At 40.1% G+C, this 43,231-nt stretch carries 39 protein-coding genes and 3 pseudogenes (1 of these 42 running past the window's edge); 32 read left to right on the plus strand and 10 right to left on the minus strand.

What is annotated here, in order from left to right; all coding sequences use genetic code 11:
- The 10 genes from JCM9152_RS12545 to JCM9152_RS12590 form a co-directional block, all read left to right on the plus strand.
- Positions 1-534, plus strand: the 3' portion of a protein-coding gene (locus JCM9152_RS12545; RefSeq protein WP_035344746.1) for a flagellar hook-basal body protein. The gene continues 288 nt to the left of window position 1, outside the view; 534 of the gene's 822 nt are visible here — the last part of the coding sequence; the start codon falls outside the window, past its left edge; its stop codon occupies positions 532-534.
- Positions 535-546: 12 nt separating this feature from the next.
- Positions 547-1,389 carry a flagellar hook-basal body protein gene (locus JCM9152_RS12550; RefSeq protein WP_035344749.1) on the plus strand — a complete coding sequence of 281 codons (843 nt, stop codon included), beginning with the start codon at positions 547-549 and terminating at the stop codon, positions 1,387-1,389.
- Between the two features lie 27 nt (positions 1,390-1,416).
- Positions 1,417-1,767, plus strand: coding sequence for a DNA-directed RNA polymerase subunit beta (locus tag JCM9152_RS21415; protein ID WP_052015912.1), 351 nt, complete (start codon positions 1,417-1,419; stop codon positions 1,765-1,767).
- Positions 1,768-1,882: 115 nt separating this feature from the next.
- Entirely contained in the window at positions 1,883-2,305 is a 423-nt protein-coding gene (fabZ, locus tag JCM9152_RS12560; protein ID WP_035344752.1) for a 3-hydroxyacyl-ACP dehydratase FabZ, read from the plus strand.
- A gap of 50 nt (positions 2,306-2,355) precedes the next feature.
- The gene (locus tag JCM9152_RS12565) at positions 2,356-4,023 is read left to right on the plus strand and encodes a sensor domain-containing protein (RefSeq protein WP_052015914.1); all 1,668 of its coding nucleotides are present in this window, start codon (positions 2,356-2,358) and stop codon (positions 4,021-4,023) included.
- A gap of 156 nt (positions 4,024-4,179) precedes the next feature.
- A complete protein-coding gene (locus JCM9152_RS12570; RefSeq protein WP_035344755.1) occupies positions 4,180-4,461 on the plus strand; it encodes a hypothetical protein in 282 nt (93 codons plus the stop codon).
- A 325-nt stretch (positions 4,462-4,786) separates the two neighbouring features.
- Positions 4,787-6,142 carry an efflux RND transporter periplasmic adaptor subunit gene (locus tag JCM9152_RS12575; protein WP_035344758.1) on the plus strand — a complete coding sequence of 452 codons (1,356 nt, stop codon included), beginning with the start codon at positions 4,787-4,789 and terminating at the stop codon, positions 6,140-6,142.
- A 1-nt stretch (position 6,143) separates the two neighbouring features.
- Positions 6,144-9,242 (plus strand): efflux RND transporter permease subunit, encoded by a 3,099-nt coding sequence (locus JCM9152_RS12580; RefSeq protein WP_035344761.1) that lies wholly within the window; start codon positions 6,144-6,146, stop codon positions 9,240-9,242.
- Positions 9,232-9,816, plus strand: coding sequence for a TetR/AcrR family transcriptional regulator (locus JCM9152_RS12585; RefSeq protein ID WP_035344764.1), 585 nt, complete (start codon positions 9,232-9,234; stop codon positions 9,814-9,816). Before JCM9152_RS12580 ends, JCM9152_RS12585 begins: the two co-directional genes overlap by 11 nt.
- A gap of 292 nt (positions 9,817-10,108) precedes the next feature.
- A complete protein-coding gene (locus JCM9152_RS12590; protein WP_035344767.1) occupies positions 10,109-11,398 on the plus strand; it encodes a methyl-accepting chemotaxis protein in 1,290 nt (429 codons plus the stop codon).
- Positions 11,399-11,826: 428 nt separating this feature from the next.
- Here the strand turns inward: JCM9152_RS12590 and JCM9152_RS24090 are convergent, their stop codons facing one another.
- Positions 11,827-12,063: a LuxR C-terminal-related transcriptional regulator gene (locus tag JCM9152_RS24090; RefSeq protein WP_148296498.1), complete on the minus strand. Its 237-nt coding sequence runs from the start codon at positions 12,061-12,063 to the stop codon at positions 11,827-11,829.
- Entirely contained in the window at positions 12,060-12,338 is a 279-nt protein-coding gene (locus JCM9152_RS12595) for a sigma factor (protein ID WP_052015915.1), read from the minus strand. Before JCM9152_RS12595 ends, JCM9152_RS24090 begins: the two co-directional genes overlap by 4 nt.
- A 266-nt stretch (positions 12,339-12,604) precedes the next feature.
- Here JCM9152_RS12595 and JCM9152_RS12600 point away from each other — a divergent pair, with 266 nt between their 5' ends.
- A complete protein-coding gene (locus tag JCM9152_RS12600) occupies positions 12,605-13,744 on the plus strand; it encodes a CapA family protein (protein ID WP_035344770.1) in 1,140 nt (379 codons plus the stop codon).
- 315 nt (positions 13,745-14,059) lie between these two features.
- Here the strand turns inward: JCM9152_RS12600 and JCM9152_RS12605 are convergent, their stop codons facing one another.
- The 4 genes and pseudogenes from JCM9152_RS12605 to JCM9152_RS24100 all read right to left on the minus strand — a co-directional run.
- Complete coding sequence (locus JCM9152_RS12605; RefSeq protein ID WP_052015917.1) at positions 14,060-14,506, minus strand: VanZ family protein; 447 nt, start codon at positions 14,504-14,506, stop codon at positions 14,060-14,062.
- Positions 14,490-14,960: an NUDIX hydrolase gene (locus tag JCM9152_RS12610; RefSeq protein WP_035344773.1), complete on the minus strand. Its 471-nt coding sequence runs from the start codon at positions 14,958-14,960 to the stop codon at positions 14,490-14,492. The genes JCM9152_RS12605 and JCM9152_RS12610 overlap by 17 nt, the downstream gene beginning before the upstream one ends.
- Before the next feature lie 145 nt (positions 14,961-15,105).
- Positions 15,106-15,507, minus strand: coding sequence for an Sjogren's syndrome/scleroderma autoantigen 1 family protein (locus JCM9152_RS24095; RefSeq protein WP_148296495.1), 402 nt, complete (start codon positions 15,505-15,507; stop codon positions 15,106-15,108).
- 92 nt (positions 15,508-15,599) lie between these two features.
- Positions 15,600-16,052: pseudogene (locus tag JCM9152_RS24100) on the minus strand (nuclease-related domain-containing protein); the annotation flags it as partial.
- A 308-nt stretch (positions 16,053-16,360) separates the two neighbouring features.
- Between JCM9152_RS24100 and JCM9152_RS12620 the strand changes: the two are divergent.
- Positions 16,361-16,792, plus strand: a complete 432-nt coding sequence (locus JCM9152_RS12620) for a hypothetical protein (RefSeq protein ID WP_035344779.1) — start codon at positions 16,361-16,363, stop codon at positions 16,790-16,792.
- A gap of 182 nt (positions 16,793-16,974) precedes the next feature.
- Here JCM9152_RS12620 and JCM9152_RS12625 read toward each other — a convergent pair whose 3' ends face one another.
- Positions 16,975-17,526, minus strand: coding sequence for an aldose epimerase family protein (locus tag JCM9152_RS12625; RefSeq protein ID WP_052015919.1), 552 nt, complete (start codon positions 17,524-17,526; stop codon positions 16,975-16,977).
- Positions 17,523-17,792: an aldose epimerase family protein gene (locus JCM9152_RS23735; protein ID WP_052015921.1), complete on the minus strand. Its 270-nt coding sequence runs from the start codon at positions 17,790-17,792 to the stop codon at positions 17,523-17,525. The genes JCM9152_RS12625 and JCM9152_RS23735 overlap by 4 nt, the downstream gene beginning before the upstream one ends.
- Positions 17,793-18,007: 215 nt before the next feature.
- Here JCM9152_RS23735 and JCM9152_RS12630 point away from each other — a divergent pair.
- Positions 18,008-18,181: pseudogene (locus tag JCM9152_RS12630) on the plus strand (DUF4351 domain-containing protein); the annotation flags it as partial.
- Between the two features lie 933 nt (positions 18,182-19,114).
- On the opposite strand, the gene JCM9152_RS12635 reads toward JCM9152_RS12630, so the two are convergent.
- The gene (locus JCM9152_RS12635) at positions 19,115-19,771 is read right to left on the minus strand and encodes a hypothetical protein (RefSeq protein ID WP_035344785.1); all 657 of its coding nucleotides are present in this window, start codon (positions 19,769-19,771) and stop codon (positions 19,115-19,117) included.
- Positions 19,772-20,609: 838 nt separating this feature from the next.
- Here JCM9152_RS12635 and JCM9152_RS12645 point away from each other — a divergent pair.
- Entirely contained in the window at positions 20,610-21,905 is a 1,296-nt protein-coding gene (locus tag JCM9152_RS12645; protein WP_052015922.1) for a C40 family peptidase, read from the plus strand.
- 643 nt (positions 21,906-22,548) lie between these two features.
- On the opposite strand, the gene JCM9152_RS12650 is transcribed toward JCM9152_RS12645, so the two are convergent.
- Complete coding sequence (locus tag JCM9152_RS12650; RefSeq protein WP_035344790.1) at positions 22,549-23,460, minus strand: LCP family glycopolymer transferase; 912 nt, start codon at positions 23,458-23,460, stop codon at positions 22,549-22,551.
- A 181-nt stretch (positions 23,461-23,641) separates the two neighbouring features.
- Between JCM9152_RS12650 and JCM9152_RS12655 the strand changes: the two genes are divergently transcribed.
- From JCM9152_RS12655 to JCM9152_RS12735, 18 genes and pseudogenes are all read left to right on the plus strand, one after another.
- Complete coding sequence (locus JCM9152_RS12655) at positions 23,642-24,232, plus strand: YveK family protein (RefSeq protein ID WP_235715700.1); 591 nt, start codon at positions 23,642-23,644, stop codon at positions 24,230-24,232.
- A 131-nt stretch (positions 24,233-24,363) separates the two neighbouring features.
- Positions 24,364-25,059 carry a CpsD/CapB family tyrosine-protein kinase gene (locus tag JCM9152_RS12660; protein ID WP_035344793.1) on the plus strand — a complete coding sequence of 232 codons (696 nt, stop codon included), beginning with the start codon at positions 24,364-24,366 and terminating at the stop codon, positions 25,057-25,059.
- Positions 25,060-25,140: 81 nt separating this feature from the next.
- Complete coding sequence (locus JCM9152_RS12665) at positions 25,141-25,911, plus strand: tyrosine-protein phosphatase (RefSeq protein WP_035344795.1); 771 nt, start codon at positions 25,141-25,143, stop codon at positions 25,909-25,911.
- A gap of 419 nt (positions 25,912-26,330) precedes the next feature.
- Positions 26,331-28,145, plus strand: a complete 1,815-nt coding sequence (locus JCM9152_RS12670) for a polysaccharide biosynthesis protein (RefSeq protein WP_035344798.1) — start codon at positions 26,331-26,333, stop codon at positions 28,143-28,145.
- 146 nt (positions 28,146-28,291) lie between these two features.
- Positions 28,292-29,410, plus strand: a complete 1,119-nt coding sequence (locus tag JCM9152_RS12675) for a DegT/DnrJ/EryC1/StrS family aminotransferase (RefSeq protein WP_035344801.1) — start codon at positions 28,292-28,294, stop codon at positions 29,408-29,410.
- Positions 29,407-30,051: a sugar transferase gene (locus JCM9152_RS12680; protein WP_035344804.1), complete on the plus strand. Its 645-nt coding sequence runs from the start codon at positions 29,407-29,409 to the stop codon at positions 30,049-30,051. Before JCM9152_RS12675 ends, JCM9152_RS12680 begins: the two co-directional genes overlap by 4 nt.
- On the plus strand, positions 30,048-30,668 hold the full coding sequence (locus JCM9152_RS12685; RefSeq protein WP_035344806.1) for an acetyltransferase: 621 nt from the start codon (positions 30,048-30,050) through the stop codon (positions 30,666-30,668). The genes JCM9152_RS12680 and JCM9152_RS12685 overlap by 4 nt, the downstream gene beginning before the upstream one ends.
- Positions 30,669-31,769, plus strand: coding sequence for a glycosyltransferase family 4 protein (locus tag JCM9152_RS12690; RefSeq protein ID WP_035344809.1), 1,101 nt, complete (start codon positions 30,669-30,671; stop codon positions 31,767-31,769).
- Between the two features lies 1 nt (position 31,770).
- A complete protein-coding gene (locus tag JCM9152_RS12695) occupies positions 31,771-33,150 on the plus strand; it encodes a nucleotide sugar dehydrogenase (protein ID WP_035344812.1) in 1,380 nt (459 codons plus the stop codon).
- 2 nt (positions 33,151-33,152) lie between these two features.
- On the plus strand, positions 33,153-34,142 hold the full coding sequence (locus JCM9152_RS12700) for an SDR family oxidoreductase (protein WP_035344815.1): 990 nt from the start codon (positions 33,153-33,155) through the stop codon (positions 34,140-34,142).
- Between the two features lie 6 nt (positions 34,143-34,148).
- Positions 34,149-35,039 carry a glycosyltransferase family 2 protein gene (locus tag JCM9152_RS21425; RefSeq protein WP_052015927.1) on the plus strand — a complete coding sequence of 297 codons (891 nt, stop codon included), beginning with the start codon at positions 34,149-34,151 and terminating at the stop codon, positions 35,037-35,039.
- A gap of 544 nt (positions 35,040-35,583) precedes the next feature.
- Positions 35,584-36,783, plus strand: a complete 1,200-nt coding sequence (locus JCM9152_RS12710) for a glycosyltransferase (RefSeq protein WP_035344817.1) — start codon at positions 35,584-35,586, stop codon at positions 36,781-36,783.
- Positions 36,784-36,911: 128 nt separating this feature from the next.
- The gene (locus JCM9152_RS12715; protein ID WP_035344820.1) at positions 36,912-38,117 is read left to right on the plus strand and encodes an O-antigen ligase family protein; all 1,206 of its coding nucleotides are present in this window, start codon (positions 36,912-36,914) and stop codon (positions 38,115-38,117) included.
- 27 nt (positions 38,118-38,144) lie between these two features.
- The gene (wzx, locus tag JCM9152_RS12720; protein WP_035344823.1) at positions 38,145-39,524 is read left to right on the plus strand and encodes an O-unit flippase-like protein; all 1,380 of its coding nucleotides are present in this window, start codon (positions 38,145-38,147) and stop codon (positions 39,522-39,524) included.
- A gap of 52 nt (positions 39,525-39,576) precedes the next feature.
- Positions 39,577-39,678 (plus strand): hypothetical protein, encoded by a 102-nt coding sequence (locus JCM9152_RS23315; protein ID WP_235715701.1) that lies wholly within the window; start codon positions 39,577-39,579, stop codon positions 39,676-39,678.
- 449 nt (positions 39,679-40,127) lie between these two features.
- Positions 40,128-41,294 (plus strand): nucleotide sugar dehydrogenase, encoded by a 1,167-nt coding sequence (locus JCM9152_RS12725; RefSeq protein WP_035344826.1) that lies wholly within the window; start codon positions 40,128-40,130, stop codon positions 41,292-41,294.
- A 353-nt stretch (positions 41,295-41,647) separates the two neighbouring features.
- Positions 41,648-42,658, plus strand: a complete 1,011-nt coding sequence (locus tag JCM9152_RS12730; RefSeq protein ID WP_035344828.1) for an NAD-dependent epimerase — start codon at positions 41,648-41,650, stop codon at positions 42,656-42,658.
- 296 nt (positions 42,659-42,954) lie between these two features.
- Positions 42,955-43,231 (plus strand): annotated as a pseudogene (locus JCM9152_RS12735) (DUF4351 domain-containing protein); the annotation flags it as partial.

Genomic DNA, 43,231 nt, shown 5'->3' on the forward strand with positions numbered 1-43,231 from the left:
TTATTACAAGGCGTTCTACCTGAGAATGAAGACGGACGTGAGATGGCTTTATTTTATACGATTGAACATAATGAGGATGAGATTCGATATAGTCGCAATGGTAATTTCACAGTTGATGGCGAGGGGTTTCTCACAACCGCACAAGGACGTTATGTTCTTGATGTCGATGGTGAACGAATTCAAGTCGATAACGAGAACTTTATTGTTGCCCCAAATGGAATTGTCACAAATGAAGCCGGAGCACAGGTCGGACAGATTAATGTTGTTGTAGCTGAGGACCCAATGCTTTTAGTGAAGGAAGGCGACGGACTATTACGATTTACAGAAGAGGGTGAGCTTCCTTCTGCTGTAGACGATGGTGAGATTACGTATCAGCTGCAGCAAGGCTTTGTGGAACGTTCGAATGTCGATGCAGGGCAAACGATGACGGAAATGATGACAGCTTATCGTGCATTTGAAGCGAATCAACGTGTCTTGCAGGCCTATGACCAAAGCTTAGAAAAGGCAGTGAATGAAGTTGGACGGATTGGATAAGGGGGTTAGAGGATGAATACATCAATGATTGCAGGCGCTGTGACGATGGGACAATTACAGAAAAAAATTGATACGATCTCCAATAACGTGGCGAATGTCAATACAAATGGATTTAAACGTCGGGAAGCAACCTTTTCTGATTTACTTTTCCAACAAGTGTACAATCAGACAAACCTTCAAATGGAGGGAGGGCGTCTAACACCTGATGGAATTAGAGTTGGCTCGGGTGCCCGGTTGGCACAAACCGCTCTACGCCTAGAGCAAGGCTCACTACTCACAACAGAACGTGAGCTTGATTTTGCCTTGACAGAGCGTGATCTATTTTTCCAAATTGAAACAGTTGTCGGTGGTGAGGTGACAGAGCAGCTTACTCGTGATGGAGCATTTTATTTAACAGAAAGCGTTGATAATCCAGGTGAATGGTCGATTGTCACATCTGATGGAAGTTTTGTCCTTAGTGCAACAGGGGAACGACTGAATGTTCCAGAAAACTTTCAATCTCTTGAGCTAGCGGGCAATGGAATGCTTGTAGCGACATTAGAGGATGGTACTCAGCAAGATATCGGTCAAATTGGACTGACTCGTGTGTTAAAGCCACAACTCCTAACTGCGACTGGTGATAATCGGTACGTCGTTCCTAATTTAGATGAGCTAGGATTTGATGAGGCTGACGTAATTGAAGCAGCCGCAATCACACCACAACTCGTTCAGCAAGGAGTATTGGAAGGTTCGAATGTGGATTTGTCTAATGAGATGAATGAACTCATTCAGGCACAGCGTCATTTTCAATTTAATGGACAGTCCATTTCAATTGCAGATGATATGGCTGGTTTAATAAACGGAATCCGAAGATAAGCGTGATTTAGATTTGGGGAGTATACGATGACTGAAAAGAAGGCAACTGAAAACGTGAAAGAAGCGAATAAGGAAGAGCCGGTCGTTCAACAGGAATCTGTTGAACAGAAAACGAGCTCTCAATCGACCAATGAGTTAGCACAACAGGTTGAAACAAATGATGATGAACATTCAAAGCAGAGATATCGCCGTAAACGCCTGCGATTGCGGGTGATCCCAATATGGCTACGAATTCTTCTTTCGATTGTACTCATTGGTGGTAGCTTTCTCGTTGGACTGATGGTTGGCTTTGCTATTGTTGGAAACGGAGACAACCCAGCTGAAATTTTAAAGCCAGACTTATGGTATTATTTAATGGACATGATCCGAGGAAGATAGCTTCCTCGGATTTTTCTGTTGTTCGTTTACAAGGTCAATTAGACTTGAATGATTCGCATTGGAAATGAAAAATATGGTATAATATGAAAAAAACATCTTGGAAGGGATGAGGTTATTGCTTACAGTTGAAGAAATTAAAGAAATCATTCCACATCGTTATCCTTTTTTATTAATTGATCGTATTGTTGAATTAGAAGAGGGGCAAAAGGCAGTAGGAATTAAAAATGTAACGGCAAATGAGGAGTTTTTTAATGGACATTTCCCAGAATATCCTGTTATGCCAGGAGTGCTTATTGTAGAAGCTCTTGCTCAAGTTGGAGCAGTCGCTATTTTGAAGGTCGAAGCCAATAGAGGGAAATTAGCGATGTTTGCCGGCATTGATAAGTGCCGTTTTAAGAAACAAGTGAAGCCAGGAGATCAGCTAAGACTAGAGGTTGAAATTACTCGGATGAAGGGCCCAATAGGAAAAGGACATGCAGTGGCTTCAGTAGATGGTGAAGTGGCAGCGGAGCTTGATATGACCTTTGCTATTCAATAAGCCGGAAATGAACGATTCATTTCACGTCATGATGAAGGAGAGGCCCACTCATGAATACAGCTTTTACTCGGTTTATCGAAAATGATAAGAATATAGAGACGTTAGTTCATTGTATGAATGATGGTCTGCTGTTAATAGATAATCATATGCGTATTATCGCTGTGAATCCAGCGTTTGAGCAAATGACTCAATATTCCTCTGATGACGTTTTAAATCAGCCTATTCGTAATGTTTTGGTTGATGATGGTCAGACAGTAGAACTCCTAGTTCAATCGGTCACGGCAGAAGAAGGTTGGTCAGGTGATATTAGAGTTTTGCGGCACGAAGGGGAATCTTTTTGGTCGACATTGTCTCTTACGAAGGTCGAGCAGCAATCAGGAATTTGTTATTATATTGGGATAATGCGCGATATTTCAGAGAAGAAAGCGAAAGAAGAGAAACTTACGTATTTGTCAAACTATGATCAGCTAACGAGATTACCTAACCGTCATATGTTGATGATGCTTGCGGAAAGGGCGATCAGGCAAGAGGAACATGAGGCTGGTCGATTAGACATTCTTTTCTTTGATTTAGATCGTTTTGAGAAGATTAACAAAAATTATGGTTATGATATGGGTGATCAGCTTATTTTGCAAGTAGCGCAACGCTTACGTCACATTGTGGGCGAAAGCATCTTAAGTCGTGTGAGCGGTGATGAATTTATCATATTATTAAAAAATCATACTCACGCTAAAACACTAGCAAAGATTGAACAAATCTTCCGTGCGTTTGAAAGGCCTTTTGCAATCGGCAATCATTCCTTTATCGTGACGATAAGTATGGGGATTAGCTCGTTTCCTGAGAATGGAGGAGACGTGACAACTTTATTGCAAAATGCCGATAGTGCTCTATTCCATGCAAAAATGGAAGGACGCAACCATTACGTTTATTATCGAACGACAATGAATGACCGTGTCGGACAGGAGCTTGCTCTTGAGCAGGGGTTGTTTGAAGCGTTGAAAAGCGATGAACTCGAGGTCTTTTACCAGCTTCAAGTTGATGTAGAAACAGCCGAGCCCTATGGAGTCGAAGCACTTGTTCGTTGGAATCACCCTAAGCACGGCGTGATGGCGCCAGGTGTTTTCCTACCAATTGCGGAAGAAATGGGGATTCTTGCTCATATTGATGAATGGGTCTTAAATCAAGCTTGTAGCCAAGGGAAGAAATGGCACGACGTTGGGCGTCAGCTTGTTGTGTCTGTGAATGTGTCAAAAGCCTTTTTTAAACAGCCTGACTTTATCAAGCGAGTCGAGAAGGCACTAATGCTTTCCAATCTAGAGCCTGAATATTTGTGCTTAGAAATAACGGAAAATACGGCCGCTCTTCAAGTTGACGATATTCGTGAGAAGTTGAGAATTTTAAAGGGTGTCGGTGTTCACGTTTCATTAGATGACTTTGGAACAGGCTACTCCTCCTTGAGTCAGTTGAGCCTTTTTCCAATTGATACGTTGAAAATCGACCAATCCTTCGTACGCGGTGAACCATCGCAAACGAAAAATGCAATTGTTAGATTGATCATCGGAATGGCCAAAACATTGGACGTTAGTGTGATATGCGAAGGGGTTGAAACAGAGGAGCAGCTTCAATTATTAAAAGACGAAGGGTGCAAGCACGCCCAAGGCTATTATTTTAGCAAGCCTGTTCCATCCGCTCAATGTGAGGCATTAATGAGAGTATAGTGAAAGGAAATAGATGGATCAAGTTAGCCATACATTGCTGTATGGCTCTTCTCATGGAGTGAATTTATATTAACTTATACAAGTATGAATATAATAATTACTCAAGGTGAATACTACAACACAGCTAGACAATTTTCAACATGGAGGTATCACAATATGATGAAGAAATGGTTAACATCAGTCGCAATTGCTGTTTTAGCAGTGGGGTTAATTACAGCATGTGCACCAGCTGAAGAGGAGCCAATGCCAGAAGATCCAATTATGGAAGACGGTAATGGTATTGATGATCCAGCTCAAACGCCAGACGAAGAGCCACCAATGGATGAGCCACTCGAAACAGATCCAGATGCAGATATGGACGATGCTGAGGAACAAATCGACGTCGATTTAGAAGATGATGAGACTGGCGATGAACTAGCAGAGGACGAGGATGATTAAGGAAGAAGGGGAACTCCGATAAATGGGGTTCCTTTTTCATGTGGAGAGAGGGGCGAAATGGGTCGAATTGCGTAATGTGAGCGCTTTCACTCTGTTTTTGTACACTCTCGCGACGGGATAAAGCGCTTTCAATTAAAAACAGCACACTCTCGCCGAAAAAGTGAGCGCTTTCATATTTGGGTATCTAACCTCTAACAATCAACCCTCCTTTAGAAATGAAACGAATCTTCTTGACGTTAATAGGTCGAGAAATTACAATCAGAGTAGATCAAAACTGACTGGTCAGTCGGAATCGTTGTGAAAGAAAAAAGAGGAGTGGAGAAGTGTGACGATAAAATCATTATCAGCATGGACAGTAGGCTTTTTTGTATTGTTTCTTGCAGCTTGTGGATCAGATGTAGAGACAGAAGCTGAGCCAGAGGAAACAGCAGTAGCGGTTGACGAAGTGATACAGGGGGACATTATCGGAGAGAACCGCTTTATCGGACAAGTTCAGGCTGGTGGCCAACAGGTCGTGATGCCTAAGGTAACAGGTGAAGTCGTTGAAGTGCTTGTTGAAAAAGGGGATCAAGTTGAAGAGGGCGATGTGCTAGCTCGCTTGGATGATCGCGACTTACGGTTACAGCTTGAAGCTGATGAGGCGCAACTAGAGCAGGCACGTAGTGGACTGCGACGCGCAGAAAATGGGAAGACACAGGCAGAAGCCAATGTGAGCCAAGCACAATCACAGCTTCGTCAAGCAGAGCAAGGATTAGAGGATGCTAAGAAGGCGAAAAATGATCAAGAGCATGCGTTAGAGGAACAAATTACTGAAACGGAGCGAATGGTTGATCAGCTACGAGAATCATTAGAAGAGGGAGGCGCAACCGAAGATCAGGTTGAGCAAGCGGAGCAGCTACTGCAAGGGTTACTCGCCTCACAATCGGGAGGAAATGCGCAAATGAGTGCAGAGCAAAGTATTTCCTCTATTGAAGCATCTGTAGACCAGGCCGAAACCGGTGTTGAGATGGCCCGTTCATCCGTCACAGAAGCCGATTTAGCTGTAGATGAAGCTGCACGTATGGTCGAGCAAGCCGAGCAAGCTGTGGAACGGTCGCAGGAAAGGCTAGATGATGCAATTATTCGTGCATCGGCAGACGGAGAGGTATTAGCGGTTGAAGCAAGTGAGGGTGATATCGTCTCCCCACAAGCACCGTTTGCTCAGCTGATCTCACTTGATTCTGTCATCGTTACGTTAAATGTCACAGCCGATCAGCTCAGCTACTTCTCACTTGAGCAGGAGTTAGAGGTGGAGATTAGTAGCGTCAGTGATAAGCAAACGGGTGAGGTCACGTTCATTGCTCCATCTGTTAATGATTCACGTCTCTTTCCTATTGAAATAGAGCTTGCCAATACAGATGCTAATATTCGTCAAGGAATGGTCGCGTCCGTCTTTGTTGAGGAAGTATTAGTCGAGGATGAGCAAATTGTTCCAACCGAGGCGATTTTAGAAAGTCAGGGACGAGCATTTGTTTTTGTTGTTGAAGAAGGTACAGCACGTGAAGTAGAGGTAGAGGTTATTCGCTTTGATAGTGAGCAATCAGCGATTAGTGGAGAAATCGAAGTAGGAGATCAAGTCGTAGTAAAAGGTCAGCATCTCATTGACGATGGCGACTTTGTTCGTATCGTCGAGGAGGTGTAGTATGAGGTTAGTTGAAACGTCAGTCAAACGTCCTGTCGGGGTCATTATGCTCGTCTTAGCGGCGCTAGTTCTCGGTGGGATCTCATTGAAAAATTTATCGATTGATTTATTCCCAAATATTGATGTACCTGTTGCGGTCATTGCTACCTCTTATCAAGGTGCAGCTCCACAGGAAATGGAACAGCTTGTAACAAGGCCGGTCGAATCAGCAGTAGGTTCGATTGAAGGAGTACAAGCGATTGATTCGATGTCTTCAGCAGGTTCATCATTAGTGATCTTACAATTTGACTGGGGACGAAATATTGATGAATCGATGAACACAATTAGAGAGCGGGTCGACCAGGTCGTTGGCGCCTTGCCAGAAGATGCTGGACGTCCTTCGATTCTCCGATTTGATCCTCAGCAGCTTCCAGTTATGTGGGTCGGGGTGTCTGGTGCTTCACCGGACATTTTACAGCAGCTCGCTGAAAGTGATATCCAGCCAGCATTTGAGAGAGTGGACGGTGTCGCGTCGGTTTCAATCGAAGGTGGGTTAACACGAGAGATTCAAGTGCAAATGGATCAAGCACGGCTCGCTTCTTATGGGTTAAATGGTACACAAATTGTCCAAGCCATATCCGCAGAAAATCAATCAGTTTCCGCGGGGACACTTGAGCGGGGAACGCAAGATTTACAGCTACGAATCAATGGTGATTTCACAACCGTTGAGGATATAGGTGATACACCGGTTATGCTTCCATCTGGCGGAACGATTACAGTGAATGATGTTGCGAATGTGACAGATACATTTCGCACACCTGATCTACGCTCAGAGGTTAATGGCTCCGAAGCGGTCGTATTATCGATTATGAAGCAGTCGGATGGAAATACGGTTGAAGTGGCTGACAACATGTACCGCGCGATTGAGCAAGTGCAAGCTGAATTAGCGGACAGTGAATTTTCAGTTGATGTGATTATTGATACGTCGGACTTTATTCGCCAATCGATTGCTAGTGTTGTCAACAATATGCTCATTGGTGCGGTACTATCAATTATTGTGTTACTCGTATTTTTGCGTAGTATTCGAACGACGCTCGTTATCGGAATTTCGATTCCAATTGCGATCATTTCGACATTTACGCTTATGTATTTTACTGGAGAAACGTTAAATGTCCTTTCGATGGGAGGGCTCGCACTCGGGCTCGGAATGATGGTCGACAGCTCGATCGTCATATTAGAAAATATCTTCAGTAAACGCCAGCAAGGCTATTCGATGATAGAAGCGGCGAAGGAAGGTGGATCAGAGCTAGCATCAGCAGTGCTCGCGTCGACATTAACGAGCGTGGTTGTATTCTTGCCCATTGTCTTCGTTGAAGGGTTAGCGTCTGAAATTTTCCGACCACTCGCGTATACGGTCGCCTTTGCCTTATTCGCCTCACTCGTCGTCTCGTTGACACTTATTCCAATGCTGTCATCGAAGCTGCTATCCAAAGTGAAGGTCGATGAGCCTGAGGAGAAGAAAGGCTTTGATCGCTGGTTTGAAAAGGCGACGGATGTGTACGAGCGTGTCTTAAATTGGGCGCTCATTAAGCGTAAGACGACGGTTGCCCTAACAGGGTTAGCGATTGTCGCAAGCTTGGCGCTAACACCGTTTATCGGGATGTCCTTTATCCCTGAAGCAGACCAAGGACAAGTGCAAATGAATGTCGTGACTCAGACAGGGACAAGACTTGCAGAGCTTGATGAAATAGCAGAACGTGTCAATGGAACGCTTCAGCCATATGAAGAGATCATTGATACAAGTTATGCGATGATTGGCGGTAGCTCACAAGGTATGGGCGGTGGCTCAAGTGAAATTGAGTTTATTATTCAGCTTGTTCACCCGTCAGACCGAAGCATGACGACCGAGGAATTCGTTCAATCGCTTAGTGAGGAAATGGACGACCTACCAGGTGCCGAGACGACGATTGCTACTGTTGACGCTGGACTCGGAGGTGGCTCGCCAATTCAAATCGATATTAGTGGGCCCGACTTAGATGTACTCGAAGATTTAGCTCAGCAGGTTATGTGGATGATTGAAGATAATGAAGGCATCACGAATGTAGATAGTACGGTTAATGAAGGGAGCCCAGAGTTACAAATTGTCGTTGATCGTGATATGGCGGCACAATATGGACTAACACAGCAGCAGGTCATGAGTGAAATTATGCTCGGCTATCATGGGCAGGTGGCGACTCGTTATCGTGAAGCGGGGAATGAATTTGATGTGCGTGTCATTTTACCAGAGGAATTTCGCCAAACGATTCAAGATGTCGAAACGTTGATGATTCATAATCAGCAAGGTGCGGAAATTCCATTATCAAGCATTGCTGAATTACGCCAAATTCAAGGGCCAACCGAAATCAATCGCAGTAATCAGCAGCGAGAGGTGAGAGTGACGAGTGATCTCGTCGGTGTTGATCTTGGAACGGCAACAACGCAAATCGAACGACAATTAGAACGAATGAACAAGCCAGATGGCTACACGATGTCGATTGGAGGACAGTCACAAGAGATGATCGATGCATTTGAGCAGCTCATCTTAGCATTTTTACTCTCGATCTTCCTTGTCTATATGGTGATGGCGATCCAATTTGAATCATTCCTATTTCCGTTTATCATTATGTTCTCATTACCAACGATGCTAGTCGGCGTTCTCGGAGGGTTATTCATTACGAATGAGCCGCTAAGTGTCCCAGCTTTTGTCGGGGTCATTATGCTCGCCGGAATTGTCGTCAACAACGCGATTGTCCTTGTGAGTTACATTAATATTCTAAGGGAAAAAGGATTCGACCGTCACGAAGCCATTATTGAATCCGGTAGGTCGCGTTTACGTCCAATCTTCATGACGACGTTAACGACCGCTCTAGCGATGGTGCCACTTGCACTTGGACTCGGTCAAGGTGCTGAAGCACAAACACCAATGGCTGTTGTCATCATTTTCGGTTTAATGGCATCAACGATTTTCACGCTGATCTTAATTCCAGTCATGTATATTTTCTTTGATAATTTGTCAAAACGAATCGGATCATTCTCTTTTAGACGTAAGCGAAAGCAGGAGGTTGATCCAATTGAAGAATAAAGAAACAAAACGGGAGCAAATATTGAAGGCAGCCTTTCATGTCTTCTTACGAGATGGCTATGAGCGAGCGACGATGCAGGAAGTGGCCAATGTGGCAGGTGTGGGAAAAGGAACGACCTATGAATATTTCTCAAGCAAGGAGGCACTTCTTTTTGAAGTTGTGCAGAAAGGGTTTGGTTATTTTCTTGAACAGCTACTTGATGCGATTGAGCAGCCAGGAACCGTCCGAGAAAAAGTTGAGCGCCTGTTCCTATGCAACTTGAACTTCTTTCAACAGGAAGTCAAATTTCGCGATTTCATGTTAAATGATTTCGGTAAAATGCCTGATGAATTACATGAATGGCTTCTGCAAAAACAGGACATATTTATCGGCAAGATTGCGAAGGTCATTCGTAAAGGCCAGCAGTCAGAAGAAGTGGGAGCTGTCCATCCAGAGGTAGTCGCAAGTACGCTTATTCATAGCTTGAAAATGATTTATTTCTATCCTGAGACGAAAAAGGAAACTCGTCAAGAAATTGTAAAAATGCAAGTCGATTATTTGTTTCAAGGACTAGCAAAGCGAAACGAAAGATGAGAATGATCGTCTGTTAAGCTAGTAGGGTGTGTCGAAAGGTTCATAAGCCTTTTGACGCACCCTATTTTAGTTTAATTTATTGTAAAAAGCCGAATTTACAGCAATTTGATTGTATGAAAAATCTGCTATGCAACGATTAACACATCTTGTATACTAGTGATAAAGTCACATTATGTAAGCTTATGCCTAATTATACTGAAATTAGAATATTTTAATTGAATATAGGTATAAGCTTTTTAAATAGATGAAAATGACATATTGTGGATACACGTTAGAATGGGGAGGGATTCGTTTGAATGCTAGTAATAAAAAGCTCAAAATGAATTTACAGTGGAAGGTAACGATACTGCTCGTACTACTTATTTTTGTCATTACGAGCATTAGTGCAACAGTGACAGGTTTTGCGCATGCCTATATTGAGAATCCGACAATGGTGACGGTTGCGACGTCACTCTTTACTGTGTTAGTCGGAGCAATTGGCTCTATTCTTATTATTCATTTTCTAGTTAACAAGCCTCTTGCAAAATTAACAGAGATCGCACAGGCGTTTAAAAGGAATGAATATGATCGACGTGTGAACATCCGCACACGTGATGAATTCCAGCAGCTCGGGATCGTATTCAATGAGACCGCTGAGCAAATGGAATCTCTAATCGAGGAGTTAAGCTCATCAAGTGATCAGCTTTCGAAGCAATCGAACGGGATGAAACAAGCACTATTAGAGACACAGCAGTCGTCCGAACAAATTGCATCAACGACAGAGCAATTCTCACAGTCTGCGGAAACGATGACTAAGGATATTCAAGTGGTCGTTGAGGAAACAGAAGCGACGGCTCAGGAAATGAAGAGCTTTTCAAGCCGTGTCGATCAAGTCGATGATTCAGCAACCGATGTACTATCCCTTATTAAAGAAGGACAGGAGGCGGTACAGTCCTCGATGGAAACGACGACTGTGACACAGACGAAGTTCACAGAGACGGCAACGGGTGTGAAACGATTAAGTGAAAAGTCACGTGAAATTAATGAGATCATCGAGCTGATTACGTCGATTTCGGAGCAAACGAACTTACTAGCGTTAAATGCTTCGATTGAAGCAGCTCGTGCAGGGGAGCATGGGAAGGGCTTTGCGGTCGTTGCGGATGAGGTCCGTAATTTGGCGACGCAATCACAAGCATCGATTGAACAAATTCAGCTTCATATTACAGCTATCCAGCAAGAAGTAGAGCATATGGTTCGTGATATTCATGAAAATGAAGCTAGTATGAATGGCATTGTTGAGAAAATGCAAGGAACGACACAAGTCATGACATCGATTGATGATGCAACAGATGATATTAAAGAGCAAACGGCTGCAATGAAGAAGATGATGGCAGAGCTTGTTTCTCGAGGGGAACGAGTGAATGAGCTTATGCTCGGTACAGTGGAGCTTGTTGATGAAGCGCAGTCAGGTACGGAGGAAATCGCTGCAACGACAGAAGAGCAGCTTTCAACGGCGACCCAGCTAACAGAAATGGGGCATACATTGGAGGAAATGTCGGTCTCATTAGACAAAACGGTAAAGAAGTTATCAACAAAACCTTAAAAAGTTATCCACATAAACAGAACGCGCCATGATTAAGTTTGTTTGATATAAACGTTAGTTTTTGTGGATTTTTCATAGAAATCGGTGGATAATGTGCATAACACTGTGGATAACAATAACTTTACTCATTATCAAGTACAACTTGTTCACCGATTGTGCATAAGCTGTGCATTCATGCAGTTGAAATTTCATGAGCGCGGTACTAACTTTTCAGTGGCCTTGATATTTCCTCTTTTCAATGAATTCGAAGCTCACCCTTTTTCCAAGGGACTGAAAACGTTTGGTTTTTAACTTTTTCGGTGCCCTTTAAGCAATGTGCGTAACCGTTGCCTATTTTGAAAAGATTGATACGAGTGGGTTTCTCGTATCAGGCGAGCAACGAGTGAAGCCATTGCTAGTCAAATCAAAGGTACTGAAAATGTTGATTTTTACTTTTTCAGTGGCCTTTCCTTTTTCAGCGCTTCTTTAAGCTTCGATTTCGCCTTTTTACGCCAAGTGGCTACAGTATTAGTTGAAACCTGTTGCTCGTACGCAATTTGTGCAGGCTTCTTGTCATGAATAACCGTGTCAAACAGCCATTGTGCTTCGCGTTCTGTTAATAATTTGCGAAAATCATCAAGGTTGTGGTCAAGCCATTCGGCGATCAGGCAGCTTTCATCTTCTATATATCAAATACGATATCCATTCCGTAAATATGCTGCTCGCTATAGCGAGCTTCCTTACGTAGAAAGTCAAGCAAACAACCGCGCACCTTGAACAGCGCAATCGTCGAAAAGCTCCCTTTTTCCTGATCGTATTGCTCATACGCTCTCCACAGTCCAATTAACCCAACTTGATAGAATTCCTCACGATTACGGTAAATGTTCAGCTTTTTGATTTGTCCTCTAATGAGAGGCTCGTATTGTTTCGCGACTTCAGCAAATGTTCTATTTTCAATCATACTTCTAATCCTTTTAGAAGCGCGCTTCATCCATATTCCCGGTATGTTTACCATACGAAAATAAGGTGACCATCGCATCTACACTAATGGCCCTTTTCGGTTAGTTCGCTTCTTCAAAATCTCCCGTTTCGGTTAGGCCAAACTGAATAATTGGGAGAAGGTGCTAACTAGAAAATGGCAAAAACATACTTTTTTTCGCGAGAGTTCGATGAAACATGATACAATAAGACACGATTCAAAATGGATACATAATTGGAGTGAATAAGATGAATAAGATTCAAATGATCGTGGTGCTCATGCTACTCGTGCTAGTCGGCTGTCAGCAAACAACAGAGCCGCCAGTCGAAGAAGAGCCCGTAACACCACCTGAAGAAACGGAGGTCGAACGAGAACAAGAGGAAGAACCACCGCTACCGGTTGAGAAGGAAACGACGATTTCGATCGGGGCTGTCGGTGATGTTCTCTTACATGAACGTCTCTATGAAACAGCGGAGGTAGAGGATGGCTATGACTTCATGCCAATGCTTGAACCTGTTAAGCATTTGATGGAGGCACCTGACTTTATGATGGCTAATCAAGAATCGTTACCTGGAGGAGAAGAGCTAGGGTTATCAACCTACCCGATGTTCAACAGTCCACAAGAAATTGCTCGTGACTTACAGCTAGCTGGTGTTGACTTGGTGTCTGTTGCCAACAATCATACGTTAGATCGGGGGCTTGACCTAGTGTACAATTCGATTGATTATTATGACGAAATTGGCCTTGGCTATGTCGGTGCTTATCGTGATCAGGATGACCGCGATACCGATCGAATTGTCGACGTTGATGGGATTAGTCTTGGTATTCTTGCTTATACGTACGGAACGAACGGTATTCCTGTACCTGAAGGCCATGAATATGTGGTCGCTTTAATTGACGATGAGCAAATGGAGGAAGATGTCGCAGCATTGCGTGATCAAGTCGATATTTTGATTGTTCATATGCATTGGGGAGCTGAATATATTCTTGAACCAAATGAAGATCAGCTTCATCAAGCGAACCTCCTTGCCGAAGCAGGTGTGGACATTATTTTTGGCCACCATCCGCACGTTTTGCAGCCGATTGATGTAATCGAGCAAGAGGATGGTCATGAAACGACGGTGTTCTATTCATTAGGGAACTTCCTGTCAGGACAGAACTTTGACTATACTGACATTGGTGGGATTGCAACCATCGATGTGACAAAGGTAACGCTTGATGACGAGCTTGTTTCCCTTAAGGTTCATTCACCTCACATTGAACCAACGGTCGTGATGAGAGAAGAAGGCTCATATCGCGTTCGAGAGCTAAGCGAAGTCGGGGCCTCACCGATTAATGGCAGTACACATGACGAAATGAGCGAGCATGTGATTCAGTATATGGAATAAAGCAACTTCCTAGAGCAGAGGGATAACTCTTCTCTAGGTTTTTTAAACGATAAGAAAGAATAAAATTCGAGGAAGACATTTGAGAAGAACCGAAGAAGTTAGGGCGAGATCATGGCTGGCTTCGCTCGTTACACTTTCCACTTTCAGAACAACTGAAAACAGCTGTAACGGCTCTGCACAACGCAATTAAGAAAAGACACTAACGCTTTTTTCTTAGTCAAGTAAATACGCTTTTTCGATGAAAAAGATACTTATTCATCGAGAATAAGCATCTTTCCAATGTCATACTATTTAATGTCGAATGAACATACCAATTTACATCTCCAACTGCCGACTGCGTAGCATGCGGCGTCGCTTTTCGAGTTCGCTAATATAGCATATATGTACAATCATTAGAGCAAGACACGCACCGAGCGAATTAATAAAGACATCGAGTACACTTGCCGTTCGATCCGGCAGAAAGCTTTGGTGAAACTCATCAATGGCACCATAGATACTCGCTAGAATCCATGCGACATAATAACGTACTTTTCTTCGACGGATACGATCTAATGCCATGAAGAAGAAGATAGCTAACAAGCCAAATGAGGCTAAATGAACACCTTTGCGGAAGAAATAATTCATAATTTCAGGATCAATAAAGACGATAAAATCAAAAAACGATTCCGTCGATTCACCAGTTAACCCTGGACGACGGGTGGCAATGGCGATGGCGAGACACCAGCTAACAGCGATGATCCACCATTTATTTAGCTTCTTCATCACGATCACCCTGCTCTCTTTGATAACGCTCAATCATTTTACGTGTTGTTGGGATCATTTGTTCAGGAAGCGCATCAAATGAAAAATAACGTACATCATGGCTTTCGTGATCAATTAAAATAGTGCCACTCACCTCTTTTGCCACAAACGAAACAATCACGTTATACACTTCATCCCCATTCGGATATTGAAAATAAAATTCCTCTCCAGAAAAGACAGCAAAGAGCTCCATCTCATGCAGCGTAAGACCGGTTTCTTCCTTTAGTTCACGCCTAGCTGCCTCTTCAACCGATTCACCTAATTCCATAAATCCCCCAGGCAAGCCCCACGTATTCGTATCGGTTCGATGCTGTAGCAATACGCGCTCGTCATCATCGATCACAATTATCGAAGCGGCTGTTAAAATTAACGGCTGAGAACCGACGATCGAACGAATATGTTGTATGTAATCCATGCTCCCACACTCCCTCTTGTCTCTAATTATACATTTTATTACCAAACAAATCACAAGAAATATTTTACAAAACGGAGAATTCTAGCGAAAAAGAGGATATTATGCGGTTACATATTTATAAAAGTAGGTAAAGAATCAAGTGAGATTACGTACGATTGGCGTCGCTTCTTCCCATCGGAAACAGCAATCCTTTTAACCATGAGCGAGCGAGGTGCTTACTCGTTATTTGTAAAAAACGCTGCGCCTCCTTATTTGTCAGTCGATTGCCAACGAGGTAAACATAATCACGGAGAGTATGAAAATGAGCAGATTGCGAAAACTCTCCACAGGAAGCACAAAGCCATTTACCACGAGAGCGTAAGAGAGGAAGGTGATCACATGATGGACAATGAGTACCGTGTCGTAAGGTAGCAGGAGCGATATCCCAATCGGAAAGAAGAGAGCGAACAGCAGGATCGTGCTTTTGTAACAGAAGAGAAGTAAATTGTCGAAGGTGTCCATCTGTATATGAAGGTTGCTGATAGATTCGTTCGTAACGTTGAACCATTTTGGGAGGAACGACTTATGAATCACATAGTCAGAGAGCGATTCGTGACCTTTTTTCGTTTGGATTTGAGAATGAGGAGAGCTTATGACCACGAGTGAGAGGATCGGAATGGTCGGAAGTCGACAGGAGGAGAGCCACCGTTGTAGTTGTGAGACTTGTCTTTCATTTTGCACAATTGGATCGGGGAACGTCTCAATTTCGCCTTCGAAGGTGCGAATGAGCTGGTGGAAGTCAGGATCAAAATAGAGCTGTCCGGCGATATTCTTCACCTCAACGACAACAATGAAGCGCGAGCACACAATAAGCAGATCAAACTGGACGAAAGAGTCCCCGACCGCAAGCCTCACGTCATGAAAAAGGTCATACCGCTTCGGATCTAAGAAGCTCAGCTCATACTGTAGCGACCTCTCGCCCTTATAACCCGCCACCCGTCGCCGCCACTGCTCACGAATCATCGTCTGCCGCTCATGATTAGGCGGTAAGCGTCGCCTTAACCCATCCAGCTGAAAAAGGATCGAAGGCACACGCAAAGGTTTTACAATCATAGAATCACTCCTTTCATACTTAGTACTATTCGTCACGAAAGAGTGCGCCTCCTGCCTATGGTACAGGTTTTATTTATGAGAGAAGCGTGTTTATTTGAAAGCGCTCACACTTTTGCTAGGAGTATGCAAAATGGCTGAGAGAGTGCACAAAAATCGCTTGAAAGCGCTCTAAAAATCAGTGAAAGCGCTCGCATGAGCAAAAGCGACAAATTTCGCTGGTCTCATACGCACTTGCGCCGCACCTGTGCGTATGAATTCGGCGCGGCTTGACTACACTGATGCTAGAACAGAGAAAGGAGCTGAGATTGATGTGGAAAGCGATCAGAGCGGGCGCTGTGTTTGTACTCCTGCTATTTATAGGTGCTGGCTACTTAGGTTATCAATCGTACGATGATACGAGTACCTCGTACACCGTCCAGCATCACTCGAAAAAAGGCGAGAGACAGCTGTTGAATAAGGAAATAACGGAGAGCACGTGGCATGAGGAGGCTGTAACGGCGAGCGCAGTACCGCGTGAAGAACAAGCAGTTGTCGCAACGGCTCAAGGAGAGACGGTCGAAGCATTAGTCGCTCGTTTAACATTAACGGAGCTGATGGAGATTTATGAAATCATCGAGGAAGGAATCGACGATAAGTCTAAGCAGCGCATTCAAGAAAAGCTAGAGGCTCGATTCACACAAGAGGAAATAGATGTACTTATTTCATTTGGCTTTGCTGAGATGGAGCATATGATTCAATAAACTGCGGTAGGGGTCTGGAGCCGTTACTTTTAGAAAAAATGTGTACGAGCGAAGCAAACGTTCATTGAATGGCTCCGCTCTTTTCTTCGATTCTTTTCACAAGAAAGGCTCCCCATGGAGAGAGGAGGGCACCAAAAAAGTTAAAAACCAAACTTTTCAGTGTCCCTTAGAGTGCCTTTCACTTAATTTGCAAGCTCAATTCGGCAAAATGTCTTCAACGGCTTGCTCTTCTTCACATAAACGAGCTCATCCTTACGATGAAATTCGCCATTCTTCGCCATCCACGGTTCAACGCAAACAAATTCCTTTCCTTCCTCAGTCCATAGCACGACGTATGGAAAATCCTCACCATAGCTAATACGCACCTTCGTCTCTAACTCAGGCAATGTAAAGGCGACATGAGGTTTCTCCGCATCAATGAGTGCGATCGCCTCTTTCTTCTCATTTAAATCAACGATCCCATCGAACGGCTTCAAGTCATGATCGTTATAATCAAGCATAATCGTCGCATCACTTTCGACGACAACGGCCTTCTCCTCTGTACGGAAATATGGATGGAAACCAGGGTACATTGGCATCGGTTCCTCAGACAAGTTCGTGTACGTTTGCTCAATGACAAGGCTGCCCTCCTTCAAGTGATACGTAAACTCTAGCTCGAAATCAAATGGGAATCCAGCCTTCGTTTCGTCTGTGCTCGTCAAGCGAATCGTGAGCTGATCCTCATCCTGGGTCACAACTTCCCACGGCAAATTACGCGCAAAGCATGATTGTTTAACGTATATGTCTTACCTTCCCACTCATATTGCTTATTCTCAAGCTGTCCGCTAATCGGAAAAAGAATTGGAATCCCGCCACGAACGTTAGCCTCTAGATCGTATAATGTATCCTCATTCAAATAGAGCAAATCATGCCCTTCAAGCTGCAAGCGCGTCACGATCCCACCACGTTCAGGAATCACCTCAGCAGATGCTGTTCCATTTTTCAATGTATAGGTTTTCATGTTCTCGTACCTCCAATGAATGAAATGTCTATCTTACTATCATAATCTTCTGACAAAAAAAGTCTAGTATAAGACTCGAAATGGTGAACATATCGGTGAAAGGTCCTACTCTCTACTAACTAACATCGACGATCTTTATAACATGTTCGCCTTTCGTGCATGTATTAATTGTGGGAAAATAAATACGAACATACGTTTTTGACGAGGGAAAGAGAATGATTGACCATGACCGATTGTTTAAAGAAGTGCTAACGACCTTTTTTGAAGAATTTATCCTGCTGTTCTACCCGCAAGTGTACGAAGCTGTCCGTTTTGACGATGTCCGCTTTCTCACGGAGGAGCTCTACACTGACGTCACGGTCGGAGAGAAATACCGCGTCGATCTGTTAGAAATAGGGAAGGAATCGTGAAAAGGTCGGTAAGGTGAAGTGAGTAGAGGGATAAGGAATCGCCGCTTTCGCTTTCGATAGGTCATCCTTATTCCTTTAATGATGAGAATTCAAGGTTGAAAGTTGAATCGTGTAATCGATGTTCCGCTATTTGATGCAAAAGAGCGTTGTGAGTTGTGAAACAGGGGAAATAGAGGAATGAGGAACCGCCAAGGGTGGCAAAATGGCCTGAGGGGTGTGAATAGAGGAACGAGGAACTGCGCAAAAATAAATGGTCATCCAGTCAGACGAGGTGAAACAAATGAAAGGAAAGGAAGGAGACAAGATCATGGGAGTGATGGTGTCGTATGAGCGGAGAGGTATGGAGAAAGGTATGGAGAAAGGAAGGTGTTGAGGAAGGTATTAAGAAAGGGATTGAGAAAGGGATTGAGAAAGGGATTGAGAAAGGGATGTTGGTATGATTGTGCGTGTATCGGGGTTGTCAAAAGACATCATCAAACAGCTTGCATCCGAGTCAACCAATGAATAGTGGGGAACAAAGTCTGACAGAGTGTCATGATTGGAAAAATAATAGAGTTAACGCCATCGAAAGCGGAAAGCGGCTTTCGGTGGCGTATTCGTGCTGGGCTTTTTGTGAGAGAAGTTTGGTGGGGAATCGTCTCCTACGCGCTCTGTCCACCTCAGCCTCTGTATTGAATGGAGCACTAGAGAGAAGCAAATGTAATCCTCCTGCCGCTAAATGGCAAATCCTCCATCCCCTGAGAAGTAAAGGAAGTCCTCATTCCGCTAATCAAGTAAAAAGAGTTCGAAATGAGTGAGAAGAGCCGAAATAGAGGAATGAGGGAACCATAACGACGTGAAAAAAGATATTTAGAGAAAATAAAGGAATGAGGAACCGTATGTAGCACACGTTAATGCCTTCAACAATAAGAATCAGATTCTTGATCGAAGTGTATAAGTTCGCGCGCGTTTCTTTCCGCTAGTAACCATTAGGATTTGCTTTTCTTTTAATTTAACTAGAAGTTTCCGAGTATGTCGTACACTAATGTGAAGGTGTTGAGCGATTTCAAGAGGGGTAACAGGATGAAGAGTACGACGAGTGTAACGAACAATTTCAGCTTCTAGCCAAGATAGTTCTGTAGGGGCGTCACCTGAGATAAACTTACCAACGAAAGCAAGAGTGAGTTGTTGACAACGACTTGGCTCTTCTTTGATAGAAAGATAAGCAATAGGTAAGAGTATCCAGCCGTCTAGGGCCAATAAAGAATGCCTCCAGCATAAATCTTTAAAACGTCTAACATCAAGGTCGCGAGCGTGGGGACCATACCCTTGAATTTCAATACACCCTTTTACGTGAGGACCAGGTCTGTATGCAAGATCGAGGTACCGGTAGCCATCGTTGAAATCTCGAACCTCCCATTCAGGGTATAAATGATTAAAGTTGCCAAAAGTGGGGAACCAAATGTCGCGAAGGAACACAAGTGTGCCATGGCCTAGTCCGTTTTCAAGAAATTCTCGCCTTCTATGGTTAGGCTCCTCTGCTATTTGGTTTTGTAGCCATCCATTAAATTCTTGGTCAAATGTGGACATTGGAAACACATCCTTTATTAGAGTGGGAGTAATACGGGGAGAGAATGATGAAAGAAAAGGGAAAAGCAACGGGGTGCTTAATAAGTACATATTATCTCAACTTCTACTATCCTACAACTGTTAAATCGCAAAAAGTACTCCTCCTACCTCTATCTGGGGAAAATACCGTGAAAGGAGGGGGAGAGGTACTCCTCATTCCGCTAATGTGCTCCTCCATGTCCGTTCTATCACACAAAAAGCGAAATAGAGGAATGACGATACCAAATTGCCTCGAATTAACTGGATTTAGAGGAAATAGAGGAAAGAGGAACCGCTCATCCTCTGATGGACATGCAGCGTGTCCACTGCATGTCCATCAGAGAGTAATCCTGCTCAAAAAAGGAATGCCACCTACCGCTAATGTCGCCTACCCTTTGTTCTCCCCCACTCAAAACGCCCCAAATCAACTCATGCTACCATGTACAAACTACCCAAATAGTCAAAAAAACCTACAACACCCTACAACGAGCCTCTCATTGCAAAGTTCAATATATCGAATCAGTCAAAGGACTTAATAACGAACATATTAAACTAGTATAAGGTTATTAGACCTATATAAAGAACGGCATAAACTCAGCCTCTCATTAAAGATAGTAGTCTTTAAGAAATGCAACTTTAGACTCATTTTTAGATAAAAAAACATGATTAAATAACAGAAAAGCCGAGTTTCTTCTATTATATATGTGTTATTGTAATCGTTTTCAACAATAAAAATAATGATGGAAAGAATTGAAAGTTGAATATAAAATGAAATTATTAGACTTATATACTAGTAGTGTACAAGGAGGAAAATACTAGAATGAATAAGACATTGAAACGAGTTGTCATTTCTTCCGCATTTGCGACTGGACTATTGATCACCACGCCACAGGTTGCAGATGCTGCTTTAGGTGATCAGACGCTACGTAAAGGTATGACCGATCCGGACGTCAAGGATTTACAAGATGCATTGAAGAAGAAGGGTTTCTTCAACTATGACCAGTCTACCGGTTACTATGGCACAATTACACATGATGCGGTGCGCAAATTTCAAAAGGAGCATAACCTTCAAGTGGACGGGATTGCTGGTCCGCAAACGTTAAACAAGCTTCTAGAGCTAATGGACGGTGAAGTAGCACCTCCGACGTCATCGAACACAAATACACAATCATCAAGTCCGACGCAGTCAGTTTCGTCATCGCTTGCCAATTATTCATCGCTCATTCGCCAAGGGCAAAGCGGGAAGCATGTTGAAGAGCTACAGAAGATCCTAAAGGAACAAGGCTATTTCCGCACAGATGTAACAGGCTATTTCGGTCGTGTGACAGAAGCCGCGGTGAGGGATTTTCAGCGTGATATGAACATTAAGGTTGATGGGATCGTTGGTCCACAAACGATAGGGAAGCTATTGAATGAGAACAAGACAGAAGTGAAGGAGCCTGAATACAAGCCGACACTTCCTCAACAAACGTCGAAGCTTGATACATCCAAGGTGTACCGTGTCGGAAGTACAGGACAAGCTGTCACAGAGCTACAATCACAACTTCGCTCAGTCGGTGTCTTCAATCAAGATCCAACTGGCTACTACGGCGAAATTACAGCAACGTCAGTCCGTAACTTCCAGCGTCTGCACAATTTGAAGGTGGACGGAATTGCCGGCCCGCAAACGTTATCAAAGCTAAAGGAAGTCTCAACGAATAAGAACAATAATAATTCGAATGCGTCTAATGGAGGAAACAACTCATCATCGAATTCCTCCGCATTTGTAACGAATGTTGTTGCTGATGCAGCGACTTTAATTGGAGTTCCGTACCTTTGGGGTGGAACAACAACGAATGGTTTTGATTGCAGTGGCTTCGTTCAATATGTATTCAATAAGCAAGGTGTATCGATTCCACGAACGGTCGCTTTGCAATGGAATGCCGGCAAGTCTGTTTCACAACCAGCCGTTGGCGATATCGTTTTCTTTGATACAACAGGTGGACCATCTCATAACGGAATCTATATCGGGAACAATCAGTTCGTACATAGTGGATCCTCGACAGGTGTCACGATTGCGAATTTAAACAATAGCTATTGGAGTCAGCGTTATCTTGGAGCGAAGCGCCTCCACTAAGATACGCTCTAAGGCATTGAAAAGAATCTCTTTTCAATGCCTATTTCAATAGATTCAGAGTGATTAGGAATCAATCTTACAAATACCTCCGTATCCCTAGAACACGAGCAGCCCTCAGCACAATTACAGCACAGTCGTCCAAAGGTAATCGACATTCCGCTATTAGTAGCAAAACAGTTAGAAAATAGAAGGAAGGGAATCCTCATTCCGTTAATGAGCCAATTCTCTAGCAAATAACCACAAAAATGATGAAATAAAGGAATGAGGATACCGCTTCGCCTCAGGAAAGAAGCATTTGAGGAAATAGAGGAACGAGGAACCGCTATGTCGCTCGCATCGGCCTCGCCACTTCCCCCTCACCGAACCGCTGATTCACAGCTCTGCCACCCGCCCCTATACTACGCTGTTCCTCCCTCTCATTAACAGCTTCACAGCACTCCCCACATACAAGCTCCCTTAATCAAAAGAAACTGTATTATAGGAAGAAACTAGGTCTAAATCGAACAAATACTATTCGAATGTATGAGCGTTCATCAATAAGCGACTATGATGTAAGCGCTATGCAACAGCAGACAGCTTTCGACAATCATGACGAAAAAAGAACACCAGCTTCGTAATAAGCTAGTGCTCTCTTCATAATCTTTTAACCCAACTCTAAATGCTCGCGTAGCTCATCTCTAACACGTGCGACTTCTTCATCAGGCACTTCGAAATAATAAATGCCATCAATGGTTGTCCCACTACCTGAAATTTGCATTTGCTCGACTGTGTGCCTTGCATCGCGATAATTCGATTGAATCTTCCACATTTCATCCAACGATAAATCGGTGCGCACTGAACCGCCGACAACATTCAGAATTTCGCCCACTCGCGTAATAGAACCAATATGAGCGGCTTCCTGAACCATCGCCTCGACAATTTGACGCTGGCGATCATTTCGGCCGAAATCGCCGCGAGGATCTTCATATCTCATCCGTGAGAATGCCAATGCTTGTTCGCCATCAAGATAAATTTCGCCTTCATTAAAAGTATGCCCACTTTGTGTGAAAGAGAAATCATTGTCAACCGTTACCCCACCAACCGCATCAACTAATCCTTTGAATCCTTCCATATTAATGCTCACATAATGATCAACTGGAATATCAAGGAAGTTCTCGACTGTGTCCATCGACATTTCAACACCGCCGTATGCGTAGGCGTGGTTAATCTTCTCGATCGTGCCACGTCCGATGATTTCGGTACGTGTATCACGAGGGATACTGACCATTTTGATCGATTGCTGATTCGGATTGACAGTCATGACGATAATCGTATCAGAACGACCGCTATGTGTCTCACCGCGTGAATCGACACCAGTAATCAAAAACGACAAAGGCTCCTGATTCTCAATATCGACAGCATTCTCTCTTCGTTCTGTCGTTCGATCAATTGGCTGATGAATTTCACTCGCTGTGTCACTTACTGATTTGTACAAATAGAAGCCATAAGCCACAACTGCTAAAAATATTACTCCGAATATGATCCCGATAGAAATCAATATTTTCTTTTTTGTCATACGCTTAAACGCCCTTCTCTCGTGTATTAGACTCATTTCCAAAAAAAGTAGGTAGATTACTCATTCATTATAAATTATAGTAATAATGAGATTCAACAAAATTTTCATGAACAGAAATTGACAATCTATGATATAATCCTCATAGCAATTGTGACTAATCGTAGGAGGTTTCAAATTCGAAATGGAAGAAACAATTAGTTTAAAGGATATTATGCTAACGATCAAAAAGCATTTGCGCCTGATCATCTTAATTCCGATCGTAGCGGTCGTCGTTAGCGCTTTAGCAAGTTATTTACTTCTTACCCCCATATTTCAAAGCTCGACCCAAATTCTTGTAAACCAAACGAATGGTGATCAACAAATAAGTCAAAATGAAATTCGGACAAATATTGAAATCATTAACACATATACGGAAATTATTCGTGAACCGATTATTTTAGACAAAGTAATAGAGGAAGCTAGCCTAACAGAATCAGTTAGTCAATTAAGAGGTATGATTAGTGTGAGTCCGCAGAACAATTCACAAGTCGTGCGAATCTCAGTCGACCATGAACAACCAGCACAGGCCGCACTTATTGCGAATACGGTAGCGGAAGTGTTTCAGCGCGAAATTGTCGAAATTATGAATATCGATAACGTTCATATCCTCTCATATGCTGAAGTCGGTGATTCACCATCACCTGTTGCGCCGAATCCAACGTTAAATATGGCGATTGCCTTTGTCGTAGGCTTAATGGCAGCGGTTGGTGTAGCTTCTTACTTGAATATTTAGATACGACAGTCAAAACGGAAAAAGACGTCGAAGACTTGACCGAGCTTCCGATTCTCGGAATTGTTTCAAATATGGATAACGTCATGTCGAAAAAAGGTAAGATCAATTAGTCGATAAAGGAGAACGATCAAGTGGCACGAACGAATAGACCGAGTAAAGTGAACAATGAACGGAATTTAATAGCTGAAACAGATAAACGCTCACCGATTGCTGAGCAATACCGAACGATTCGAACGAACATTGAATTTTCAGCGGTTGATGAAGAACTGAGAACGCTTGCAGTCACGTCATCAGGTCCTGGAGAAGGGAAGTCGACAACCGCTGCGAATCTTGCTATTGTGATGGCGCAAAATGGTAGCAGAGTATTGCTAGTCGATGCTGACTTACGTAAGCCGACGATGCACTATACGTTTAAGACGATTAATAGTCGTGGTTTGACGAATGTGTTGACGAAGCAGGATGAGCTAGAGGAAGCCTGTCAGCAGACGAAGATTGAGAATTTAACGATTCTTACGTCAGGGCCGATTCCACCGAATCCATCCGAATTGTTAAATTCGAAAATGATGGAAATTACGCTACGCCAAGCAACAGAAATGTTTGATGTCGTGCTGTTGGATACACCACCTGTAATGGCGGTTGCCGATCCACAAATTATTGCAAGCAAAGTAAACGGAACGATTATTGTTACATCGAGCGGAAAGACAGACAAGGAACAATTAACCAGAACGAAAGATTTGTTAACGAAGGCGAAGGCACGTCTTTTAGGTGTTGTCCTGAACAACAAGGAAGTGAACGAAGGACAATATTACTATTATGCTAATCAATGATTGGTCTGCTACATTTTCTATGTTACGATTAAGTTTGTTTTTAAGAGAAATTTAAGAGAGTGAGAGAAAGAAGGTGTTAAGATGATTGATATTCACTGTCATATACTGCCTGGTGTTGATGACGGCGCAAAGAATCTCGCTGAAAGCATCGAGTTAGCGAAGCAAGCACATCAAGAAGGAATTACAGCCATTGTAGCAACACCACATCATCATCACCCTTCCTTCTCAAATGATGGGCATTCGGTGATCGAAGCAGTTGAACAGTTAAATCATGCTCTGAAGGAACATGAGATTCCAGTCGACATCCTGCCAGCGCAAGAAATCCGTATCCATGGAGAGATGACTAGTCAATTTGAGACAGGTGATCTATTAACCTATGGTGGTCATCAGCAGTATCTCCTTGTTGAATTTCCGTCGAGTCAAGTACCACGTTATACGAAACAATTATTCTATGAATTACGTATGCAAGACTATATTCCGATTATTGCACACCCAGAGCGTAACAAAGTATTTATCGAGAAGCCTGATGTGCTCTATGAGTTTGTTAAGGATGGGGCTTTAACACAAGTGACAACATCAAGCGTGACCGGTCATTTTGGTAAAAATATTAAGAAATTCTCGGAACAGCTAATAGAGTTCAATCTCACTCATTTCATTGCCTCTGATGCTCATAATCTATCAGAGCGAACGTTCAGAATGACAGAAGCGCTTAATGAAGTTGAGAAGCTATTTGGCTATGATTATGTCATGCAATTGAAAGAGAACGCTGAGCTACTAATTGAAGGTCAGTTTGTTTATGCGGAGCCACCAGAGAGAATCCGTACACGTAAGAAATGGCTAGGCATATTCTAACGTGCGATAAGCATAATGATACTTTGGCAATGTCTCCTTGCCGATATCGATGGGGATACTCGATCATGCTGTGGGCAGAAGCCTTAGACACAAACGTTGTCATTGGTATGGTGTGAGGGTGGGTTAGATGCCCATTACTTTTAAAAAGGATAAGAACGTATAAAATTAGAGAAAGAACCGAGGAAGTGAGCGGGAGCATTCCATAGAAGTGAGTTGGCTTCGCTCGTTACAACGGCTTCGTACAACATACATAAGAAAGACGCTGTCGCGTTCTTCTTAATACGAATAAAGCCTTAAGTGAGTTCTCTTTACGATGGAAAGAACACTGGCTTAAGGTTTTATCATGGATCACAGTTCTTTGAAATTCATACTGGCTTCATATAGGACATAATCTAATCTTGGAAAGAAAGGTGAAAGGAATGACATATCGAAAACGGGTTGCTTTTTTAATGTTTGTCGATTCAATGATCGTATTGACGGCGATTTTTATAAGTAATTTCATTCTAGCTCCTACTGGTAACCCTTTTACGTCGTTTTTGTTTGTGAGCTCGATTACGTTATTAATTGGGCACCATCTCTTTGCTTATTACTTTAAGTTATATAAGAAGGTGTGGCAATACGCGAGTGTCTCGGAGCTGCTAGGGATTGCGAAGGCGGTTACGATCACGATCGTTCTAACAGCGGTTGTCCAGCTCGTCTTCTTTCAGGCGATCTCTCTACGCACCCTTGCGATTACGTGGATGATGCATATTCTCCTTATCGGTGGATCACGCTTCTCGTGGCGCTTATTTCGAGATCAATATATTAAGCCGAACATTGATAAGAAGAAAACACTTATCATTGGTGCAGGAGCAGGCGGAACGATGGTGGCCAGACAGCTCCAGCAAAGCCAAGAATCAGATCTACGTCCAGTTGCCTTTATTGATGACGATTTAGCAAAGCAAAATCTCGAAATTCTCGACTTGCCTGTCGTCGGCGGAATTTCTGAAATCGAGCGTGTTGTCAATCGTGAGCGAATCGAACAAATTATTATTGCAATCCCGTCTCTTTCAAGAGAAAAGATTAACAGCATCTTCAACGAGTGCTCGAAGACGAAGGCGAGGACACAAATCCTTCCGCGCATTGAAGATATTATGTCCGGTAAAGTATCGGTCAGTCAGTTCCGAGATGTAGAGGTCGAGGACTTACTCGGTCGTGACCCTGTCGATTTAGATATCGATGGAATTGAGAAATATATTAAGGGCAACACGATTCTCGTGACAGGAGCCGGTGGTTCAATCGGTTCTGAAGTATGCCGACAAATCGCGAAATTCTCACCGAGTGAGCTCGTCTTATTAGGTCATGGGGAAAATAGTATCTACTCAATCGAAATGGAGCTGAAGAGAAATGCACCTCAGCTAAATGTCTCAACCGAAATTGCTGACATCCAGGACCGTGAGAAGATCTTCTCGATTATGAAAACGAGAAAGCCAAGCGTCATCTTCCATGCGGCTGCTCATAAGCACGTGCCATTAATGGAGCGTAACCCAGAGGAAGCAGTGAAGAACAACGTCATCGGCACGCGCAATGTCGCTGAGGCAGCGAGTGAAGCAAAGGTGAACACGTTCGTGATGATTTCAACAGACAAAGCGGTGAACCCGACGAGCGTCATGGGGGCGACGAAGCGAATTGCCGAAATGATCATTCAGCATATGGATATGGTCAGTAACACTCGCTTTGTCGCGGTACGCTTCGGAAACGTCTTAGGAAGCCGCGGAAGTGTCATCCCGCTCTTCAAGGAGCAAATCCAAGCAGGTGGCCCTGTCACCGTTACCGACCCGAAAATGGTACGCTATTTCATGACGATTCCGGAAGCGTCTCGACTCGTCTTACAGGCAGGCGCACTAGCAGAGGGCGGAGAGGTATTCGTTCTCGACATGGGCGAGCCGGTGAAGATTGTTGACCTTGCCCGCAACTTAATTAAGCTATCAGGCTTCACAGAGGACGAAATTCCAATCGTCTTCACAGGGATGAGACCTGGTGAGAAGATGTTTGAGGAACTATTAAGTGACGATGAAGTTCACAATGAACAAGTGTATCCGAAGATTTACCGAGGAAAGACACCACCTGTGAATATTAATGTGACGTTTGATTTGGTGGAACGATTCCAAGAGGAAGATCGCGATTGCTTGCGGAAAGAGCTGTTGGATATTGCCAACTTTCGCGTGAGTGAGTTGAAGCATTTAGTGCAATAAAACTTTGAGGGAGGTTGTAGAATTTACAGCCTCCTTCAACTTGTTCCAATTCAGTAAATTAGTAGTTTGTTTGATTGACCTACGTTCAAGAGAAGTACTAATTGACTGAACTAAAAGCTTGTACAATTAGAAAGGAAGTTTAGAAAATGGGAAAACGCATCTACCTATCTTCGCCACATATGAGTGAAGAAGGTTTTGAGAGGAAATACGTGGAGGAAGCCTTTGATACTAACTGGATTGCTCCTTTAGGGGAGAATGTTAATAAATTTGAAGAGGAATTAGCAGAAAAAGTAGGTATAAAATCAGCTGCAGCACTTTCATCTGGAACCGCAGCTATTCACTTAGCATTGATAGCTGCAGGAGTTGGTGAAGGAGATAAGGTATTCTGTTCAACACTCACATTTTCAGCTTCGGCCAACCCCATTATATATCAAAATGCAGCACCCGTATTTATTGACAGCAACTATGAAACATGGAATATGTGCCCTGATGCGTTGGAAGAAGCCTTTAAGAAATATCCTGAAGTAAAGGCCGTTATCGTCGTGCACCTTTATGGATTATCTGCTGATATGGATCGGATTGTCGAACTTTGCAATAAATATAATGCTGTCTTAATAGAAGACGCTGCAGAAAGTCTAGGAACGTATTATAAAGGAAAGCACTCTGGAACATTTGGTGATTATGGTATCTTCTCTTTCAACGGGAATAAGATCATAACGACTTCTGGCGGAGGGATGCTTATTTCTAATCATGAAGAAAAGGTTGCTAAAATAAGGTTCTGGGCTACACAATCTAGAGATCAAGCGAGACATTTTCAACATAGTGAGTTAGGGTTTAATTACCGTATGAGTAATGTCGTTGCAGGAATTGGAAGAGGTCAGCTTAAGGTGTTGAATCAAAGAGTTGGAAAAAAGAAATATATTTATGAATTTTATAAAAGAGAGCTTGAAGGGCTAGAAGGTGTTACGTTTATGCCTGTTAATGATTGGGATGAACCAAACTATTGGTTAAGCGCGATGACGTTAACAGGTGAAGTGAGACCTATTGATATATTTGAAGCGTTGGAAGTTGAGAATATCGAGTCGAGACCAGTTTGGAAGCCGATGCATATGCAACCGTACTTCGAGAAGTATGATTTTGTTGGTAATGATGTATCGGAGAAGTTGTTTGTTAATGGTGTTTGTTTGCCTTCTGATACAAAGATGACTAATTCAGATTTGGCTAAAATTGTTGAGATTATTAAGAGGTTGTGGTGTAAACAATGATTAATTCAAAAGGTAGATTTTATAGGAGGTTTATAAAAAGACCAATGGATCTCATAGTATCATTTGTTGCCATTGTAGCACTTAGTCCTGTTCTTTTAGTGGTGGCAATCTTAGTGAAAACTAAACTAGGAAGTCCGGTATTGTTTAAACAGAAACGTCCGGGTTTAAATGAAAAGGTCTTTATGATGTACAAGTTTAGAACGATGACAGATGAAAGATGTGAGAATGGGGAGTTACTACCGGATAGTGTAAGGTTAACGAAGTTTGGTAAGTTCCTACGTTCTACATCGCTGGATGAGCTTCCTGAGTTATTCAATATTATAAAAGGTGATATGTCTATTATTGGTCCTAGACCATTATTGGTCCAGTACCTGCCTCTTTATAATGAGCATCAAAAGCGGCGTCATGATGTGAGGCCTGGGTTATCTGGATTAGCGCAGGTAAGTGGTAGGAATGCTATCAGCTGGGAAGATAAATTTGATCTCGATGTGAAATATGTTGATACGGTCAGTTTTATCGGAGATTGGAAGATAATTTTTCTGACCATAAAAAAAGTTGTGGTCAGAGAGGGTATTAATGCAGAAACTGCTGCTACGATTGAGCCTTTTAAGGGAACCGAAAAGGAAAGAATAGAAATATGAACAATAAACTTTTAATAATTGGTGCTAGCGGACATGGAAAAGTAGTAGCTGATATTGCGTTAAAAATGAATAGATGGCAAAGTATTGCTTTTTTAGATGATGACGAAAAAATTAAACTATCAATGGGATTAGAAGTTGTAGGAAATTCGAATGAAGCGATGAAACATATTAATGATTGTGACATCTTTGTAGGTGTTGGTAATAATGAAGTTCGAAAAAGGATACAGCAAAACCTTGAAGCAGAAGGGGCAACTTTACCTACATTAATTCATCCGAATGCTGTAATTGCTGAACAAGTTGAAGTGGCACCTGGAACAGCTATTATGGCGGGAGTAGTGATTAACTGTTGCAGTAAAATTGGAAAAGGATGCATTATTAATACAGGGGCTACGATAGACCATGATAATGTGATGGAAGATTTCGTTCATATTTCACCTGGTGTGCATTTAGCTGGTGCGGTGAAAGTTGGACAAGAGTCATGGCTAGGTATTGGTAGCACAGTAAGTAATAATGTAAATATTACGAGCAATTGCAAGGTTGGTGCAGGGACTGTAGTAGTAATGGATATAACTGAAACTGGTACTTATGTAGGTGTTCCAGCGAGGAGAGTTTTATAAATGAAGGTTCTTGTATTTACAAATTTCGGTATGGGTTTATTTAATTTTAGAAAGGAACTATTAGAAAAACTTATTAGTGAGGAAAATGATGTATATGTTTCTTTACCTTATGATGAATATGTTCCTAAATTAAAAAGGTTAGGTTGTAAATATATAGAGTCCAAGGTAGACAGAAGAGGAACTAACCCCATTAATGATATGAAACTTTTGATACAGTATATTAAGGTAATAAAAAATGTTAAACCTGATGTCGTACTAACTTACACAATCAAGCCTAATATATATGGTGGTATTGCTTGTAGAATAACAAAAGTTCCTTACTTAACAAATATAACAGGGTTGGGTACAGCTATTGAAAATAGGGGATTAATTCAAAAGATTACGCTTAGCCTTTATAGTTTGGGGTTGAAAAACTCTACTTGTGTTTTCTTTCAAAATGAGTTTAATAGAAGTTTCTTTGCTGATAACAATATTGTAAAAGGTAAGACGAAGTTAATTCCTGGTTCTGGTGTAAATCTAGAACATCATAAATGTGAGGACTATCCAAGTGATGATAAGACAATAAGGTTTGTATTCATTGGGCGTATAATGAAAGCAAAGGGAATTGAGGAATTGTTTCAAGCTGCAAAAAAAGTAAAAGAAATTTACTCGAATGTCGAATTTGATTTAGTTGGCGCTAGTGAAGAAGACTATACTAAACAGTTATCTGAATTAGAAGGATGGGGTATAATCAAATACCACGGCCAGCAGAGCGATGTACATTCTTTTATAAAAAACTCACATGGAATAATTCTTCCGTCTTATCATGAAGGAACAGCTAACGTATTACTTGAATCTGCTTCAACAGGTCGGCCCATTTTGGCATCTAGGGTGCCAGGTTGTATCGAAACCTTCGAAGATGATATTACTGGTTTAGGATTTAAGGTTAGAAGTGTTCCAAGCTTAGTCGAAGCAATTATAAAATTTATTAAACTTCCGTATCATCAAAAGAAGCAAATGGGCATAGAAGGACGTAAAAAGATGGAAGAGGAATATGATAGAAAGCTAGTAATAGATGCTTATTTGCAAGAAATACAAACATTAGTAAATGAGGAGAATTGAAATGAACTTATATGAAAAGATTGTTAGCAGAGAAGAGAAAATATCTTTAATCGGACTTGGATATGTAGGTATGCCAATAGCAGTTGCATTTGCTAAAAAAATAGATGTTATTGGATTTGACGTTAATAAAGAAAAGATCGAATTATACAAGCAAGGAATTGATCCTACCAAAGAAGTTGGTAATGAAGTAATAAAAAATACAACTGTTGATTTCACATGCGATGAAGCAAAATTAAGAGACGCAAAATTCCATATCGTTGCTGTACCAACTCCAGTTAAAGCCGACCGTACTCCTGACCTAACTCCGGTTAAATCTGCAACCAAAACACTTGGCAGAAATTTAACTAAAGGGTCAATTGTTGTTTTTGAATCGACTGTGTATCCAGGAGTAACCGAAGAGATATGTGTTCCAATATTAGAAAAAGAATCAGGATTAAAATATGGAGTAGATTTTAAAGTAGGTTACTCTCCTGAACGTATTAATCCTGGAGACCAAGAGCACAGACTTGAAACGATTATAAAAGTAGTTTCAGGTATGGATGAGGTCACTTTAGAAATTGTTGCTAAAGTCTATGAAATAGTCGTAGATGTGGGTGTATTTAAAGCTGAAAGTATAAAGGTTGCTGAAGCTGCTAAAGTTATTGAAAATGCCCAACGTGATATAAATATTGCTTTTATGAATGAACTATCTATTATCTTCAATAAAATGGATGTTGATACAAAGGCTGTTTTAGAAGCCGCAGGGACTAAGTGGAATTTCTTGAATTTTTCACCTGGTCTTGTAGGTGGACATTGTATTGGCGTAGATCCGTACTATCTAACATACAAAGCAGAGCAAGAAGGTTATTACTCACAAATAATTCTATCAGGTAGAAAAATAAATGATGATATGGGTAAGTATGTCGCTGAAAGTACTGTAAAAAAATTGATAAAAGCTAAAAAACAAATTAATGGAGCAAGGGTTGCTATCTTTGGAGTTACTTTCAAAGAAAACTGTCCTGATGTAAGAAACACAAAAGTAGTAGATGTAATCAAAGAATTAGAGGAATACGGAATAGAAGTAAAAGTTATCGATCCAGTGGCTGATAAAGAAGACCTTTGGCATGAATATAAAATTCATCCTAGCACTATTGATGAAGTACAAGGGATGGATGCAGTTATTTTTGCAGTTCCACATGAAGAGTTTAAGGATATCGAATTAAAAGAAATTATAAATATGTTTAAGACATCTGAATATATCGATTCAAAAGCAATTTCCGAAGTATCAGCTACAAATGAGTTGAGTTCTTCAATGGATAATGATTGTGTACTGATTGATTTAAAAGGGATGTTTGATCGAAAAGAAGCTGAAATATTGGGTTATAATTACTGGAGGCTATAATAATGGGTTATGAAAATATTGTTTTTCCTAAAGATTCAAAGTTCTTAGTTACTGGTTCGGCAGGTTTTATAGGATCTAACTTAGTTGAAGCAATTTTAAATTTAGGTTATAAAGTTAGAGGCTTGGATGATTTTTCTACTGGTAAAAGAGAGAATGTTGAAGAACTAATAGATAATCCTAATTATGAGTTTATTGAAGGTACTATCTTAGATCAAGATATATCTAATGCAGCTTGTAAGGATATAGACTTCGTTTTGCATCAGGCAGCTTGGGGGAGTGTTCCTCGTAGTATTGAGATGCCTCTAGTCTATGAAGAAATTAATATTAAAGGTACACTAAATATGATGGAATCAGCAAGGAAAAATGGGGTAAAGAAATTTGTTTATGCATCAAGTTCTTCGGTCTATGGTGATGAGCCGAATTTACCGAAAAAAGAAGGAGTAGAAGGGAACGTGTTGTCTCCATATGCTCTAACAAAAAAGGTAAATGAAGAATATGGGAGGTTGTACTCAAGCCTTTACGGATTAGACACATACGGCTTAAGATATTTTAATGTATTTGGTAGGAGACAAAATCCTGATGGGGCGTATGCAGCGGTAATTCCGAAATTTATTAAACAATTGTTAAATGATGAAAAGCCGACTATTAATGGTGATGGCAGACAAAGTAGGGATTTTACTTATATAGAAAATGTTATAGAGGCTAATCTAAAGGCCTGTAATGCGTCTAGTGAAGCCGCTGGACAAGCTTATAATATTGCTTATGGCGGTAGAGAGTATTTGATTGATATATATGGAGAGTTATGTAAAGCATTAGGAAAAAACATAGAGCCCAATTTCGGCCCTGAAAGAAAGGGTGATATTAAGCACAGTAATGCTGATATAAGTAAGGTTAAAGAAATGTTGGGTTATAGTCCAGAGTGGAGTTTTGAAAGAGGGATTGTTTCGGCCATTGGGTGGTATAAAGAAACCATTGGTACCAGAGAGGTGTAAAATTTCATGTGTGATATAGTTATATTAACACCTTCTTTTAACAGGAGGGAAACTTTACCAAGATTATATGATAGTTTAAAGGGCCAAATCGATAATAATTTTACATGGGTAATTGTAGATGATGGAAGTTTAGATGGAACTGCATCTCTTGTAAGAGAAATGTTAAATGAAGATATTATAGATATAAAATATATATTTCAAGAAAATGGAGGTAAAGCCAGGGCTTTAAATACTGGCTTTGCAGAATGTCAAAAGGCCCTTGTTGTTATGATTGTAGACAGTGATGATTATTTGTTACCAACAGCTGTTAGTACTGTTAAGAAATACTGGGATAAGTATGGAGATATTCAAGATATAGGAGGATTTTTATTTCACTATAAAACGCTAGACGGCGAAGTTATAAAACCCAAAAGTGGTTTAATTAATAGCGATCAGGTTATGACGATTTATCAATATAATGGAATGTACGGAAAGCATGATGGGTGTATTTGCTATATTAATAAAGTAACTAAAGAATACAGGTATCCTGAATATGTTGGAGAAAAATATGTTGGTCCTACAGTATTACAAATGGAAATGGCGGATAATTACAAGATTGTATATTCACCTGAATTAGTTGGTGTGGCAGAATATCAAGTAGATGGTCTCACTAAAAGTGGACGCTTATTAAGGTTAAGAAATCCTTTGGGAATGATACATTATTGTAAGTTAATGATGAGTTCCAAAGGAAGTTTAATGACACAATTCAAATATGCAATTTCTATTTGGCCCTACGCTAGAATTGCAAATAAGTCATTTTTGACTGTTTTAAGGGAAGTGAAAAGACCACTTATGTTGACCGTTACTTATTTACCAGGCAAACTCGTCTATTATAAGTGGAAAAAATATCTACCCTAGGTATGCTTTAGATATTAAATTCAAGTTCTTCACCACATCTTTGTTTTAACGAAAAAAGAGAAACATTGCATTTTTGAATGACTAACCAAGACTACGGTTTCATGGTTCTAACTATGGCAAATAAACAGAGCAATATTCTTTCTAGATAAATAGAAAAAACGTTTTTCAATAAGCCTGTTATCATCGACATGCGGAAACACCATCAAGGTAGCCTATACGCTAGATGATAAATACCCTGCAAAATTAAAATATAAAATTAGGACAACTTGCTATTAAGCTATTGAATGTAGTATAGATATATGGACACAACTTGATTAAGTCTCGGTTAGAAATGTGAATATACAATCATTAAGGTAGTGATGTGGTTTAATATAATTATTTTAGGTACTCTTTCTAGAATAGCCTATGATATTGATTTAGAACTACTAGAGGGATGGAATAATCAGGGGAATCGGTATTAATTATTATTTGCCACGAGGTGAACAAGTAACGTTTAGAATCCCTTACTATAATAATTATATAATATTTTGGAAAGGGGATTACAATGAAAAAATCATTACTATTTGTTATTAATAATTTTAATATTGGAGGACCGCAAAAAAGCTTACTTGCTCTACTACATGAGTTAGATTTTAAAAAGTATGATGTTGATTTACTTATATTACAAGAAGGTGGAAAGTTAGTTGAATTCCTTCCAAGTGAAGTATCTTTAGTTAATCCTCATAAAAAACATAGATATGCTATTTTGTCGAAAAAACACATCAGTAGGTATATATTAGAAATGTGCAGAAGTTTAGATATTAAATTTTTATATAATACACTAAAAAGTATTATATTTGGAGTATATAAACGCAATATGACAGAAAGTAAGCAAAAGTTTTGGCAAAGGAATAAGGAAGTTCTACCTAAATTAGAGAAGTATTATGATATTGCATTTGGTGTCTCTAGTGGACACTCATTATATTTTATAATTGACTGTGTTAACGCTAAAAGAAAAATAAATTGGATTAGAACTGATTATCGTGTTCTAAAAAGGAATAAAAAAATTGACAGTGAATATATTTCAAAGGCTGAAATGAGTTTATCTGTATCCGAACAATGTAAAGATATATTTATTGATGAATTTAAAGAAATTAATCCTAAGGTTGAAGTTATTTATAACTTATTACCTGTGAACTTATACAATACTTTACCAGCAGATACTACATTAATGAAAAAAGAACTACAAAATCAAATTAATTTATTAACCATATGTCGACTTGATCCTCACAAAGGACTGGATATTGCAATTAAGTGCTGTAAAATTCTATTGGAAGAAGGTTTAAATATAAAATGGTTTGTTTTGGGAGAAGGATCTTATAAAACTAAAGTTGAGGAAATGATAGAAGAGTTCAACTTACAAGGAAGTTTTATCCTATTAGGGTCTCATTTAAACACTATGAAATATATAAATGAAAGTGATATATTTGTCCACCCCTCAAGGTTTGAAGGCAAGTCTAATGTTGTTGATGAAGCAAAATACTTATGCAAACCAATTGTAGTAACTAATTATAATACAGCAACTGAACAAATTAACAATATGGGTAATGGAATTATTACAGAAATTGACGAGGGATCACTTGCAAAAGGAATATTATCAATAATCCAAGATAAATCTTTAGAAAATAAATTCATTCAAAACTTAAAAAATGATCAATATGATCGAAGAATCAGTATAAAAAAATTCGACAATTTGTTTAGTTAATAGTTCACAATAAAAAAACTACTAGTTTTTTATTGTGAGATTCATTAATTCTAAATTAAAGTTACTAATAGGCTTTCAATTTTTAACCATTATATAGATATTTGAAATTGATTAATTGGAGTGCAAAGATGAATAAGTCCTATTACAACATAAATTTCATTAAAAAAATATCAATTGTATTAATATTGCTTCCAGTATTTATTAGCAATTACTTGAGTGAGCAATTTGGTATTACTAGCATGGTATTTTTAATATTACTTGTAATACCATTCTGCTTTACTAATTGGAAATCATTGTTTATAAGTTTTAATTATATGATCAAAATAAATTATATTAAACTTTTGTTTTTGTATTTAATTTATTGTTCATTCACTTTAGCATTCACACAAGATTTTTCTGCAGGGTTGAATATGATACTTCTTTTTATAGTATCGGTTATTTTAGGACTCCTTTTTTCACAATATAAAGTAATTGAAATTTATAAGCATTTAGCCTGGAGTGGGCTTATTTATACTATAGTATTATACTTAGGAATCCCGAATTTATATTTTAATTATTATACAGAATCACAAAGGTTTGCTTATTACCATGGAGACATCTCGCTAAATCCGAATTATTTCAGTATATTACTTAGCTTCTTTGGAATGTACTTTTTATACAAATTTATTAGTACTAAAAATTATAAGCTATTACATGCCATACCTCTTTTGATGATTATATTTTTTATAATAGAAACGCATTCAAGAAGCGGTTTATACACTTTTAGCATTGTCTCTTTAATTTCCTTTTTATTGTTCGCTAAGAAAAGTATATTAACTTATATTAGTGGAGCGTTTCTAACTGCGCTGCTATTTATATTTATTTTTACAAATATTAATTTTAGTAATAATGTGGATACTCGTATTACGGAATTAGATTTAAATAATAGGAATTTGATCTGGGAAGTTGGTATTGAAAAATCGTTGGAAGATCCTTATAAGTTTATTTTTGGTTATGGAAAAGGTACTTCTGAATTTATTCTTGGTGAAAGTAATCTTTTGTACTCAGTAATTAATGATGAAGGTAAAGCAAGAACAAATGCACATAATATGTATATAGAAAATTTACTGAATTTAGGAATAATCGGGCTGTCTTTGTTGATATTATTTTCACTTTATTTAATAAAATTCTTCTATCGTAAATTTGAATATAATACTTCCTTAGTACCAATTTTAATTTATGGTACAATAATAATAAGTGGTTTAATGGGAAATCAAATGAGAACATATTATTTTGTTATTGTTTTTGCTATTGTAATTGCGTATTCGATACAAAAACAAAGAGAACTCAATTAGAAATTATTATCAAGAGGTAACTTATACATGGGAATAAATATTACTAAATCAGATGTAAGATGGAGTTATATAAGTCTATTTTTATTTAACGGAATAAATGTGCTGTTATTACCATTTATATTAGCCTATTTAAGTTCTAGCGAAATAGGTTTATGGTATACGTTTACAGCTGTTGCTGGTTTAGTAATACTTTTAGACTTTGGTTTTATGACAACTTTATCAAGAAATGTAACCTACGTGTGGGCTGGAGCAGATGATATAGTATCTTCTGAATTTAAAAAAAACATTAAACAGGATTTAGGGCCGAATTATACTTTGTTTGTAAAGTTATTTAAAACAACTAAATTGATTTACCTTTTGATAGGAATGTTGATATTCGGAATACTATTATCTATAGGTACTTACTATATTTATTCTGTTTCAAAGAATGACATTTCTATGACTACTGTCATGGTGTCATGGTTAATATATGCTTCAGCAGTATTTCTTAATATGAGATATGCTTATTGGAATGCTATTCTAAAGGGAATAGGAGCTATTAAAGAAAATCAACAATTATTAATAATAACAAAATTAGTTCAATTAATTTTCAGTATTTTGTTTCTTATATTAGGTTATGGGATTATTGGAGTTTCCGTCGCCTATTTTATTTCTATTATTATTAATCGTATTTTAGTTAATAAATACTTCTATTCGTATCAGAATAATAAAACTGCTATTAAGCCCTTATTAATACAAAAAATCGATAAAAAGGAATATTTAATACTACTAAGGAAGTTGCTTCCCAACACTTATAAACAGGGGCTAATTTCAATATCGAATTATATTAATTTAAGGTCAACCACAGTGGTAAGTTCAGCTTTCTTAGGGTTAAATGTAACTGCGTCACTTGGCTTTGTATTACAGGTTTTTACATTAATAACTGTGGTAGCAAATACATTTTTTAATACATTTTTGCCTCAGTTTAGTTCAAACAGAGTAAATAGTCAATATAACAACTTAAAGAGTATATTTAAAAAGGCTTTACTGATTAATTATATAATTACGATACTTGGTTTTGCAGGATTTATCTTAACTATAAACATTTTTTTAGATTTGATTAATTCAGATGTTGAGCTATTACCTATGCCTGTAATTATAGTTATTATGATATATATGTTTTTGTATAATAATCAATCGATTTTTACTGCATTTAATGCAACAAAAAATGTATTACCGCACTACAAATCATTCTTTATATCAAGCTTATTAGTCTTAGGCCTTCAATTATTTTTACTGTACTATTTCGATGCAACATTATGGAGTTTATTACTTCCAATATTATTAGTACAGTTACTATATAATAACTGGTATTGGCCTTATTTGACGATAAAAGAGTTAAGAAGTTATAAGTCTTCGGATAAATAGTTATTTTGCAAAATACACCTTACTTAAAAGCGATGTTTCGGACACTCATTACGTGCCATTCAGTACAGAGGCTGTAAAATTTCTATTTCAACTCATTACCGACTTTTATGAACAGAAGAGTTTTATCGTGACATTAAACCTAGAATTCAGTTAATGGAATAGTATATTTTCTGATGGACTAACCACATGCCCTTGTGGATCGCTTGATCCACAACGCACATGTGATAAGTTACGTGGGTGGGTGAAAGTTTGGGCGTAAGGAGTGACAAGAGTTGTGAAATTATTTGATAACTTACCTAAGTCAATAAAGAAAACAATTAGATATATCCACCAAGATGTATCCTCTATTGAAAAGTTCGAAGAGATTGAAAGGCAATTAATATACACTCTAGAAAAGAAAAGAAGGGAACTGGAAGAACAACATGATTTTAACAAGACGTATTAAGGAAAGTATTAGTTTGAAATTGTGCAGTAGAAAGAGCGAAATATAGATGTTAGTAAGTCGTTTAACTTATGATATGATGTACCTAATAATTCTAGAGCTATTTAGAAGAAGATCAAGCAAAACGGTTCAAACTAGATTAAAGGAAGTGAGATTGGCCGATGAAAATCACAATAGCTGGTACCGGTTATGTCGGATTATCGAATGCGATTTTATTAGCGCAATATAATGACGTGTTCGCTCTTGATATCGTTCAAGAGAAAGTGGACATGATTAACAACCGACGTTCGCCGATTGTCGATAATGAGATTGAAGAGTTTCTAGCAACGAAGGAATTGAACTTGACGGCCACAACAAGCAATGAAGAAGCATTTAAGGATGCTGACTATGTCGTGATTTCCACACCAACGAACTATGATCCTGATAAGAATTACTTTGATACGAGTACGGTCGAAGCTGTTATTCAGAATGTCTTAGCGATCAATCCAAATGCGGTGATGGTCATTAAGTCAACCGTCCCTGTCGGTTATACAGCATCTGTCAGAGAGAAGTTTAACACGGACAATATCATTTTCTCACCAGAGTTCTTACGTGAAGGGAAGGCCTTATACGATAACCTACACCCTTCCCGTATTGTCGTTGGTGAGCGTTCTGAACGCGCGAAGACATTTGCGCAATTGCTAGTCGAAGGTGCTGTGAAGGAGGATATCGACGTACTGTTCACCAATTCAACGGAAGCAGAGGCGATCAAGCTCTTTGCCAATACGTACTTAGCGATGCGTGTGGCGTTCTTCAATGAGCTCGATTCGTATGCCGAGGTAAGAGGTCTGAACACCCAGCAAATCATTGATGGTGTCGGCCTTGATCCGCGAATTGGGACGCATTATAACAACCCTTCGTTCGGTTATGGTGGTTACTGCTTACCAAAGGATACGAAGCAGCTGCTTGCGAACTATGAGGACGTACCGAATAACATTATGGCAGCGATCGTTGATGCGAACCGGACGAGAAAGGATCATGTCGCTGAGATGATTCTAAGCCGAAAGCCAAAGGTCGTCGGCATTTACCGTCTGACGATGAAGATGGATTCCGATAACTTCAGACAATCAGCGATCCAAGGTGTCATGAAGCGCATTAAGGCGAAGGGTGTCGACGTTGTTGTCTATGAGCCGTCGTTCCCTGAGGACGAATTCTATAATTCGAAGGTGTACAAAGACTTTGATGCGTTCAAGGATGTGTGTGATGTCATTGTCGCGAATCGCCTGTCTGATGAGCTGAAGGAAGTCGAGGATAAGGTGTATACGCGAGATTTGTATGCGCGCGATTGATGTTGTATGTGAGCTGAGGGAGTGTGAGTGCTCCCTCGGTTTTGTTGTGGGTTTTATTTTCAGAATAGTTCGTAAATTATAAGGCGGTAATATGGTTGTTGCATCATTCCTTGTGATGAACCTTTAAAATACGTATTTCAAACCCTCATTAAACAAGGTGTCTAGTCATTAGTTGATTGATTTGTATAGGGTGATTTTACCTCTGAATATGAGTTATAAAAATATGCATAACTAATTAAACGAAACATACATATAAACATTATAAGTAGTGTGATAGTGCCAATGAGCAAAAGTGATGTATAGGAAAATCTGACTCAATGTCTATTACAACTTAGAGCAAAGGAGTCTTGTTGATGAAGATTTTATTGACAGGAACTGCAGGCTTTATTGGTATGCACCTTTTAGAACGGTTAATTAGTGAAGGTTTTGAAGTAGTTGGATTAGATAATATTAATAGCTACTATGATTTACAATTGAAAGATGACCGTTTGAAGCAAATAAAGAAACTGAAAGGTTTTTCGTTTCATAAAGTGGACTTAGTGAATCGAGAGGTATTAAATCGGGAATTTGAGGATCAAGAAATCGATGTAGTTGTAAACCTCGCGGCCCAAGCCGGTGTCCGCTACAGCCTTGAAAACCCACATGCTTACGTAGATTCAAATGTCGTAGGCTTTGTGAACATTCTAGAAGCGTGCCGTCATCATCAGGTGAAGCACTTAATCTATGCTTCTTCTAGCTCTGTCTACGGGGCGAATGTGAAGATGCCGTTTTCGACTTCTGATGAAGTGAATCATCCGGTTAGCTTGTATGCGGCGACGAAGAAGTCGAATGAGCTGATGGCTCATACGTATAGTCATTTGTATAACATTCCGACGACAGGGCTGCGCTTTTTCACCGTGTATGGTCCGTGGGGGCGTCCGGATATGGCGTATTTCTCATTTACGAAGGATATTGTCGAAGGTAAGACGATTAAGGTGTTTAACAATGGTGAGATGATGCGTGATTTCACGTATATTGGTGATATCGTTGATGGAATTGTTCGCTTGCTAGATAAGCCACCAAAGGCTGATCCGAATTGGAATCGTGAGCAGCCGAATGCGAGCTCTAGCTATGCGCCGTATAAGGTGTATAACATTGGGAATAATCAGCCTGTGAAGCTCATGGACTTTATTGAAACGTTAGAGAAGCATTTAGGAATCAAGGCGAAGAAGGAATTTCTGCCGATGCAGCCTGGTGATGTGAAGGCGACGTATGCCGATATTGATGAGCTGCAACGGGATACAGGCTTCAAGCCGTCCACGACCATTGATGCAGGTCTTAAGAAGTTTGTTGATTGGTATAAAAAGTATTACAATGTGAAGTAATCACGAGCCTTCCTTCTTATTAATGGCAGCAAAAAAGTTTGATTTTTCAGTGGCCTTTAAGTAATGTGCGTAGCTGTTGTCCGATTTTGAAAGCCTTGTAATGAGTGGGTTTCTCATAGCAAGGCGCGCAACGAGCGGAGCCATTACTCTTCTTTGAGTTACTAGAAAGGACTTTTTCAGTGTTCTCTGATTTTTAACTTTTTTGTTGTCATTGCTTATCAAATGGAAGGTACTGAAAAAGTGATTTGTCCTTTTTCAGTGGCCTCAGAATCGAAGTAAAGAAAGAATTCCTACGAATGTTAGTCAGAATGGAAATCGACCAAGCGAAGCAAACACTCCTCACAGGATTTTTCGAAACATATCTCCCATTAACCGAAGACGAAGAAATTCAACTGATAAACGAGGTGAAACAAATGAAAAGAAAGGAAGGGGACCAGATCATGGAAGTGATGGTGTCATATGAGCGGAGAGGGTTAGAGAAAGGACTAAAACAAGGCAAACGCGAAATGGCAAAGAGCTTACTGCGAGAGGGCGTGGATATGGATATGATCGTACGTGTATCGGGGTTGTCGA

The sequence above is a fragment of the Halalkalibacter hemicellulosilyticusJCM 9152 genome, from assembly GCF_000513115.1.
Classification (GTDB): domain Bacteria; phylum Bacillota; class Bacilli; order Bacillales; family Bacillaceae_D; genus Halalkalibacter; species Halalkalibacter hemicellulosilyticus.

Bases quoted from the DNA above. Each gene is read 5' to 3' on its own strand.
- JCM9152_RS21425 (WP_052015927.1), top strand. From the start codon at position 34,149: ATGTGTGATATAGTTATATTAACACCTTCTTTTAACAGGAGGGAAACT.
- JCM9152_RS12550 (WP_035344749.1), top strand. From the start codon at position 547: ATGAATACATCAATGATTGCAGGCGCTGTGACGATGGGACAATTACAG.
- JCM9152_RS12725 (WP_035344826.1), top strand. From the start codon at position 40,128: ATGAAAATCACAATAGCTGGTACCGGTTATGTCGGATTATCGAATGCG.
- JCM9152_RS12595 (WP_052015915.1), bottom strand. From the start codon at position 12,338: ATGATTGAAAATAGAACATTTGCTGAAGTCGCGAAACAATACGAGCCT.
- JCM9152_RS12715 (WP_035344820.1), top strand. From the start codon at position 36,912: ATGAATAAGTCCTATTACAACATAAATTTCATTAAAAAAATATCAATT.
- JCM9152_RS12730 (WP_035344828.1), top strand. From the start codon at position 41,648: ATGAAGATTTTATTGACAGGAACTGCAGGCTTTATTGGTATGCACCTT.
- JCM9152_RS12620 (WP_035344779.1), top strand. From the start codon at position 16,361: ATGTGGAAAGCGATCAGAGCGGGCGCTGTGTTTGTACTCCTGCTATTT.
- JCM9152_RS12690 (WP_035344809.1), top strand. From the start codon at position 30,669: ATGAAGGTTCTTGTATTTACAAATTTCGGTATGGGTTTATTTAATTTT.
- JCM9152_RS12685 (WP_035344806.1), top strand. From the start codon at position 30,048: ATGAACAATAAACTTTTAATAATTGGTGCTAGCGGACATGGAAAAGTA.
- JCM9152_RS12645 (WP_052015922.1), top strand. From the start codon at position 20,610: ATGAATAAGACATTGAAACGAGTTGTCATTTCTTCCGCATTTGCGACT.
- JCM9152_RS12655 (WP_235715700.1), top strand. From the start codon at position 23,642: ATGGAAGAAACAATTAGTTTAAAGGATATTATGCTAACGATCAAAAAG.
- JCM9152_RS12650 (WP_035344790.1), bottom strand. From the start codon at position 23,460: ATGACAAAAAAGAAAATATTGATTTCTATCGGGATCATATTCGGAGTA.
- JCM9152_RS12680 (WP_035344804.1), top strand. From the start codon at position 29,407: ATGATTAATTCAAAAGGTAGATTTTATAGGAGGTTTATAAAAAGACCA.
- JCM9152_RS21415 (WP_052015912.1), top strand. From the start codon at position 1,417: ATGACTGAAAAGAAGGCAACTGAAAACGTGAAAGAAGCGAATAAGGAA.
- JCM9152_RS24095 (WP_148296495.1), bottom strand. From the start codon at position 15,507: ATGGTTCAACGTTACGAACGAATCTATCAGCAACCTTCATATACAGAT.
- JCM9152_RS23735 (WP_052015921.1), bottom strand. From the start codon at position 17,792: ATGAAAACCTATACATTGAAAAATGGAACAGCATCTGCTGAGGTGATT.
- JCM9152_RS12670 (WP_035344798.1), top strand. From the start codon at position 26,331: ATGACATATCGAAAACGGGTTGCTTTTTTAATGTTTGTCGATTCAATG.
- JCM9152_RS12580 (WP_035344761.1), top strand. From the start codon at position 6,144: ATGAGGTTAGTTGAAACGTCAGTCAAACGTCCTGTCGGGGTCATTATG.
- JCM9152_RS12675 (WP_035344801.1), top strand. From the start codon at position 28,292: ATGGGAAAACGCATCTACCTATCTTCGCCACATATGAGTGAAGAAGGT.
- JCM9152_RS12605 (WP_052015917.1), bottom strand. From the start codon at position 14,506: ATGAAGAAGCTAAATAAATGGTGGATCATCGCTGTTAGCTGGTGTCTC.
- JCM9152_RS12710 (WP_035344817.1), top strand. From the start codon at position 35,584: ATGAAAAAATCATTACTATTTGTTATTAATAATTTTAATATTGGAGGA.
- JCM9152_RS12665 (WP_035344795.1), top strand. From the start codon at position 25,141: ATGATTGATATTCACTGTCATATACTGCCTGGTGTTGATGACGGCGCA.
- JCM9152_RS12635 (WP_035344785.1), bottom strand. From the start codon at position 19,771: ATGTCCACATTTGACCAAGAATTTAATGGATGGCTACAAAACCAAATA.
- JCM9152_RS12565 (WP_052015914.1), top strand. From the start codon at position 2,356: ATGAATACAGCTTTTACTCGGTTTATCGAAAATGATAAGAATATAGAG.
- JCM9152_RS12610 (WP_035344773.1), bottom strand. From the start codon at position 14,960: ATGGATTACATACAACATATTCGTTCGATCGTCGGTTCTCAGCCGTTA.
- JCM9152_RS12695 (WP_035344812.1), top strand. From the start codon at position 31,771: ATGAACTTATATGAAAAGATTGTTAGCAGAGAAGAGAAAATATCTTTA.
- wzx (WP_035344823.1), top strand. From the start codon at position 38,145: ATGGGAATAAATATTACTAAATCAGATGTAAGATGGAGTTATATAAGT.
- JCM9152_RS12600 (WP_035344770.1), top strand. From the start codon at position 12,605: ATGAATAAGATTCAAATGATCGTGGTGCTCATGCTACTCGTGCTAGTC.
- JCM9152_RS12700 (WP_035344815.1), top strand. From the start codon at position 33,153: ATGGGTTATGAAAATATTGTTTTTCCTAAAGATTCAAAGTTCTTAGTT.
- JCM9152_RS12570 (WP_035344755.1), top strand. From the start codon at position 4,180: ATGATGAAGAAATGGTTAACATCAGTCGCAATTGCTGTTTTAGCAGTG.